At 64.4% G+C, this 56,732-nt stretch carries 53 protein-coding genes and 1 pseudogene; 25 read left to right on the top strand and 29 right to left on the bottom strand.

The features are described from left to right. Window positions 1–98 precede the first annotated feature (98 nt). The 11 genes from V7E26_RS10050 to soxC all read right to left on the bottom strand — a co-directional run bounded on the left by V7E26_RS10050 (window position 99) and on the right by soxC (window position 8,255). Complete coding sequence (locus tag V7E26_RS10050) at window positions 99–1,145, bottom strand: MBL fold metallo-hydrolase (RefSeq protein ID WP_324415294.1); 1,047 nt, start codon at window positions 1,143–1,145, stop codon at window positions 99–101. 22 nt (window positions 1,146–1,167) lie between these two features. Continuing rightward, window positions 1,168–1,614 carry a DsrE family protein gene (locus V7E26_RS10045; RefSeq protein WP_324415293.1) on the bottom strand — a complete coding sequence of 149 codons (447 nt, stop codon included), beginning with the start codon at window positions 1,612–1,614 and terminating at the stop codon, window positions 1,168–1,170. A 55-nt stretch (window positions 1,615–1,669) separates the two neighbouring features. Beyond that, window positions 1,670–2,128: a DsrE family protein gene (locus V7E26_RS10040; RefSeq protein WP_324415292.1), complete on the bottom strand. Its 459-nt coding sequence runs from the start codon at window positions 2,126–2,128 to the stop codon at window positions 1,670–1,672. Then, a complete protein-coding gene (gene soxB, locus V7E26_RS10035) occupies window positions 2,128–3,876 on the bottom strand; it encodes a thiosulfohydrolase SoxB (RefSeq protein WP_324415291.1) in 1,749 nt (582 codons plus the stop codon). Before soxB ends, V7E26_RS10040 begins: the two co-directional genes overlap by 1 nt. 26 nt (window positions 3,877–3,902) lie before the next feature. Beyond that, complete coding sequence (locus tag V7E26_RS10030) at window positions 3,903–4,220, bottom strand: hypothetical protein (RefSeq protein ID WP_324415290.1); 318 nt, start codon at window positions 4,218–4,220, stop codon at window positions 3,903–3,905. Further along, window positions 4,217–5,083, bottom strand: coding sequence for a sulfur oxidation c-type cytochrome SoxA (soxA, locus tag V7E26_RS10025; protein WP_324415289.1), 867 nt, complete (start codon window positions 5,081–5,083; stop codon window positions 4,217–4,219). The genes V7E26_RS10030 and soxA overlap by 4 nt, the downstream gene beginning before the upstream one ends. Next, a complete protein-coding gene (soxZ, locus tag V7E26_RS10020) occupies window positions 5,080–5,391 on the bottom strand; it encodes a thiosulfate oxidation carrier complex protein SoxZ (RefSeq protein ID WP_324415288.1) in 312 nt (103 codons plus the stop codon). Before soxZ ends, soxA begins: the two co-directional genes overlap by 4 nt. A 75-nt stretch (window positions 5,392–5,466) precedes the next feature. Continuing rightward, window positions 5,467–5,952, bottom strand: coding sequence for a thiosulfate oxidation carrier protein SoxY (gene soxY, locus V7E26_RS10015; RefSeq protein ID WP_442893383.1), 486 nt, complete (start codon window positions 5,950–5,952; stop codon window positions 5,467–5,469). 41 nt (window positions 5,953–5,993) lie between these two features. Beyond that, window positions 5,994–6,341 carry a sulfur oxidation c-type cytochrome SoxX gene (soxX, locus tag V7E26_RS10010; protein ID WP_324415332.1) on the bottom strand — a complete coding sequence of 116 codons (348 nt, stop codon included), beginning with the start codon at window positions 6,339–6,341 and terminating at the stop codon, window positions 5,994–5,996. 38 nt (window positions 6,342–6,379) lie between these two features. Beyond that, window positions 6,380–7,051, bottom strand: coding sequence for a c-type cytochrome (locus tag V7E26_RS10005; protein WP_324415286.1), 672 nt, complete (start codon window positions 7,049–7,051; stop codon window positions 6,380–6,382). Further along, window positions 7,035–8,255: a sulfite dehydrogenase gene (gene soxC / locus V7E26_RS10000; protein WP_442893382.1), complete on the bottom strand. Its 1,221-nt coding sequence runs from the start codon at window positions 8,253–8,255 to the stop codon at window positions 7,035–7,037. Before soxC ends, V7E26_RS10005 begins: the two co-directional genes overlap by 17 nt. 240 nt (window positions 8,256–8,495) lie before the next feature. On the opposite strand from soxC, the gene V7E26_RS09995 reads away from it, so the two are divergent. The 4 genes from V7E26_RS09995 to V7E26_RS09980 all read left to right on the top strand — a co-directional run bounded on the left by V7E26_RS09995 (window position 8,496) and on the right by V7E26_RS09980 (window position 12,368). Next, complete coding sequence (locus V7E26_RS09995; RefSeq protein WP_324415285.1) at window positions 8,496–8,861, top strand: ArsR/SmtB family transcription factor; 366 nt, start codon at window positions 8,496–8,498, stop codon at window positions 8,859–8,861. A 48-nt stretch (window positions 8,862–8,909) separates the two neighbouring features. Then, window positions 8,910–9,593, top strand: a complete 684-nt coding sequence (locus V7E26_RS09990; RefSeq protein WP_324415284.1) for a DUF938 domain-containing protein — start codon at window positions 8,910–8,912, stop codon at window positions 9,591–9,593. A 141-nt stretch (window positions 9,594–9,734) separates the two neighbouring features. After that, complete coding sequence (locus V7E26_RS09985) at window positions 9,735–10,979, top strand: MFS transporter (protein ID WP_324415283.1); 1,245 nt, start codon at window positions 9,735–9,737, stop codon at window positions 10,977–10,979. Between the two features lie 159 nt (window positions 10,980–11,138). Then, a complete protein-coding gene (locus V7E26_RS09980) occupies window positions 11,139–12,368 on the top strand; it encodes an MFS transporter (RefSeq protein WP_324415282.1) in 1,230 nt (409 codons plus the stop codon). 87 nt (window positions 12,369–12,455) lie between these two features. On the opposite strand, the gene V7E26_RS09975 is transcribed toward V7E26_RS09980, so the two are convergent. Continuing rightward, the gene (locus V7E26_RS09975; RefSeq protein ID WP_324415281.1) at window positions 12,456–12,950 is read right to left on the bottom strand and encodes a VOC family protein; all 495 of its coding nucleotides are present in this window, start codon (window positions 12,948–12,950) and stop codon (window positions 12,456–12,458) included. A 60-nt stretch (window positions 12,951–13,010) separates the two neighbouring features. Beyond that, window positions 13,011–13,556, bottom strand: a complete 546-nt coding sequence (locus tag V7E26_RS09970) for a carboxymuconolactone decarboxylase family protein (RefSeq protein ID WP_324415280.1) — start codon at window positions 13,554–13,556, stop codon at window positions 13,011–13,013. Window positions 13,557–13,716: 160 nt separating this feature from the next. Between V7E26_RS09970 and V7E26_RS09965 the strand changes: the two genes are divergently transcribed. Both V7E26_RS09965 and V7E26_RS09960 read left to right on the top strand, forming a co-directional pair. After that, complete coding sequence (locus tag V7E26_RS09965) at window positions 13,717–14,901, top strand: acyl-CoA dehydrogenase family protein (protein WP_324415279.1); 1,185 nt, start codon at window positions 13,717–13,719, stop codon at window positions 14,899–14,901. Between the two features lie 134 nt (window positions 14,902–15,035). Then, window positions 15,036–16,187 (top strand): acyl-CoA dehydrogenase family protein, encoded by a 1,152-nt coding sequence (locus V7E26_RS09960; protein WP_324415278.1) that lies wholly within the window; start codon window positions 15,036–15,038, stop codon window positions 16,185–16,187. Window positions 16,188–16,354: 167 nt separating this feature from the next. Here the strand turns inward: V7E26_RS09960 and V7E26_RS09955 are convergent, their stop codons facing one another. The 10 genes from V7E26_RS09955 to V7E26_RS09910 form a co-directional block, all read right to left on the bottom strand. Beyond that, on the bottom strand, window positions 16,355–17,395 hold the full coding sequence (locus V7E26_RS09955) for an amino acid ABC transporter substrate-binding protein (protein ID WP_324415277.1): 1,041 nt from the start codon (window positions 17,393–17,395) through the stop codon (window positions 16,355–16,357). 53 nt (window positions 17,396–17,448) lie between these two features. Next, the gene (locus V7E26_RS09950; protein ID WP_324415276.1) at window positions 17,449–18,048 is read right to left on the bottom strand and encodes a L,D-transpeptidase; all 600 of its coding nucleotides are present in this window, start codon (window positions 18,046–18,048) and stop codon (window positions 17,449–17,451) included. Window positions 18,049–18,203: 155 nt separating this feature from the next. Beyond that, window positions 18,204–18,335 carry a DUF2474 domain-containing protein gene (locus tag V7E26_RS09945; protein ID WP_442893381.1) on the bottom strand — a complete coding sequence of 44 codons (132 nt, stop codon included), beginning with the start codon at window positions 18,333–18,335 and terminating at the stop codon, window positions 18,204–18,206. Then, window positions 18,332–19,342 (bottom strand): cytochrome d ubiquinol oxidase subunit II, encoded by a 1,011-nt coding sequence (cydB, locus tag V7E26_RS09940; RefSeq protein ID WP_324415275.1) that lies wholly within the window; start codon window positions 19,340–19,342, stop codon window positions 18,332–18,334. The genes V7E26_RS09945 and cydB overlap by 4 nt, the downstream gene beginning before the upstream one ends. Then, entirely contained in the window at window positions 19,339–20,736 is a 1,398-nt protein-coding gene (locus V7E26_RS09935) for a cytochrome ubiquinol oxidase subunit I (protein ID WP_324415326.1), read from the bottom strand. The genes cydB and V7E26_RS09935 overlap by 4 nt, the downstream gene beginning before the upstream one ends. Before the next feature lie 146 nt (window positions 20,737–20,882). Then, complete coding sequence (locus V7E26_RS09930; protein ID WP_324415274.1) at window positions 20,883–21,851, bottom strand: hypothetical protein; 969 nt, start codon at window positions 21,849–21,851, stop codon at window positions 20,883–20,885. 377 nt (window positions 21,852–22,228) lie between these two features. Beyond that, a complete protein-coding gene (locus tag V7E26_RS09925; RefSeq protein ID WP_324415273.1) occupies window positions 22,229–22,840 on the bottom strand; it encodes a sigma-70 family RNA polymerase sigma factor in 612 nt (203 codons plus the stop codon). Between the two features lie 346 nt (window positions 22,841–23,186). Beyond that, window positions 23,187–23,927 (bottom strand): response regulator, encoded by a 741-nt coding sequence (locus V7E26_RS09920; RefSeq protein WP_324415272.1) that lies wholly within the window; start codon window positions 23,925–23,927, stop codon window positions 23,187–23,189. Next, entirely contained in the window at window positions 23,924–25,669 is a 1,746-nt protein-coding gene (locus tag V7E26_RS09915) for an ATP-binding response regulator (RefSeq protein WP_324415271.1), read from the bottom strand. The genes V7E26_RS09920 and V7E26_RS09915 overlap by 4 nt, the downstream gene beginning before the upstream one ends. After that, a complete protein-coding gene (locus V7E26_RS09910) occupies window positions 25,639–27,633 on the bottom strand; it encodes a sensor histidine kinase (RefSeq protein ID WP_324415325.1) in 1,995 nt (664 codons plus the stop codon). The genes V7E26_RS09915 and V7E26_RS09910 overlap by 31 nt, the downstream gene beginning before the upstream one ends. 582 nt (window positions 27,634–28,215) lie before the next feature. Here V7E26_RS09910 and ugpB point away from each other — a divergent pair. The 10 genes from ugpB to V7E26_RS09860 all read left to right on the top strand — a co-directional run bounded on the left by ugpB (window position 28,216) and on the right by V7E26_RS09860 (window position 38,904). Continuing rightward, complete coding sequence (ugpB, locus tag V7E26_RS09905) at window positions 28,216–29,538, top strand: sn-glycerol-3-phosphate ABC transporter substrate-binding protein UgpB (protein WP_324415270.1); 1,323 nt, start codon at window positions 28,216–28,218, stop codon at window positions 29,536–29,538. 86 nt (window positions 29,539–29,624) lie between these two features. Beyond that, window positions 29,625–30,581, top strand: a complete 957-nt coding sequence (locus tag V7E26_RS09900) for an aminoglycoside phosphotransferase family protein (RefSeq protein WP_324415269.1) — start codon at window positions 29,625–29,627, stop codon at window positions 30,579–30,581. A gap of 229 nt (window positions 30,582–30,810) precedes the next feature. Then, window positions 30,811–32,433 (top strand): ABC transporter substrate-binding protein, encoded by a 1,623-nt coding sequence (locus V7E26_RS09895; RefSeq protein WP_324415268.1) that lies wholly within the window; start codon window positions 30,811–30,813, stop codon window positions 32,431–32,433. A gap of 6 nt (window positions 32,434–32,439) precedes the next feature. Beyond that, window positions 32,440–33,453, top strand: a complete 1,014-nt coding sequence (locus tag V7E26_RS09890) for an ABC transporter permease (protein ID WP_324415267.1) — start codon at window positions 32,440–32,442, stop codon at window positions 33,451–33,453. A 9-nt stretch (window positions 33,454–33,462) separates the two neighbouring features. Further along, a complete protein-coding gene (locus V7E26_RS09885) occupies window positions 33,463–34,362 on the top strand; it encodes an ABC transporter permease (RefSeq protein WP_324415266.1) in 900 nt (299 codons plus the stop codon). Between the two features lie 100 nt (window positions 34,363–34,462). Next, window positions 34,463–36,178, top strand: a complete 1,716-nt coding sequence (locus tag V7E26_RS09880) for an ABC transporter ATP-binding protein (RefSeq protein WP_324415265.1) — start codon at window positions 34,463–34,465, stop codon at window positions 36,176–36,178. A gap of 17 nt (window positions 36,179–36,195) precedes the next feature. Beyond that, window positions 36,196–36,378 (top strand): DUF4089 domain-containing protein, encoded by a 183-nt coding sequence (locus V7E26_RS09875; protein WP_324415264.1) that lies wholly within the window; start codon window positions 36,196–36,198, stop codon window positions 36,376–36,378. Between the two features lie 5 nt (window positions 36,379–36,383). After that, on the top strand, window positions 36,384–37,781 hold the full coding sequence (locus V7E26_RS09870; protein ID WP_324415263.1) for an AtzE family amidohydrolase: 1,398 nt from the start codon (window positions 36,384–36,386) through the stop codon (window positions 37,779–37,781). A 2-nt stretch (window positions 37,782–37,783) separates the two neighbouring features. Then, window positions 37,784–38,182, top strand: coding sequence for an oxalurate catabolism protein HpxZ (gene hpxZ / locus V7E26_RS09865; RefSeq protein WP_324415262.1), 399 nt, complete (start codon window positions 37,784–37,786; stop codon window positions 38,180–38,182). After that, entirely contained in the window at window positions 38,179–38,904 is a 726-nt protein-coding gene (locus V7E26_RS09860) for a GntR family transcriptional regulator (protein ID WP_324415261.1), read from the top strand. Before hpxZ ends, V7E26_RS09860 begins: the two co-directional genes overlap by 4 nt. A gap of 72 nt (window positions 38,905–38,976) precedes the next feature. Here the strand turns inward: V7E26_RS09860 and atzF are convergent, their stop codons facing one another. Next, window positions 38,977–40,779, bottom strand: a complete 1,803-nt coding sequence (gene atzF, locus V7E26_RS09855) for an allophanate hydrolase (protein ID WP_324415260.1) — start codon at window positions 40,777–40,779, stop codon at window positions 38,977–38,979. 208 nt (window positions 40,780–40,987) lie between these two features. Beyond that, window positions 40,988–41,512, bottom strand: coding sequence for a MarR family winged helix-turn-helix transcriptional regulator (locus V7E26_RS09850; protein ID WP_324415259.1), 525 nt, complete (start codon window positions 41,510–41,512; stop codon window positions 40,988–40,990). Window positions 41,513–41,664: 152 nt separating this feature from the next. Between V7E26_RS09850 and V7E26_RS09845 the strand changes: the two genes are divergently transcribed. After that, window positions 41,665–43,527 (top strand): feruloyl-CoA synthase, encoded by a 1,863-nt coding sequence (locus V7E26_RS09845; protein ID WP_324415258.1) that lies wholly within the window; start codon window positions 41,665–41,667, stop codon window positions 43,525–43,527. A 339-nt stretch (window positions 43,528–43,866) separates the two neighbouring features. On the opposite strand, the gene V7E26_RS09840 is transcribed toward V7E26_RS09845, so the two are convergent. Further along, window positions 43,867–44,397 carry a MarR family winged helix-turn-helix transcriptional regulator gene (locus V7E26_RS09840; RefSeq protein ID WP_324415257.1) on the bottom strand — a complete coding sequence of 177 codons (531 nt, stop codon included), beginning with the start codon at window positions 44,395–44,397 and terminating at the stop codon, window positions 43,867–43,869. A gap of 65 nt (window positions 44,398–44,462) precedes the next feature. On the opposite strand from V7E26_RS09840, the gene V7E26_RS09835 reads away from it, so the two are divergent. From V7E26_RS09835 to V7E26_RS09825, 3 genes are all read left to right on the top strand, one after another. Beyond that, window positions 44,463–45,689: a cytochrome P450 gene (locus V7E26_RS09835; RefSeq protein ID WP_442893380.1), complete on the top strand. Its 1,227-nt coding sequence runs from the start codon at window positions 44,463–44,465 to the stop codon at window positions 45,687–45,689. 107 nt (window positions 45,690–45,796) lie between these two features. Beyond that, window positions 45,797–47,011, top strand: a complete 1,215-nt coding sequence (locus tag V7E26_RS09830) for an ABC transporter substrate-binding protein (RefSeq protein WP_324415255.1) — start codon at window positions 45,797–45,799, stop codon at window positions 47,009–47,011. 297 nt (window positions 47,012–47,308) lie between these two features. Beyond that, window positions 47,309–48,889, top strand: a complete 1,581-nt coding sequence (locus V7E26_RS09825; RefSeq protein WP_324415324.1) for a tannase/feruloyl esterase family alpha/beta hydrolase — start codon at window positions 47,309–47,311, stop codon at window positions 48,887–48,889. A 6-nt stretch (window positions 48,890–48,895) separates the two neighbouring features. Here V7E26_RS09825 and V7E26_RS09820 read toward each other — a convergent pair whose 3' ends face one another. Continuing rightward, window positions 48,896–50,170 carry an NAD(P)/FAD-dependent oxidoreductase gene (locus V7E26_RS09820; protein WP_324415254.1) on the bottom strand — a complete coding sequence of 425 codons (1,275 nt, stop codon included), beginning with the start codon at window positions 50,168–50,170 and terminating at the stop codon, window positions 48,896–48,898. A gap of 155 nt (window positions 50,171–50,325) precedes the next feature. After that, complete coding sequence (locus V7E26_RS09815) at window positions 50,326–50,874, bottom strand: DUF805 domain-containing protein (RefSeq protein WP_324415253.1); 549 nt, start codon at window positions 50,872–50,874, stop codon at window positions 50,326–50,328. 366 nt (window positions 50,875–51,240) lie between these two features. Here V7E26_RS09815 and V7E26_RS09810 point away from each other — a divergent pair, with 366 nt between their 5' ends. The 5 genes from V7E26_RS09810 (at window position 51,241) to V7E26_RS09790 (ending at window position 55,919) form a co-directional block, all read left to right on the top strand. Beyond that, window positions 51,241–52,416, top strand: coding sequence for an ABC transporter substrate-binding protein (locus tag V7E26_RS09810; RefSeq protein WP_324415252.1), 1,176 nt, complete (start codon window positions 51,241–51,243; stop codon window positions 52,414–52,416). A 148-nt stretch (window positions 52,417–52,564) separates the two neighbouring features. Next, on the top strand, window positions 52,565–53,482 hold the full coding sequence (locus V7E26_RS09805; RefSeq protein ID WP_324415251.1) for a branched-chain amino acid ABC transporter permease: 918 nt from the start codon (window positions 52,565–52,567) through the stop codon (window positions 53,480–53,482). After that, window positions 53,479–54,426, top strand: a complete 948-nt coding sequence (locus V7E26_RS09800) for a branched-chain amino acid ABC transporter permease (protein ID WP_324415250.1) — start codon at window positions 53,479–53,481, stop codon at window positions 54,424–54,426. The genes V7E26_RS09805 and V7E26_RS09800 overlap by 4 nt, the downstream gene beginning before the upstream one ends. A gap of 4 nt (window positions 54,427–54,430) precedes the next feature. Continuing rightward, complete coding sequence (locus V7E26_RS09795; protein WP_324415322.1) at window positions 54,431–55,198, top strand: ABC transporter ATP-binding protein; 768 nt, start codon at window positions 54,431–54,433, stop codon at window positions 55,196–55,198. Then, window positions 55,191–55,919, top strand: a complete 729-nt coding sequence (locus V7E26_RS09790) for an ABC transporter ATP-binding protein (protein WP_324415249.1) — start codon at window positions 55,191–55,193, stop codon at window positions 55,917–55,919. The genes V7E26_RS09795 and V7E26_RS09790 overlap by 8 nt, the downstream gene beginning before the upstream one ends. 124 nt (window positions 55,920–56,043) lie before the next feature. Here V7E26_RS09790 and V7E26_RS09785 read toward each other — a convergent pair. Continuing rightward, window positions 56,044–56,732 (bottom strand): annotated as a pseudogene (locus tag V7E26_RS09785) (glutamine synthetase); the annotation flags it as partial.

The raw sequence follows: 56,732 nt of genomic DNA, 5'->3' as shown, positions 1-56,732 counted from the left end.
TAACCACAGGGCGTTATAATTAAGGTAAGGCGTTAGCCATTGTGCTCAATCATCGGCGCCACAGCGTATGGGTCCCTGCGTTCGCAGGGACGACGTCATCATTTTGACTCCCGCACCACCGGCCCGCCGACCTTCTTCCACGCATCGATGCCGCCCTCGATATGCGCGGTGTTGGCGAGTCCCGCGTTCTTCGCGGCGGCCACCGCCATCGCCGAGCGCTCGCCGAACGCGCAGAAGAACACCACGCGGCGGCCGGTGGCGGCGGCGACTTCGCGCAGCATGCCGCCGGGCTTGAGGCTCTCGGCGATGCCGGGATAGGGCGCATGCAGCGCGCCCGAGATGGTGCCGTGCTTGGCGCGCTCGCCGGCCTCGCGCAGATCGACCAGCAGGATATCGGGCCGGCCGAGGCTGTTGATGGCGTCGCGCGCGGTGAGCGCGAGGCCCTGTTTGGCAAGGTCTTCCTGATGCAGGCCGACATGCATGTTGGCCGGCACGGCCACATCCATCATCTTCGGATTGGGCAGCTTCAGGTTCGCCATCAGCTCGATATATTCATCGACATTGCGCACCTGCAGCCGCGGATTGTAGCGCTTCTCCTCGCCGATGGTGGAAACGGTGTCGCCCTTGTAGTCGTGGGCGGGGAAGACCAGCGTTTCTTCCGGCAGCTTCAATAGCCGGTTGAAGATCGACTCATACTGGGCGCGCGACGAGCCGTTCTGGAAGTCGGTGCGGCCAGTGCCGCGGATCAGCAGCGTGTCGCCGGTGAAGACGCGATCGCCCATCAGGTAGGAATAGGAATCGTCGGTGTGGCCCGGCGTGTACATGACGTCGAGGCTGACGCCCTCGACCGTCACCTTGTCGCCGTCGGAGACCCGCATCGAAACCACGTCGGCCTTGCTCTGCTCGCCCATGATGGTGATGCACTGGGTGCGATCGCGCAGCTCGCCGAGGCCGGTGACATGATCGGCGTGCAGATGGGTGTCGACCGCCTTGACCAGCCGCAGATCGAGCTCGCGCAGGAGCTGGCAATAGCGGTCTGCCTTCTCCAGCACGGGATCGAGGATCAGCGCTTCGCCGCCGGCACGGCTGGCCAGCAAATAGCTGTAGGTGCCGGAGACGCTGTCGAACAGTTGGCGAAAGATCATGGCTGAAGTCCCGCTTGAATTTTCAGGGACGGATGTAGCTCCAGCCCTGCTCCTGCAATTCCATCAATTGTACCACGCCTGACGGCACGATGGTGGCGTCCGGCACAATCGTGATCTCGCGTGCCTCGGCCTTTTCCATGTTCTGCTTGGTGTTGTTGCAGGCGGAAAACTGCACCTTGCCGGGAAAAGCCATCTCCTTCAGCCGCTTCAGGCGATCCTTCACCGGGGAACTGTCGGCGCGCAGCATGTGCAGGCCCGGGCCGTAAGCCACGATGTCGACATCCACGTCTTCCTTCTTGGCGCGGTAATATTCGATGACGTTGCTGGCGTTGTTCAGCGCCAGATTCATCACCTGCGGATCGTTCTGGTTGACCTGGATCGCGACGCGATGGGCCTTGACGTCAGCGGCGAGGGCGCTGGATGCGAAAGCGAGAAACAGGAAGGTGATGGCCGTGAAACGATAAAACATTACATAATCTCCAAAATAAGCAGCGACGCTGCGTACGCAACAACGAAACAAACAACTACGGTCTTACCAACGTATACCCGTTCTCCGTCAGAAAAAGTATTTGCGCGACGCCGACCTGCACCGGGGTCGCCGCGGCGATGAACTCCGGCCGCCTGCCGCTTTCGCGTTCGAGCGTGTCGACGGTATTGAGGCAGATGTCGAAGCGCGCGCCCTGCGCCACCAGGCTTTCGACCATCTTGCGGTTGGCGTTTTCCGGGCGCAGAAGGTCGATGCCGGGGCCGAACGCCACGATCTCGATCGCGACCTTGTCCGGATCGTAGAATTTCATCAGATTGCTGGCGACGCTGAGCACGAGGCCCTGCTTGCGCGGGTCGTTGTCGGAGAGCTGCAGCACGACCTTGTGCTCGGCAAACGGCTTGTCCTGCAGCGGCGCCTGCTGGGCATGGGCGGCAGGCGCGGCGGCCGCGATCAGGAGCGCAGTGACAGCCGCGCGAGCGATGGCCGACCAATCCATCATAGCTGCCCCGCAATGCCCGGATTGCCTTCGACGCCTTTCAGCGTGACGCCCGGGGCTGCCCGGTTGGGCGGCTTGCCCGACCTCAAATAGCTGGTGACGACGTCCCAGATCGGCGCGCCGCTCTGCTCGTTGACCGAGGCCCAGCCGGCCACCTCGTAGCGCTTGCCGGCCTGCAGCGCGTGCCCGTTCGCGAGCTTCAGGTCGGAGATCCGCTTGCCGACGGACTCGGCCGGCGTGCAGGCGTAGTGCAGGCCGCCGACGCGCACCATGTCGCCGCCCTGCTGGTAATAGGGATCGGCATTGAAGAGATTGTCGCAGATGTCTTCGAGCACGTCCTTGATCTGGCCGCCGGTCATGGTCTGGACATAGGTCTCGGGATAGCTGACCGCGGTCTGCGCCAGCACGTCCTCCGCCGTCAGCGGCTGTCCCGCCAGCGCGGTGGTGCCCCAGCGGAAGCCCGGCGACAGGGCGATCTCGGCGTTCAATTCGCCGAGCAGCGCGTCGCAGATCAACTGGTCCATGCTGCCGCTGAAATTGCCGCGGCGATAGAGCAGGCGGTCGGCGACGCCGACCTTCTCGCCGAGCGTGGCCGCCTGCGGCTCTCGGATCTTGTCGATCAGTGCCTGCATCGCCGGATCGGGCTTCAGCAATTCCGAGAACACCGGCAGCAGGCGGTAGCGGACATTGCCAACCTTGCCCTTGCCGATCTCGAGATCGAGCACGGCCAGAAACTTGCCGTTCGAGCCGGCATTGGTGACGAGGGTGACGCCGCCTGCATTGGTTACTGCGATCGGCTGCGGCACCGCGTCATGGGTGTGGCCGCCGAGGATGACGTCGATGCCGGTGACGCGGCTGGCGAGCTTGAGGTCGACGTCCATGCCGTTATGCGAGAGCAGGATGACGGCGTCGACCTTGTCGCTACTGCGATGGGCATCGACGAGCTTCTGCAGTTCCTCATCCCGGATGCCGAACTTCCAGTCCGGCGTGAAACGCTTCGGATGCGCGATCGGCACGTAAGGGAACGCCTGTCCGATCACCGCGATGCGGTACCCGCCGATCTCCTTGATGACGGACGGCTTGAACACGCGCCCCGAGGCCGGATCGAACGCCTTGGCGTCGTTGAAGGCGGCTTCCTCGGTAAGGAAGACGTTCTGCGCCAGGAATTCGCCCTTGAAGCGCTCGAGGTTGGCGCGCAGCACCTTTTCGCCATAGGTGAATTCCCAATGGCCGGTCATCCCCTCGATGCCGAGCAGGTTCGCGGCCTCGACCATGTCGGCACCCTGCAGGGTGTTGGCAAGCCCGGTGCCCTGCCAGAGGTCGCCGCCATCGAGCAGCAGCGAGCGTCCATTGCCGGCCTCGCTGCGCAGGCGGTCGATCAGCGTCTTCAGATGCGCAAAGCCGCCGAGCTTGCCGAACCGTCCGGCGGCTTTCTCGAACTCGAGGCAGGTAAAGGCATAGGCATCGGCGCTGTCGGGCCGAATGCCGAAACGATCGAGAAAGGCGCGTCCGACCAGATGCGGCGGATTGCCCTGCATCGGCCCGATGCCGAGATTGACGCTTGGCTCGCGGAAGAATACCGGCCGAAGCTGCGCGTGGGTATCGGTGATGTGCAGGATGCGCGCATTGCCGAAGCGCTCGAGATCGTAGACGCTCGCATTGTCGGCGCCGCGCGCAAGCCGCGGCAGGCCGCCCGTCAGGGCGGCAGCGCCCGCGAGCGTCAGGAAATCGCGGCGGCGGATGGTCATTGCAGGTCTCCGCGCGTCCAACGGCTCTATCGAACTTCCAATTCCCTCCAGCGAGTCTTCTCGCTGGTGGCCTGGAAGATCGAAGCCTTGGCCAGCGCCTCGGCTTCCCTCGCCGACGCGGTGGCCTTGTCGAACTCGCCGGCGTCGGCCGCCTTCTTGGCCGCGGCCAGCGTATTCGCCGTGGTGATCCACTGGTTGCGCAGCTTGCCGGCTTCCTTGTTGGCGGCGTCGGCCGCGGCGTAGGCCGCCTTGAATTCATCCTCGGAGCCCGCGGCGAGCGCCGCCGTGGCGCCGGCTGCGAACAGCGCCAGCATCAATGCGGATTTCGGCAGCATGTTCCTCATGGCCGTGCTCCCGGGCCCGAAATCGGCAGCCCGTTGCTGACATAGGACAAATAATATTCGACGTTGCGATATTCGTCGTCCTGCGGGCTCAGCGGCACCGCGCGGATCTGGCTGTTGCAACTGGTGAAGCGCCGGCTCGTGGTGCCCATGCCGCTCCACTCCGAGCGGTAGATCGGCATCGCGTTGAGGATGCCGAGCGCCGGCGCCAGGATTTCGGCGCGGATGCGTTCGCCCGGGCTCTGCACATGGCAGGTGGCGCAGGAGAAATTGAGCTGGCCGCGCCGGGTGTAGAAATATTCCTTGCCCTTCTCGTAGGCGTCGAGCGCGCGCGGATCGTTCGGGATCTTGATGTCCATCAGCTTGCCGCGCGAGGTGAAGGCCATGTAGGCGGTCAAGGCCGCCATCTCGTCCTTGACGTAGGAATAGGGCTGTTCGCCATTGGCCTCGCGGCATTGGTTCAGCGCCAGTTCGAGCGTGATGACCTTGCCTTGCTTCTCGTCGAAGTACGGATAGTTCTGGCGGACGCCGATGCCGCCGTTCGGGAAGCAGTCGGCATAGGTCTTGCCGTTCTTGAACGGCCTGGAGAACATTTCCTTGCCCATGTCGAGCGCGAACTCGTAGGGCGGAAACTGCTCCTTCTCCTGCCACTGCCGGTGCAGGTCCTCGTTCATCGAATAGGGACCGTTGACGAAATCCTCGAACTTCACCTTCGGGAATTTGTCGGTGAAGAATTTCTGAAATGCCTTGGCGTCGGCGACGGGGTCGACCTTGTCGGCGGCATCGGAGGGCAGCGCGCTCGCGAGCGTCGTCGCCGCGAGCGCCAGCGCCGCGGAGGCCAGATGGATCGCGGATCGCAGCCTCATTGGATCTTCGCCGTGGTGGTGTCGGTTGCGCCCTTGTTGTCGACCCAGTTGATCTTGAGATCATCGCCCTTCTTGCCGCCCTTGAAGGCGAACTTGACGTAGGGGTCCTTGGAGACGCCGCCGCCCCAGTCGGCGGTGAAGACGGCCTTGCCGTCATGCTCGAAGGTGAGCTGCTGGATGAAGTGCGGCGGAATCAGTTCGCCTTTCGAATCCTTCACGAAGCCGGAATCCATCGGGTGCTGGATCAGCGCCTGCACCTCGGTGGTCTCGCCGCTCGAAGTGGCGCGCACGCGTATGGTGGATGCCATGTGGGTTCTCCCTTAACCTGTTATTTGGCGCATGATCTTGCCGGAAAACCGGTGCCCACTTTTCCGGATCATGCGCTAACCGCCGCAGCCGCCGACGGTGACCTTGACTTCCTTGGTGGCGCTGTAGAGCTTGCCGCCGGCCTCCACCAGCACGGTCACGTTGCTGGTCTTGGCCATCTTGATGCGGTTGGCGACGCTCGGCAGGGTGCCGGCGGGAATGTTGTATTTTGCGATCAGCACGTTCGGATTCTCGCTGACGAGGAACGCGATCGAGGTGACGTCGGCAAGCGTGGTCGAGACCGAGATCGGCACCACGGCGCCGTTCTCGGCGATTTCGGGCGCATCCATCTTCACCTTGTCCGAAGGCTCGGCGGTCTTGCCGTAGAGCGTCTTGATGACGTCGGCGTCGCTCTTCTGCTTGAACGCCTCTTCCGGATATTTGTCGTTGGCGGCTGCGAATGCGCTTGAGAGGTCGAGCGGAACGATGCCGAGCCCGACCAGCGTCAGCACGCCGGCGCCTTTCAGGATCAGCCGCCGCGTCGCCGAAAAATCGTTGTCCATGGTGCTCATCTGAAGAAAATCTCCTGCGGCGTGCGCCGCGGTCAAAGGGTCTGCAGGAAATCGACCACCGCGTTGATTTCCTTTTCGGTCAGGATCCGGTTGCGGCCAAACGGCGGCATCACGGTCAGCGGGTTGCGCGCGGTTTCGTCGTTGATGATGGCGACAAGGTCCTCGCGCTTGGGATACTTGCTCTTGATGCCGACCAGTTCGGGCCCGATCGTGCCGGGCAGGTCACCGCCCTTGATGACGTGGCAGGTCAGGCAGTTGCCCTTGCCGCGGTCGAAGGCGAGCTTGCGGCCCTCGTCCACCGCCGACTGCGCCTGCGCACCGGTGCAAACCAACGCGCCGATCGCCAGCGCCAGCGCGAAGGCCGCGAACCTCTTGGGCATGGTCTTGAAGGGATCGATCACGGGCGTTTCCGTCATTTCTATTTGGGTTGCATCGTATCCAGCGGGCCGGTGGTGCGTGGCGTCAGGTCCCTGCCCTCCGCCGTCGACGACATCCTGACATCGCCGGTATCAGCGCAGCCATTCATGCAAGCCCTGGCCGCCGTGTCGGGCCGCGGATCGGTCCAGATGAAGCTGTCGCGGTTACGCATTTTCACTTTCGGCAAACTGTTGCGATCCGCAACGAATTCAGGGGGAACGAGGTCATTCAGGTTCAGAATATAGGCGGTCAAAGCATAAACGTCATCCGCTGACAATGTGTGCGGCGCGGGCATCGGCATGGCGCGGTTAATATAGTCCCAGAGGGTCGGGGCGAACGGCCAGTAGCTGCCGACCGTCGGCTCCGGACGATCGTCCCGGAGCGATCCGGCGCCCCCCACCAGCTTGGGAAAACGGCCTTCGCCTTCGCCGAAAGTTCCATGGCAGGCCGCGCATTGCTCGGCGTAGACGTCCGCGCCCCGGTTGACCGTGCCCTTGCCCGGCGGCAGGCCCGCGCCGTCCTCGCCGCGCACGTCGATGTCCCATCCGGCAATCTGTGCTTGTGTCGCCGCCGTGCCGTAACCGAACGAACCGGGCTCGGCCGCGTGCGCGAGGCTTCCCGCCGCGAGCAGCAGGGCGAGGACCGGCGGGCCAATCTTACGCGAGCTGAACATTGAAGACGCTTCCGTCAGGCTTGACCTGCCAGGTCTGGATCGAATTGTTGTGGTAGACCGAGTTCGAGCCGCGCTGCGCCCGCAGTTGCGTAATCGTCGGCTGGACGTAACCCGCCTCGTCGATGACGCGGGATGCGACCAGCGCCGGGCGGCCGTCCCAGCGCCAGGGCAGCGTGAATTTGGTCAGCGCTTTCGACAGCACCGGTTCGTGCAACCGCGCGGCCTGCCAGGTGACGCCGCCGTCGACGGAGACATCGACGCGCTTCACCTTGCCGTTGCCGGTCCAGGCCAGGCCTCTGATCTCATAGAGGCCGGGCCCGTCGAGCGGCTTCTCGGGACAAGGAAAGGTGACGACGGATTTCGCGTCCATCAGCCAGGTGAAGCCGCGCGAGGTGCCGTCGGGCATCAGGTCGGTATATTTCGAGGTTTCCTCGCGGGTGTGCCACGGCTTCTCGCCGAGCTTGATCCGGCGCAGCCATTTGATGTTGACGTTGCCTTCCCAGCCCGGCACCACGAGCCGCAGCGGATAGCCCTGTTCGGGCCGCAGCGCCTCGCCGTTCTGCGCATACACGACGAGGCAATCGTCGAGGCATTTGTCGAGCGGCAGGCTGCGGTTCATATGCGCGCCGTCGGCGCCTTCGACCATCGCCCACTTCGCTTCCTTCTTGATCCCGGTCTCTTCCAGCAGCGTCGACAGCCTCACGCCGGTCCACTCGGCGCAACTGACCATGCCGTGGCTGAACTGCAGCGAATTCATCTGCGCGGCGCGCCAGTTCATGCCGCCATTGGCCGGACATTCGATGAAGTGAATGCGCGTGGTCTGCGGGAAGCGCAGGATGTCCTTCATGGTCAGCAGCAGCGGCCGCTCCACCAGCCCGTGGATCATGAGCCTGTGCTGCGCCGGATCGACGTCGGGACGGCCCGCATGGTGGCGCTCGAAGAACAGCCCGTTCGGCGTGACGATGCCGTGCAAATCCTGCAGCGGCGAAAAGCTGACCGAGGATTCCATGCTGGCAGTGAGCCAGGGGACGTTGCGGCGGATCACGGAGGCTTCGCTATCCGCCGGCCGCCCGTAGGGCCGGTCGACCACGCCCGCGCCCATCGACTGCGACCATGGCGCGTCCGCGGGCGGCGATGCTTGCGATGCTTCAGCGACGGCGGAATTTTTGCCAAGGGCGAGGCCGCCGGTCAGTGCCGCGCCCAGCTTGAGAAAGCTGCGTCGCGCGACAGGCGCGTCGGCGCCGGCAAGATCAGAGAGAACAGCTTTGCTGCGTAACGGATAAGGCCGCACGTTTTCTTCCCTCCGCGGCAGCTTCGCCGCATCATTTCTTGCTTTTTTGAAGCGGTATCCACATTCACTAATTTAGTCAATGCTAAAGCAATGATGTGACGCTAGTGTACCGGCCGTGCTTCGCGGATACCGAAAACAGCTGGATTTTACGCCATGAGAGCAGCCGCAGCGGCAGCCAAAAAGACGCAGTTCGTCCCCGGCGCCGGCGATGCGGCGGCGTTGAAGAAGCTGGCGAAGCAGGCGGGCGAGGCCGCGCAACTATTGAAAATGCTCGCCAATGAAACGCGCCTGCTCGTGCTGTGCTTTCTCGCCGTGCGCGGCGAGATGACCGTCGGCGAACTCGTCGACGTGGCGAAGCTGAGCCAGTCGGCCTTATCGCAGCATCTCGCGAAACTGCGCGCCGATGGGCTGGTCGAGTTCCGCCGGACGTCGCAGACGCTGCATTATCGGGTGGCTGATGCGCGCGCGTTGCGCCTGCTGCAGGTGCTGAAGGATATCTATTGCGGCGAACTGAAGTAGCGTCTTCGGGGTTTGTGAAACCCGCAAGGAAATTCAGGCGAGGCGGCGATGGCCGAGTACGTGGTGGAGTTCGGCAAGGATGGCCGGCCGGTCGAGCCCGACGGGCGGCTGGACGCGGCTGCGTTTCATCGCAATCATGAGCCGATCTGGGCGGTGCTGCAGAAATTTCTGGCCGGCAAAACCGGCGATGTCGTGGAAGTCGGCAGCGGCACCGGACAGCATGTCGTGCATTTTGCGAAGCATGCGCCCGGTATCATCTGGTGGCCGAGCGATCTCAACGAGAACCATCTCAGGAGCATCGAGGCGTGGCGCGCGTATACCGGCCTGACGAATATCCGGCCGCCGCTGCGGATCGATCTTTCCGATCCCGCCTGGTGTCCTCAGATGCATGACGGCAGCGGTCCCGCTGAACTGCGGGCGGTGTTCTGCGCCAATGTCATCCACATCGCGCCCTGGCGCGTTGCCGAGGGCCTGTTCGCCGGCGCCGGCCGCTATCTCAGCGCCGACGGGCGGCTGTTCCTCTATGGCCCGTTCAAGCGCGACGGCAGGCATACCGCGATGAGCAATGCGGTATTCGACACCAGCCTGCGCGAGCAGGACGCCGAGTGGGGCGTGCGCGACATCGCCGATGTCGAGAAACTCGCCGCAGGCGTGGGCCTTGCGTTGATCGAAACCGTGCCGATGCCCGCCAACAACATGATTCTGGTGTTCGGGCGAGCAACCAGGGCATAGGCCATCGGTTCTATCCAACCAGACGCGGACGCATGGCGCGCGCCCGTTTGCGGCGGTTGATCGCATCGCCCGGCCTCTCCATAGTGCTGCGCAATGAATCGACAAGGCATCCCGCCGGGAGCCTGCCGGGCGGGAAGGCCGATGCTGGATAGGACTGCCACCGAAGAGATCGCCAATGACGCCCGTGCGCGCGGCAATGTGCTGCGGCTTGCCGCGGCGCAGGCGCTGACCGGCGCCAACTCGGCCGTCATCTTCGCTACCGGCTCGATCGTCGGCGCCACGCTGGCGCCGTCCATCTCGCTCGCGACCGTGCCGCTCTCGATGTATGTGCTGGGGCTCGCCGCCGGCACGCTGCCGACCGGCGCGATCTCGCGCGTCTATGGCCGCCGCACCGCCTTCATCATCGGTACGTTCTGCGGCATGTTGACCGGCGTGCTCGCCGCTCTAGCCGTACTTTACGCCCATTTCTGGCTGTTCTGCGGGGCGACGTTCCTCGGCGGGCTCTATGGCGCGGTCGCGCAGTCCTATCGCTTTGCCGCCGCCGACGGCGCCAGCGCCGCGTTCCGTCCCAAGGCGCTGTCCTGGGTGATGGCGGGCGGCGTGTTCGCCGGCGTGCTCGGTCCGCAGCTCGTGCAGTGGACCATGGATATCTGGCCGCCCTATCTGTTTGCGTTCAGTTTCGTGGTGCAGGCCTTCGTCGCGCTCATTGCGATGGCGGTGCTCGCGGGCGTCGATGCGCCAAAGCCTGCGCCGTCCGACCTGCATGGCGGCCGGCCGCTGCTCGAGATCGCGCGGCAGCCGCGCTTCATCGCGGCGGCGCTGTGCGGGGTGATCGCTTACCCGATGATGAACCTCGTCATGACCTCCGCGCCGCTCGCCATGAAGATGTGCGGGCTGACCGTCAGCGATTCCAATTTCGGTATCCAGTGGCACATCGTGGCGATGTACGGCCCGAGTTTCTTCACGGGCTCGCTGATCGCGCGCTTCGGCGCGCCCACCATCGTCGCGCTCGGCCTGGTGCTGGAAGCTGCCGCGGCAGGCATCGGCCTTTCCGGCATCACCGCGATGCATTTCTGGGCGACGCTGATCGTGCTCGGCGTCGGCTGGAATTTCGCCTTCATCGGCGCGTCCGCGCTGGTGCTGGAGACGCACCGGCCGCAGGAGCGCAACAAGGTGCAGGCGTTCAATGATTTCCTGGTGTTCGGAATGATGGCGATCGGATCGTTCTCGTCCGGCCAGTTGCTGGCGCATTACGGCTGGTCGATGGTCAACATGGTGGTGTTCCCGCCGGTGCTGCTCGGGCTGGCCGTGCTGTCGTTTGCGTCGTTCGCGAGGCGCCGGGCGAAATTGCGCGCGGTTGACGAAATTCCCGATCCCGGCGCCTAATGCCAGTAGCTATCGCTTCTTCTACGATCCGTCGAAACCGGCGGCCTAGCTGCCATCTGCTGACAGTTCGGCGTCCGTCGAATTGATCGCCCTTGCAGGTCTGTTTGCTGTTGCCGACATGTGCCGAACGATGACGCACCAGCCAGGAAGAGATACCCCTTGGACGCTCGCAACTACACCCCAATCGACGAAACCTCGCTCCGCTACGACGGCTGGCGCATTGTCGTCGTCTGCTTCATGCTGGCGACGTTCGGCTGGGGGTTCGGCTTCTATGGCCAGAGCGTCTATGTCGCCGAACTGCAGCGGCTGCACGGCTGGCCGGCGTCGCTGATCTCGGCGGGAACGACTTTCTTCTATTTGTCCGGTGCGGCGCTGGTCGCCTTCATCAGCGAGGCCATCAAGGCAGTCGGCCCCCGGAATTGCATGATCGCGGGCACATGCACGATGGCGCTGGCCGCGATCTCGATCGGTCAGGTGCGCGAGCCGTGGCAGCTCTATCTTGCCAATGCCTTGCTCGCCTTCGGCTGGGCCGGAACCAGTCTCGGCATGATTACGAATACGCTCGGTCTGTGGTTCGACAAAAAGCGCGGCATGGCGATCAGCCTGGCGCTGAACGGCGCGAGTTTCGGCGGCATCGTCGGCACGCCGCTGCTGCTCGCGGCGATCGGCCATTTCGGCTTTTCCCGCGGGATGACCGTGTCGGCTGTGGTGATGGTCGTGCTGATGGTGCCGGTGGTCCTGCTGTGCGTCGGACGGCCGCCGGTTCTTGCCAGCAGCGGCGCGGTCGACGCCGCCGATGCGCCGTCGCCGGCGCAAATCCGCGCGCGCGCGTTTCGCGATATCGGCTTCCTCTCGGTGTCGTCGGCGTTCGCGCTGGTGCTGTTCGCGCAGGTCGGTTTCATCGTGCACCTGATCTCGTTCCTGGATTCGGTGATCAGCCGTGAACGGGCCGCAATCGCGGTGGCGCTATTGACCGCCATGGCGGTGGTCGGCCGGGTGCTGTTCTCCTTCGTGATCGACCGGATGAACCAGCGGCTGGCTTCCTCGCTCTCCTTCGTCAGCCAGGCGTTCGCGCTGCTGATCATCATCAATGTGCACAATGATTACGCCCTGATCGCAGCCTGCGCGCTGTTCGGGTTTTCCGTCGGCAATCTGATCACGCTGCCGGCGCTGATCGTGCAGCGCGAGTTCGATCCGCGTTCCTTCGGCGTACTGGTGAGTCTCATCACGGCGATCAATCAGATCACCTACGCGTTCGGCCCAGGCGTCGTCGGCCTGCTGCGCGATCTCTCCGGCAGCTATTCACTGCCGTTTTACGGCTGCATCGCGGTGGAATTGACGGCCGCGGTGCTGATCATGGTGCGGGGGCGCCACACCAAGAAGGCGTAGCCCGGATGGAGCGCAGCGAAATCCGGGAATCTCGCGTTCGGATAGGCCGATCCCGGATTGCGCTGCGCTGCATCCGGGCTACGTGTATTACGCCTCCCGCGCTCTCAGCAAATCCTCCAGATCCAGCCGTTTCGTGAACATCGCGAGCGATCCATCCGCCGCGCGCGGCCATTCCTCCTTCGGCCGGTCGCGATACAGTTCGACGCCGTTCTGGTCGGGATCGCGCAAGTACAGCGCCTCGCTGACGCCGTGGTCGCTGGCGCCGTCGAGCTCGATGCCGGCCTCGATCAGGCGATGCAGCGCATCCGCCAGCGCGGCGCGTGTCGGATAGACGATCGCGGTGTGAAACAGCCCGGTGGCGCCAGGCGGCGGTGGATGGCCGCCTTTGCTTTCCCAGGTGTTGAGGCCGATATGGTGATGGTAGCCGCCGGCCGAAATGAAGGCAGCACCGGAGCCCATCCGCTGCATCACCTCAAAGCCGAGCACACCGCAATAGAAGCCGAGCGCGCGCTCGAGGTCGGCGACCTTGAGATGAACATGCCCGATGCGGGTGCCTGATATGACGGGAGGATTCTGGGGCATGATTTCTCCGCTTGGAAGGTGCGCTGCGCCGCGTCCGGAACACGTAGGAACGGATGCTGGTTACGCAAGATCGGAAATTTCGCCCTCCGGCAAGCCGAACTCGAACGTATTCAGCGTCATCGACACCATCGTGTAATAGCCGCAGAGCCCGATGACCTCGACCACGCCGCGTTCGGTCAGCACCTTTACGGCTTCATCATAGAGCCCCTGCGAGACACCTTTGCCCTCGTGCAGCGACTTGGCGAGATCGTAGATCATCCGGCCCTTGGGATCGTCGAAGGTCGGCGTGCGGCGATCCCTGATATCCTCGATGATCCTGGGGTCCATGCCGCCCTTCAGCGCGAGGCGCCTGTGCGCGAACCACTCGTAATGCGAGGTCCAGTGCCGCGCGGTGACCAGGATCGCGATCTCGGAAAGTTTTGCGGGGAAGATCGTGTTGAAGCGGAGCTGCTCGCCGAGCCGCGTGGCATGCCGCGCCATGTCGGGGCTGTTGAGCCAGGCCATCATCGGCGCCGGCGGCGCGCCGCGCTTGCCCGCGATCGCCTCGTCGTAGGTCTGTTTTTGTTCGGCGTTCATTTCGCCAGGCGAAAGCAACTTCAACCGCATGCCCGTTTCCTCTTGTTTTTCAATCGTTCCGGCCTTGCGCATACACCCGATTCCGCAACATGACCACCGCCGTCACCGCAGGGCTGGCGTCAGACGCTTATTGAAATCCGTACCGCGGAGACTAAGGTCATCTGCAACATCCCACATGGAAACGCTTGAAATGTCCGATCTGGAAACATTCCGCCATGAAACCCGCGCCTGGCTGGAGGCGAATTGCCCGCCGGAGATGCGGCGTCCGATGACCTCGGAGAACGACACCTATTGGGGCGGGCGCAACGCAAAATTCTCGTCCGAGCCGCAGCGCCTCTGGTTCGAGCGGATGCGCGACAAAGGCTGGACCGTGCCTGATTGGCCGAAGGAATACGGCGGCGGCGGGCTCGATCGCGCCGAGCACAAGGTGCTGCGCGAGGAGATGTCGGCGATCGGCGCGCGGGCGCCGCTGTCGAGCTTCGGCATCTGGATGCTCGGACCGGCGCTGCTGAAATACGGCAACGAGGCGCAGAAGAAGGAGCACCTGCCGAAAATCGCCGCCGGCCTGATCCGCTGGTGCCAGGGCTATTCCGAGCCGAACGCCGGATCGGACCTCGCCTCGCTGCAGACCCGCGCCGAAAGCGACGGCGACGACTATGTCATCACCGGCCAGAAGATCTGGACCTCCTATGCGAACTACGCCGACTGGATCTTCTGTCTGGTGCGCACCGATCCCACTGCGAAGAAACATGACGGCATCAGCTTCATCCTGTTCGACATGGCGTCCAAGGGCGTGTCGACCAGGCCGATTCTCCTGATATCCGGCTATTCGCCGTTCTGCGAAACCTTCTTCGACAATGTGCGCGTGCCGAAATCGCATCTGGTCGGCACCGTTAATCGCGGCTGGGATGTTGCGAAATATCTGCTGCAGCACGAGCGCGCGATGATCTCGGGCACCGGAGAGCGTGGCATCGGCCGTCCGCTCGGGCAGGTCGCCGCCGACTCGCTCGGCAGCGATGCTTCAGGCCGGCTCGACGACGCCATGCTGCGCAGCCAGATCGCGACGTTCGACGTCGACGAGGCCGCATTCGCGGCCGTGGCCGAGCGCGCCGTCGATCTGGCCAAGGCCGGGCAATCGCATCCGGCGTTCTCCTCGGCGATGAAATATTACGGCACCGAACTCAACAAGCGCCGCCATGAAATCCTGATGTCGGCCGGCGGCATCGATGCGCTGGAATGGGAAAGCGAGCGCTCCAGGGGCGGGGCGCGCCCGCGCGCCTGGCTGCGCACCAAGGCCAACTCGATCGAGGGCGGCACGTCGGAGGTGATGCTCGGCATCGTCGCCAAGCGCATCCTCGATCTGCCGGGGGCGTGAGATTCTCTTTCCGTCGTTCCGGGGCGGCGCGAAGCGTCGAACCCGGAACCTCGAGATTCCGGGTTCGCGTCTGCGACGCGCCCCGGAATGACGCCTCAAAAATAACGCGTTACTTTTGAACCTGGAATTATCCAATGGCACTCGTCCTCACCGAAGAACAATCCATGCTGCGCGACAGCGCGCGCGGCCTTATCAGCGACAAGGCGCCGGTGTCGCACCTGCGCAGCTTGCGCGACAGCAAGGACCAAACGGGGTTTTCCCGTGAGCTCTGGAAGGCCTTTGCCGAGATGGGCTTTTCCGGCCTGCTGGTGCCGGAGAATCTTGGCGGCAGCGGGCTCGGCTATGTCGAGGCCGGCGTGGTGATGGAGGAAATCGGCCGCACCCTGATGCCGTCGCCGTTCCTGTCGACCGCGGTGCTCGCAGCATCGGCGCTTCTGCGCGGCGGCAGCGACGCGCAGAAATCGGCGCATCTGCCGAAGATCGCGGACGGATCGCTGCTGGCCGCGCTCGCGGTCGATGAAGGCACCAAGCATCGCCCGCTGCAAACCAGCCTGCAGGCGGTCCGTGCCGGCAACGGCTTCAAGCTGAGCGGCGCCAAGGCGCTGGTGGTCGACGGCCACACCGCCGATCTCCTGATCGTCGCCGGACGCACCGGCGGCGCGCCCGGCGAACGCAACGGGCTGACGCTGTTCCTGGTCGATCCCAAGGACAAGGCCAAGGCAAAGGGCGTCGCGGTCGAACGTACCGTGATGGTCGATGCGCATAACGCCGCGCGCATCGAGTTCGATCATGTCGAGGTCAATGCCGATCAGGTGCTCGGCGAAGTCGACCAGGGTTATAAACTGCTCGACGGCGTCCTTAATGTCGGCCGCGGCGCGGTCGCCTCCGAAATGGTCGGCCTGAGTGAAGAGGTGTTCGGCCGCACCGTCAGCTATATCAAGGAGCGCAAGCAGTTCGGCAAGCTGATCGGCGAATTCCAGGCGCTGCAGCACCGCGCCGCCGAGCTCTATGTCGACATCGAGATCACCCGCGCGGCCGTGCTGAAGGCGCTGCAGGCGCTCGATGCCGATCTCGATGGCGCCGGCGCTGCGGTCGCAGTCGCCAAGGCCCGAGCCGGCACCACGACGACGCGGGCGGTGCAGGAAGGCGTGCAGATGCATGGCGGCATGGGCATGACCGACCAGTTCGACATCGGCTTCTTCATGAAGCGCGCGCGGGTGTGCCAGGAGCTGTTCGGCGACAGCAACTATCACGCCGATCAACTGGCGCGGATGAAGAGTTATTGAGGCGAGCGCGGAGGGCGCACGAAGCGCGCCTCACACGCGGACGTCATCACCCGCGAAGGCGGGTGATCCAGTATTCCAGAGACGCTCGTGTTTAAGCGGTGAGGCCGCGGCGTACTGGGTCACCCGCCTGCGCGGGTGACGACAGCTTTGTGTGGCTACTGCGTTGCTTACCGTATCGGCGGCGCGTACTGGATCCCGCCGTTGCTCCACAGCGAATTCAGCCCGCGCGGGATCTTCAGCTTCGATCCTTCGCCGACATTGCGCTCGTAGATCTCGCCGTAATTGCCGACATGGCGGATGATGCGGGCGGCCCAGTCCTTCGGCAGGCCGAGATCCTCACCGTAGGTGCCTTCGGTGCCGACGAGGCGCATCACGTCGGGCTTCTTCGACTTCAGCGCTTCATCGATGTTCTTCGAGCTGACGCCGAGTTCCTCGGCATTGATCATCGCATAGAGCGTCCACTTCACGATCATCATCCAGTCGTCGTCGCGCTGGCGCACCACGGGCGCAAGCGGCTCCTTGGAGATGACGTCGGGCAGGATGACGTGGTCGCTCGGCTGGATCAGGTTCATGCGCAGCGCGTAGAGCTGGGAGACGTCGGCGGTGAAGGTGTCGCACTTGCCGCCTTCATAGGCCTTGAGCACTTCTTCCAGCCGGGGAAGCTTCACTTCCGTGTACTTCATGTTGTTGGCGCGGAAATGGTCGGCAAGGTTGAGCGCCGTCGTCGTCCCCTCCTGCACGCAGACCTTGCTGTTGTTGAGGTCGAGCGCGGAATCGATGTTGCGCGAGCGCGGCAGCATGAAGCCCTGGCCGTCATAATAGGCGACCGCCGGGAAATAGAGATCGTAGTTGGTCTCGCGCGACATGCTCCAGGTCGAATTGCGGGAGAGAATGTCGACCTTGCGGCTCTGCAATTCCTTGAAGCGCTCGCTGGCGTCGAGCGGAATGAATTTCGCCTTCTTCGGATCGTCGAAGATCGCGGCGGCCACGGCGCGGCAGAAATCGACGTCGAAGCCGGTCCAGTCGCCCTTGTCGTCGGGCATCGAGAAGCCGGGCAGGCCCTTGTTGACGCCGCACAGCACCTCGCCGCGGCGGATGGTACGCTTCAGCGTCTTGGTGTCGTAGCGCTCATAGGTGATCGCGGCAGCCGCAACCGCGACCGCGACCGCCAGCCCGATGAGCAGGCCGCCTCGAAATGTCCGTAGCATTTTCTAACTCACCAATATCCAGGGAATGAAGATCTGAAGAGACAGCGGCGGGATTAAAGTTCGGGCTTTTGCCGGATGATCACCTTGGTGCCGACAGGCACGCGCTCATAGAGGTCAGCAACGTCGGCGTTGACCAGGCGGAAGCAGCCGGAGGAGACGGCGGTGCCGATCGTGTCGGGCCGGTTGGTGCCGTGGATGCGGTAGACGGTGGTGCCGAGATACATCGCGCGGGCGCCGAGCGGATTGCCGGGACCGCCGGCCATGAAGCGCGGCAGATAGGGCTGGCGTGCGATCATTTCCGGCGGCGGCACCCAGTCCGGCCATTCCGCCTTGCGCGTGATGTTGACGAGCCCCTGCCACTGGAAGCCTTCGCGGCCGACGCCGATGCCGTAGCGCAGCGCGCGCCCGTTGCCCTGCACCAGATAGAGATGGCGCTCGGCGGTGACGACGATGATGGTGCCCGGCGCCTCATTGGTGCGATAGAGCACCGCCGTCTTCCTGTATTGCGGCTCGAGTTCGACTGATTCATCGGGGAGCAGGCCCGGCTGGTCGCCGACATCGGGCTGGCGCATCTGCGCCTGGCCCTGCGAGGTCGAAAGGATCAGGCCGCCTGCGGCGATCGCCATCCAGATCAGGTGTCGAAATTTTTTCATCGCAGAATTCTCCTGGCGGCCGCGTTGGCCAAATTATATGGACCATCAAATCTCAGGCCCAGCTTGATGGCAAGTTTAGGGCGAATGCGACTTATATCCCACTGAAATATCTTGAATTTTCGTAAGTCGCCATATTCATGGGATCAGCCGCCGCCTTATTTCGGCGCGATCCACAGCCGGAGGACGAACGAGAGCAGCGCAACCGTACCGACGCCGCCGAGCCAAAGCGCTGCGAACCACAGCAAACGGTGGCTCAACGGCCGCTGGCCCGGCTTGATCTCTGTCAATGGTAGCCGCCCTCAGGGTTGACCTTGCCGCGAAATACCCAATAGGCCCAGGCGGTATAGATCAGGATCAGCGGGATCAGCACGGCGACGCCGAACAGCATGAATATCTGGCTGTTCTCCGGCGCCGCCGCCTGCCAGATCGTGATGCTCTGCGGCACGATATAGGGAAACATGCTGATACCGAGCCCGGCATAGGACAGCGCAAACAGCGCCAGCGTCAGGAAGAACGGCTGATAGTCATATTTCCTGGCGAGGCTGCGCAGCAAAAGCACGGTGACGCCGGCCACTGCGACCGGCACCGGCGCGGTCAGCAGGATGTTCGGCCAGGCGAACCAGCGATGCGTGTACTGCACATTCAGGAATGGCGTTGCGAGACTGACCGCGCCGATCGCGCCCAGCATCGCCAGCAGGAATATCCAGCTCAGATGATAGGCGCGGTCGCGCAATTCACCTTCCGTCTTCATGACGAGCCATGTCGCACCCAATAGCGCGTAGCCGATCACCAGCGATATTCCGGTCAGGATGCTGAACGGCGTCAGCCAGTCCCACCAGCCGCCGGCATACTGGCGTCCCTCGACATGCACGCCCTGCAGGATGGCGCCGAGCGCAATGCCTTGCGCCAGCGTCGCAACCAGCGAGCCGCCGAAAAAGGCGACGTCCCACTTGTTGCGTTCCCTGGTCGTGCGCCAGCGGAATTCAAAGGCGACGCCGCGAAACACCAGGCCGAGCAGCATGGCGATCATGGGCGTGTAGAGCGCCGGCATCAGCACGGCATAGGCCAGCGGAAACGCGGCCATCAGCCCGCCGCCGCCGAGCACGAGCCAGGTCTCGTTGCCGTCCCAGACCGGCGCGACGCTGTTCATGATGATGTCGCGGTCACGTTTCTCGGGGAACAGCGGAAACAGGATGCCGAGGCCGAGGTCGAAGCCGTCCATCACGACATAGACGAACACGGCAAAGGCGATGATGAAGGCCCAGAGGATGGCGAGGTCTGCCGCGATGCTCATGAGCCGGTCCCCTGGGTAGCGGGCGTGATGCCGGCAGTGCGGATCGGCGCCTCTTTCGACGGTCCTTGCTCGCCGGGATGCGGCGGCGCCGCCATCAGGCGCAGCAGATAGGTCACGCCGGCCGCGAACACGATGAAATAGACGATGATGAAGGCGATCAGCGAGGAGGCGACCGCGGGCGCGGCCAGCGGCGAGGCCGAGTCAACCGTCCGCAACAGTCCGTACACCGTGAACGGCTGTCGTCCGACCTCCGTGGTGATCCAGCCCGCCAGCACGGCGACGAAGCCGGCGGGCGCCATCGCGACCGCGAACAGGTGTAGCAGCCTGGAATCATACAGGGTGCCGCGCACGCGCATCAGCAGGCTGAACAGGCCGAGCGCCAGCATCAACAGTCCCATGCCGACCATGATGCGGAACGACCAGAACGTGATGGCGACCGGCGGCCAGTTTTCGCGCGGCACCGTGTCGAGCCCAGCCATCGGCGCATTGGGCGAGTGCTTGAGAATGACGGACCCGAGCTTCGGCACCTCGACCGCGTAGTCGACCCGGGCGGCTTGCTGGTTAGGCAGGCCGAACAGGATCAGCGGCGCGCCGTCCTTGTGGCTAGTGAAGTGGCCTTCCATCGCCATGATCTTCACGGGCTGGTGTTCCAGCGTATTGAGCCCGTGCTGATCGCCCGCAAAGATCTGGATCGGCGCCACCAATGTGGCCATCCACATCGCCATCGAGAACATCACGCGCGCCCCCGCCAGATGGCGATCGCGCAGCAGATGCCAGGCGCCGACCGCGCCGACCACCAGCGCGGTGGTCAGGTATGCCGCCAGCACCATATGGACGAGGCGATAGGGGAACGATGGATTGAAGATCACCTTCAGCCAGTCGGCGGCGACGAACTGCCCGTCGGCGTTGATCGCATGGCCGGTCGGGGTCTGCATCCAGGAATTGGCGGAGAGAATCCAGAACGCCGAAATCAGCGTGCCGATCGCCACCATCAGCGTTGCGAGGAAATGCAGTCCTGGACCGACGCGCTTGAGCCCGAACAGCATCACGCCGAGGAAGCCGGCTTCGAGGAAGAACGCTGTCAGCACCTCATAGGCCATCAAGGGGCCGATCACCGGCCCGACCTTGTCGGAGAACGCCGACCAGTTGGTGCCGAACTGGTAGGACATCACGATACCGGACACCACGCCCATGCCGAAGGCGACCGCGAAGATCTTGAGCCAGTAGTTGAACAGGTTGATGAAGACTTCGCGGCCGGTCCACAGCCACAGCGCCTCGAGCACGGCGAGATAGCTCGCAAGCCCGATCGAGAAGGCGGGGAATATGATGTGGAACGACATCGTGAAAGCAAACTGCGCCCGGGCCAACACGACCGCATCCCAGCCCTCGAACATCGGCACCACCTGTCGCAATTTCGCCGGGCGCGGCATGATCGAAAACGGAACTACAGTTTTCGAAAATTGCGTCCGAACAGGCGTGTACACTACCACGCCCGATGCAACGATCATACCTGCATGCTGCGCGGAACAGGCGTGCAGGCCTATCCGATATCGGATGGATTCAGCCCGAGGCGCCGGACGATCTCGGCACGCACGGCCCGGGTCTGCTCCTTGCCGACCAGCACCGGACTGCGGACCTTCCTCCCGTTGCGGAGCCGGATTGCGATGATGTAATGGCTGCCCCTGCGGCCGCCGCTGGCGATCTCGACGCGCTCGACCTCGTCGCCGCTGAATCTATCCGTCTCGGTCGTGCCCTTCAAAGACAGCCGTTCAAACTGGATGGCGCCGTCGTGGACAATCCAGAAGGCGCTGGTTCGGTAGAGATATCGGATCAGCAGGAAGGCCACGATCGCGCCGAGCGACCAGACGGCGATCCCGAGCGCGGACAATTTGCCGCTCCAGAGCGCATAGATGAACGGAAGGCTCAGCGAGCAGGCCAGCAGCACGATGAGCGCCCTGAACGCCCCGATGCGTTTGGAACTGATCGGCTTGCCCAGCCGTATCCTGGCATTGGCGGCGTCGAGCGGGTTCTCGACCAATTCGGGAGCAGGCAACCGAAGCAGCCGCGCAACCTGCAGGGTGGTTCTTTGCACCTGGGTGACATCAGGCAGTGGAGGCGAGGTCAGCGCGTCTTTCGATCGGGTTTCGAATACGAGGGTGAACTCCACCGATCTGCCGATGCTCTTGCGCAGGCGCATCCCGGATATTTCGCGATCGCTGATCGATCTCCGCTGCACCTTCCCGAACGGACGCTGTTCGCCGATCAGGATCTCGCCCGGCGTGATGATCCAGACGATGTTGCGATCGAACAGCGCGGCGACCAGCAGAAGACACCCGAACAGCAACGCAAACAGCGCGGCGATGCCGAGCCACTGGTCGTTTGCAAGGTGAGCGAGGCCGGGCAGGGCGATCAAGCACAGGATGACGGCAATGCCCGCGAGAACCAGCCGCTCATTGAGCGACGTGCCCTTGCGCAGTCTGACTTCATTCTCGTTTGCCGCCGCTTCCATCGCTGGCGGCAAGCATCACGACGGCATGGTTACGTCAAGCGGCTACGCATGTGGATCAAGCAGGATTGTGCTCGCGGATCACGATCGAGCTGCGCCGCCAGACCTTGAGTCTTTTCCATGTCGCGTGCACGAAACCGAGGGCCCAAAAGCAGAGCGACCCGGCTGGGGGGCATCCCGGCCGGGTCGTTGGAGGTATGGAGCTTGGGAGGTTGGAAGAAGTTCAACGGGTCTCGCTGTCGTAAGGAGGTATAGGGGCTGGGCATTTCCGGGTGATGTCGCCGATTGTTTCATTTGTTTCGCCGGCGGTAATACTTGTTCGTCGAAACCAGCCGTTTTTCAGTCCCGATACCCTTCCAATTAGCTGAAATCGCGGTGATTTATGCGGCGAGGCTGTCCACGCCGGCGCCCTTAAGCAATTCGGCCAACTGCTTGCGGGCGTAGAACATCCGGGTCTTCACCGTGCTCTGGGGGATCCCGATGATCGCGCCGGCCTCTTCCACCGATTTCTCGTGGTAGTAGACGAGGTTGATGATCTCGCGATGCGCCGGCGACAGCTTGGCGACGCAGGCGCGCAGGATCGCGCTGGTGTTGTTGCGGTCGAGCGAGGCTTCCGGGGTGTCGGCCTCGTCGGCGATCTCGAGCACGTCTTCCTGCTCGATGTCCTCATGCTTGCGCTGGCGCAGCGCGGTCAGCGCCTTGAAGCGGGCGATCGACAGCAGCCAGGTCGAAACCTGCGAGCGGCCCTCGAACTGCGCGGCCGTGCGCCACACGTCCAGGAACACCTGGCTGACCAGGTCTTCCGCCATCGTGGTGTCGCGCACCATGCGCAGCACGAAGCGGTAAACCCGGACGTTATGGCGGGAATAAAGCACGTGCATGGCCGTACGGTCGCCCTTGGCAATGCTCGCAAGCAACATTTCGTCCGATGTCGCCTGGGCGGCGGCAATCGACTGCTCGGCTGCGGCGTTGATGGCAATGACGTTCGACATGACAGACTCCCAATTCCCACGCCGGTCGGCGTTTTGTTGGGAGAATTGTTAATCAGGCTCGGTTTCGGGACGTCTGCTCGACAAGGGGAAAATGGTTTCGTGCGGGGGAGAATTGTTTCGTCGCCCGGCTTGCGACGAAACATTCGGGGCCGAAAAGCCAATAATTTCAATGGGCGGAAAATTCGGAGATTTCAGGCGCAGATTTGTTCCGCCCGAAAACCCTCATCCTGAGGCGCCGCGTGAGCGGCGTCTCGAAGGATGCAGGCCGGTCTGTGGCCACATGGTTCGAGACGCCGCTTCGCGGCTCCTCACCATGAGGGTTGGGCAGCCCGCTACCTTCCTTCCGCTAACCCTTCTCGCCGGTCGGCGAGAACAAATAGCCGCCGCCCCTGATGGTGCGGATCACGGCGGGCTTGGTCGGATCGATCTCGATCTTGCGGCGGATGCGCATGATGCGGAGATCGACGGCGCGGTCAAACGCTTCCGCGTCGCGCGCATTGGCGAGCTCCAATAGCCGCTCGCGCGACAGCACGCGCTTCGGATTGGCCGCGAACACTTTCAGCAGGCCGAATTCGGAAGCCGTCAGCGGATGCTCGTTGCCTTCGTCGTCGCGCAGCGCCTGCGCTTCGAGATCGAGCCATTTGGTGCCGAACCGCACCAGCTGTTCCTTCTCCGCCTTTGCCGCTGTCGTCTCCGGCGCGGCAGCGGCCTTCGCCGGCGTGCTGCGGCGGAGCACCGAGCGGATGCGCGCCATCAGTTCGCGCAACTCGCAGGGCTTTGCGACGTAGTCGTCGGCGCCGAGTTCGAGGCCGACGACGCGGTCGATCGGGCTTGCGGTCGCCGTCAGCATGATGACGGGAACGTTGATGCGGCTCTTGAGATCGCGAATGATCGAAAGCCCGTCTTCCTCGGGCATGTTGAGGTCGAGCACGACGAGGTCGGGCACGGTGGTCTCGATCTCCTTGCGCAGGCTTTTGCCGCCGTCGCACAAGGTCACGCCGAAGCCGTGCATCTTGAGGTAATCGCCGACCATCTCGCGGGCCGGCGCCTCGTCATCGACAATGAAGATGTGCGGGTTCTGGGTCATGTCGTCTCTGTCGCCGGCAGTGTAACGGTGAACGTCGATCCCTGTCCGGGACCGGCGCTTTCCGCGGTTACGTGGCCGCCATGCATATCGATGATGCGTTTGACGATCGACAGGCCAAGGCCGGTCGAACTTTCGCCGGCCGTCGGCTTGGCCGATAAACGTTGAAAACGGCCGAACAGCCGTCCCAGATCTTCCGGCGACAGGCCGGCGCCCTGGTCGGCGATGCGGATCATCGTGTCGCCGTTCTCGTGGCTGACCGTGACCGTGATCCTGCCGCCGATCGGCGAATATTTGATGGCGTTGCTGACGAGGTTGTCGATCGCCTCGCGGATCCGGTCGGTGTCGCACATGGTGACGATGTTCGACGGCGCCGCCACCGAGATGGTCTGCTGCTTGTTGACCGCCGAGGGCAGGTTGGAATCGGTCACCTCGGTAACGAGGGCTGCGACATCGACCGGCTCGCGGCGGATCGTGATGTCGAAGGCATCAGCCATCGCATCCGAAATCAGATGGTCGACCATCGTGGTCAGCCGCTTTGTGGCGTCCCTGATGTGATCGACCTGCGCGGTGACGTTCTCCTTCGGCGAGCCGGCGCCGATCAGTTCGGTCAGCATCTCGGTGCGGCCGAGGATCACGCCGAGCGGATTCTTCAGGTCGTGCGCGACCGTGCCGAGGATTTCGTTCTTGAAGCCGTTGGCGCGCTGCAGGCGGAGCCATTGCGCGGAAAGCCGGCGGTTGGCCTGCATCAGCGCGCGGGTGCGCTGGGCGACGCGGTCCTCGAGCTGGGTGTTGGCCTCGTGCAACTGGCGGTAGAGGATGACGTTGTCGAAGGCGATCGACAGGCGGCTGGAGAAAATCTCCACCAGCGCGCGGTCGGTGTCGGACAATTGGCGCTCGGCCTGCAGCAGCACCACCACCTCGCGGCCGCTTCCGGTGCGCAGATAAAGCACGCTGCGGTGGTCGGCGAATTCGTTCTTGCGGCGCAGGAAGGCGGCTTCCACCATCGCCCGCAGATCCGGATCGAGCGACTTGGAGCTGGTACTGCCGATGAAGCGGCTGTAGCAGCCGGAGCCCGCCAGCACCGAGAAGTCGGTGCCCGAGGCGCCGTCGTCGCGCAGCACCAGGATGCCGGCGCAGTCGACATTGAGCAGCGAGGCGAGCTGCGTCAGCACGCCCTCGGCCAGCCGCTGCATCGATTTGAAGTCGTAGAGCGTCGAGGCGGCGTCGATGATGATCTCGAGCCCGCGCCGCGTCTGCACCATGCGTTCGAGCTGCTGGTAGCTGCGCAGCGCCGCGGTGAGCGAGGTGAACAGCTTGTCGGCGGTCAGCTCGGTCTTGGCCTTGTAGTCGTTGATGTCGTACTGGACGATGACGCGGCGTTCCGGCGCCTGTCCCGGCTGGCCGGTGCGCAGGATGATGCGGACGGTCTCGTTCTTGATTTCGTTGCGGATGTATTCGACGAGCTCCAGCCCCGCGACGTCGGTCTCCATGATGACATCCAGCAGCACGGCCGCGATGTCGGGATTGTCGCGCATCAGCTTGCGGCCTTCCGCCGCGGAATAGGCCGACAGGATTTCCAGCGTCGCGCCGTTCAGGCTGTAGTCGCTCAGCGCGAAGCGGGTGCCCTCATGCACCGCAGCATCGTCGTCGATGACGGCGACCTTCCATTTGCGGGCGGACGAGTCCTCCGGAGCAACTCCGGTATCGTCGATCAGGTGGAGGACATCGTCCTGTTCGGCCATTGCGAAGTTCCGTCGGCTGCTGTCGTTTCCATCTTGGCGGATCCGCCCTTGGCGATTTTGGGCATGATAATGCGGAAAGTGGTGCCTTGTCCCAGCCTCGACTCCAGCATCATCCGGCCGCCAAGCTGTTGAGTGACAAGATTATAGACGATATGCAAGCCCAGTCCGGTGCCACCCTCGTTGCGCCGCGTCGTAAAGAACGGGTCGAACGCCTGCCGCTGCACATCGGGCGTCATTCCGGCCCCGTTGTCGGCGAAAATGATCTCGACATCGTCGCTGCCGCGGGCCCGTGCCGAGATCGAGATCGCCCCGGAACGGGCATCGGCAAAGGCATGGTTGGCGGCGTTGAGGAACAGATTGGTTAATATCTGGCCGTAGGAGCCGGGATAGCCGTCGATGACCAGCCCCTCCGGCACGTCGACCGAGAGCGTGATCGCCGCCTTCTTCAATACCGGCCGCAGGCTGGCGACGATCTGGTCGGTGGCCTCGCTGAGATTGAATTGCCGCCGCTCGGCGTGCGAGCGGTCCACCGCCACCTGCTTGAACGACTGGATCAACTCGCCGGCGCGGTGCAGGTTCGCGACCAGCTGCTGGGCCGCGTCGCGCGACGATTTGACGAAATCGTCGAGCTTGGAGCGGCGCAGCGGCTCGGTGCGCAGTTCGGATTCGAAGATGTCGGCTTTCCGCGCAAAACTCGACGCCACCGTCAGGCTGATGCCGATCGGATTGTTCACTTCGTGCGCGACGCCGGCGACCAGCCCGCCGAGCGCCGCCAGCCGTTCGGCGTCGATCAGGTTCTGCTGCGCGGTGTTGAGCTCGATCAGCGCGCTTTCGGCCTTCTCCTTCGCGGCGCGCAGTTCGTCCTCGGTCTTGCGCTTGGCGATGGCATTCTCGCGGAACACGTCCACTGCGCGCGCCATGGCGCCGACCTCGTCCCTGGCGGTGGTGCCCTGCACCTTGCGGGTCAGATTGCCCGACGTGATGGCGTGCATCGACCTGAGTATCTGTTGCAGCGGCAGACGGATCGAGAGCGCGATCAGCACGCCGGCGGACAGGATGATGCCGAGGAACATCGCGGCGATCGACAGCACGCGGCGCGAAATGCCCGACAGCGTCCGATCGAAGGTCTCCTGCGCCTTCTGCTCGCGCTGGCGCATCGTCACCGATAGCTCGTCGATGACGCCGATCGCCTCGGCCTGGCTGGCATCGATGGTGTTGCGCAACAGCGCCGTTCGCACCGCGAGCTGCTCGGTCAGTTTCGTCATGCCCTCGCGCAGCGCCACCGTCCGCGCCTCCAGCCGCTTCAGCGCCATGCGCTGCAGGTCGTTGTCGGCGAGGTCGGCCATGACGGGAATGGTCTTCTCGATCGTCTCGGTGTTGCGCCGCGCGTCCTCGGCCGAGGTCGAGGCCGGCGACAGATAATAGGCGTTGGCCGCGACCAGCATGGCGGTGAATGCTTCGCGGGATCTTCCGAGCGACGGCCATATCTGGGCGTCGCGATGGCCGGTGGCGCCTTCGATGATCGAGTAAAGCCCGGCCATTTCCCGCGCCGGTCCCAGCACCTGCTGCTCATAGGTCTTGGTGATGGTGGCCTGCACCGCGCGCAGTTCGCCAAAGCCGTTGAGGAAGCGGTCGGTGACCTGCTCCAGCCGCTCGACCGATCCCGAAAGCATCGGATCGTTGGCGGCGCGATTGGTCAGCGTCCCCAGCACCGCTTCGCGCAGCAGCAGGATTTCGGCGAACAGTTCCGGGCTCGGCTGGTTGATGTAGCGATGGATCAGGTTCTGCAGCCTGGAGGTCTCGCTTTCGAGGTGCGCCAGGATCTTGTCGGATTCCCGCACCTGCCGGACATCGTCCCAGGCCGAACCCAGCACCTTGGCGCCGTTCCAGATCAGCACGGCGAGCACGATCACGACGGCGGAGTTCAGCGCGGCGATCGACAGGATGCGCCATCGGATCGGTATCGCGCGCAGCCACTGCACCACGCGAAAGCGCCCGCGTGCAGCGAAGCTCGCCGGCCGTTCCGCTGTGCCCAGTTGTTGCGGGTCTTCGGTCAAATCCGCTCCGTCTCGCGATGGCGCCAGACCAATAGCGGCGTGATCGTCCTGTTCAATGCAACATTGGTACGGTCGGGGCCGGCTATGTCAGTCCCGCTTTGTTCTCGTTTCGCTGCGAACGAGCGGGGATCACCGGTCCGGAACTCGCGCGCGACGGCACCCGTTGTGTCAGCCGCAAGCAACAGCGCAACAACAAGCACCACGGTCCGCGAAAGGTCGGCGCGGGAGCACACTTCCAACAAATCCCCTTAGAGATGGAGTCTGCGGCGAAGAGAAAAGGTTCAATGCATTTTTAGCAGAATTTACCAATGCTTGGCTATTGGTCGACGTGGCTGCCGGACAGGATGCCAAGGGTATTCCCCATTGTCTTGCTGCAATCTTCAATTGTGCATTGCGGTGATGTGGGCCGATTGAAACCGTCGCCGCTGCGATCTATGAGTGCACGGCGAACAGGCGCATCGCCAACGCCGCAAAGCAGGGAAGCCGCCAGTGAGATCGGCATTAAGACTATTGCAATGCGTGGCGCTCGCGGTCGCAGCGCTGGTGTCTCCGGCGCAGGCCGCCACCGAGATCAACTGGTGGCATGCGATGTCGGGCGAGCTCGGCAAGCACGTCGAGAAGCTGGCGGCCGATTTCAACGCGTCGCAATCCGACTACCGGATCGTGCCGACCTACAAGGGCAACTACACCGAGACGGTGACGGCGGCGATCTTCGCCTTCCGTTCGCGAAGCCAGCCCGCGATCGTTCAGGTCAACGAGATCGCCACCGCGACCATGATGGCGGCCAAGGGCGCGATCTATCCGGTGTACGAACTGATGCGCGACCAGTCCGAGCCGTTCTCGCCCGAGGCATATCTGCCGGCCGTAACCGGCTATTATTCCGACATCGCCGGCAACATGCTTTCGTTCCCGTTCAACGTTTCGACGCCGATCCTCTACTACAACAAGGATATGTTTCGTGCCGCGGGCCTTGATCCGGAGGTCGCGCCCAGGACCTGGGACGAGGTCGGCGCCGCCGCCAGGCGCCTGCGCGCGACCGGCGCACCGTGCGGCCTCACCACGTCCTGGCCGTCCTGGGTCCATGTCGAGAATTTCTCCGCGTTCCACAACCTGCCGCTGGCGACCCAGGCCAACGGCTTTGGCGGGCTCGACGCGGAGCTGACCTTCAACAATCCGGCTGTCGTGCGGCACATCTCGCAACTCGCGGAATGGCAGGCGACGAAAATTTTCGATTACAGCGGCCGCGGCCAATCGGCCGAGCCGCGCTTTCAGAAGGGCGAATGCGGGATCTTCATCGGCTCGTCCGGCACGCGCGCGGACATCAAGGCCAATTCCAAATTCGAGGTCGGTTACGGCCTGATCCCGTATCGGCCGGAGATCGCCGGCGCGCCGCAAAACTCGATCATCGGGGGCGCAACTTTATGGGTGCTGCGCGACCGGCCGCGGGCCGAATATGCCGGCGTCGCCCGATTCTTCGCCTATCTCTCCAAGCCCGAAGTCCAGGCCTCCTGGCATCAGAACACAGGCTATCTGCCGATCACCCGTGCCGCCTACGATCTCACCCGCGCGCAGGGCTTTTACGATCGCAATCCAGGTGCTGCGATCGGGATCGAGCAATTGACCCTGAAGCCGCCGACCGAGAATTCGAAGGGCATCCGGCTCGGCTCTTTTGTGCTGATCCGCAACGTGATCGAAGAGGAGCTTGAGCAGGTCTTCAGCGGCAAGCAATCCGCCCAGTCTGCGCTCGATGCGGCCGTCGATCGCGGCAACCGCCTGCTGCGCCAGTTCGAGCGGGCCAATCCGGATCGGTAGTCTCAATCCGTCGTTGCGAGCCATCCGGCGGCGCTGCGCGCCGACCGGGTGGCTCGCAATGACGACGGATAAAGTTCGTTGCTTCCATGATCCCATCACTTCCCGCCTTCACCGACTACGAAGCATTCGGTCCCTTTCGCGCCGATCCGGCGCGATGGCTGCCGGTCGCGCGCGACATCGCGCGCAGCCACGATCTGGCTTGCGCCGCGCCGCATATCTTTGCCGCCGGCACCAATCTCGTCCTTGGCCTCGATGAAAAACTCATCCTGAAGGTCTTCCCGCCGTTTCTTCGCGGCCAGTTCGAGTCGGAACGAAGCACGCTCGCGCAGCTTAGCGGGCAGATTCGCATCCCGATTCCCGAAATCGTCGTCGAAGGGGAGCGCGACGGCTGGCCCTATCTCGTGATCACGCGGCTGCCGGGCGTGTTGGGCGCGGATGCATGGTCCGCCCTGCCGGAGCACGACAAGGAGCGTGTGCTTGCCGAAATCGGCGAGACCATCGCCGAGGTGCAGCGCGTTCCCGCCGGGTCGCTGGCGCGCATCGAACCGGGCTGGGATGTCTTCATGCGCGGGCAGATCGCGGGATGCCGCGCCAGGCATGCGCGCCTTGGATTGCCGGCAAAGTTTCTCGATGGAATAGACGAACTGCTGCGCGATACCGCGGCGTCGTTGATTGCGCTCGATGGGCCGCCGGTGATCCTGACCGGCGAATACATCCCGGAGAATTTCCTCCTGAGCCGCGGCGGCGCGGGTTGGCGGCTCGCAGGCCTGATCGATTTCGGCGATGTGATGACGGGCAGGGGCGAATATGACTTGCTGGGTCCGAGCGCCTTCCTGACATCAGGCATGCCGCGGCGGGTGCGTAGTCTGTTCGAGGGGGTCGGCTATTCGGCCGCTGACATCACGCCCGACCTGAAGCGGCGGCTGATGGCCTTGATGCTGCTGCATCGCTTCGGCGACCCCGGCCGGCAGATCTGTATCGAGGGTTGGCAGCAGAGGGCTGCCAATCTCGGCGAATTGCAGGATCTGCTCTGGCCGATCTGAGTGACGCCCAGTAATGGAGCGTTGGAAATATCTGCTCAATCAATGGGCAAATACGCCGCTTTGTATGCAATTTGCCAGTCTGCCGCACCCCTTCGCAAGCATCGGTGTCACCGAAAATATCAAACCAGATCAATCGAGTAGCGCTCCAATAAGCTTCCGTTAAGGGTTGGCACAAACCTTGCGATTGCAGCTCCAAAGGCCGTTTCCCTCTGGCGTCTGGAGCATCACCATGAAGCGTCGCGACTTCCTCAAATCCGTATCGGGGCTGGCGGCCGCCGGCGCGCTGACGCCGGCACCGGCGATCTGGTCCGCCGCCAAGGCGGATGCGCGGTCGGAGACGCTGCTGATCGTATCGGAGAGCGGGCCCAACAATCTCGACATCCACGGCGTCGGCACCAACGTACCGGGCTATGAGGTGTCGTGGAATTGCTACGACCGGCTGATCACCCACGAAATGAAGACCGGTCCGGGCGGCGTGCCGTATTACGACCGCGACAAGTTCAAGCCCGAACTCGCCGAGGACATGAATGTCGGCGACATGTCGGTGACCTTCAAATTGAAGAAGAATGCGACCTTCCACGACGGCGCGCCTGTCACCGCCAGGGACGTCAAATGGTCGCTCGATCGCGCGGTCAGCGTCGGCGGCTTCCCGACCTTCCAGATGGGGGCGGGCTCGCTGACCAGTACCGAGCAATTCGTCATCGTCGATGACCACACGGTGCGGGTCGATTTCGCCAAGAAGGATCGCCTTACGCTTCCCGATCTCGCGGTCATCGTGCCCTGCGTCGTCAATTCGGAACTGGTGAAGAAGCATGCCAGCGAGAAGGACCCGTGGGGTCTTGAATACACCAAGCAGCAGACCGCGGGCTCCGGCGCCTACAAGGTGACCAAGTGGACGGCCGGCACCGAAGTCGTCATGGAGCGCAACGACGCCTGGGCCGGCGGCCCGCTGCCGAAGGTCAAGCGCGTGATCTGGCGCATGGTGCCGCAGGCCGGCAACCGCCGCGCGCTGCTGGAGCGCGGCGACGCCGACATCTCCTACGACCTGCCGAACAAGGATTTCGTCGAGCTGAAGGACAGCGGCAAGCTCAATATCGTCTCGGTGCCGTATTCCAACGGCGTCCAGTATATCGGCATGAACGTCAAGATCGCGCCGTTCGACAACATCAAGGTCCGCGAAGCCGTTGCCTGCGCGATTCCCTACCAGAAGATCATGGATGCGGTGCTGTTCGGCCTCGCCAAGCCGATGTTCGGCGCCGCCGCCGACAAGGCGACCGAGGTGGCCTGGCCGCAGCCGACCAAATACGTCACCGACATCGCCAGGGCCAAGGCGCTGCTCGCGGAGGCCGGCTATCCCAACGGCTTCGAGACCACGCTGTCGTTCGACCTCGGCTTTGCCGGCGTCAACGAGCCGCTATGCGTGCTGGTGCAGGAGAGCCTCGCGCAGATCGGCATCAAGACCACGATCAACAAGATCCCCGGCGCCAACTGGCGCACCGAGCTGAACAAGAAGGTGCTGCCGCTCTACACCAACGTGTTCTCCGGCTGGCTGGATTATCCCGAGTACTTCTTCATCTGGTGCTACGACGGCAAGAACTCGATCTTCAACACCATGAGCTACCAGTCCAGGGAGATGGACGGCTTCATCAGCGGCGCGGTCGACGCGGCCGCGGTCGGCAACACCGCGAAGTACGATACCGACGTGAAAGGCTTCGTCGATCTCGCCTTCAAGGACATCCCGCGCATCCCGCTGTATCAGCCCTACGTCAACGTCGCGATGCAGAAGAACGTCTCGGGCTACCAATACTGGTTCCACCGCAGGCTCGATTACCGCGCGCTGGTGAAGGCGTGATGCGCCATGCTGACCATGATCGGCAAGCGGCTGATGTTTGCGATCCCGTCGCTGATCGGGGTCGTCATCGTCACCTTCCTCCTCACCCGCGCGCTGCCCGGCGATCCCGCGGCCTATTTCGCCGGGCCCGCAGCAAGCAAGGAAGCCATCGAGCAGATCCGAAAGAAACTCGGCTTCGACAAGCCGCTGGTCGAGCAGTTCTTCCGCTACACCAACGATCTCGCGCACGGCGATTTCGGGACGTCGCTGACCACCGGCCAGCCGGTCGCGACCGAAATCCGTAACCGCCTGCCGGCCTCCGCCGAGCTGACGCTGCTCGGTCTCGTCATTTCGATCGCGATCGCAATCCCGCTCGGTGTGCTCGCCGCGACGCGGCCGGGCTCATGGATTGACCATCTCTGCCGCGTCACCACGACCGCCGGCGTGTCGCTGCCGGTGTTCTTCACTGGACTGGTGCTGGTCTATGTCTTCTATTTCAGGCTCGGCTGGTCGCCGGCGCCGCTCGGCCGGCTCGATGTGTTCTACAGCGCGCCGGCCCATGTCACCGGCTTCTACCTGATCGACGCGCTGATCGCGCGTGACTTCGAGGCGTTTCGTTCCGCGCTCAGCCAGTTGATCCTGCCCGCTGCGACGCTCGCGATCTTCTCGCTGGCACCGATCGCGCGCATGACGCGGGCCTCGATGCTGGCGGTGCTGGCGTCCGACTTCGTGCGCACCGCGCGCGCCTCGGGACTGTCGCCCACGACCGTGATCGTCACCTACGCGTTTCGCAACGCGATGCTGCCGGTCATCACCACGCTCAGCATGGTGTTCTCGTTCCTGCTCGGCGCCAATGTGCTGGTCGAAAAAGTGTTCGCCTGGCCCGGCATCGGCTCCTACGCGGTGGAAGCCTTGATCTCGTCGGACTTCGCGCCGGTGCAGGGTTTTGTGCTGACCATGGCGGTCATGTACGTGCTGCTCAATCTCGTCATCGACATTCTCTACGGCGTGATCGATCCGCGCGTGCGGCTGGAAGGGTGAGGTTGGAACATGAGTAGCGTTGCGCCTGCCGTCGAACCCACTGCGCCCGCGCGGACCTCGGGACTTTCAGCGATGTTCGAGCATACGCGTTACGTGCTCGGCGAGAACCGCGTCACGGCCTTTGCCTTCGGCCTTCTGGTCGTCATCCTGTTCGCCGCGATCTTCGGCCCCTACATCGTGCCCCACGATCCGCTTGCGAGCGATACCGCGTCGGCGCTGAAGCCGCCGTCCGCCGCCCACTGGTTCGGCACCGACCAGCTTGGCCGCGATATCTTCAGCCGCGTCGTCGTCGCGACCCGCCTCGATGCCTTCATCGCCATCGCCTCCGTCGTGCTGGTGTTCCTGATGGGCGGGCTCGCGGGCATCGCCGCCGGCTATTTCGGCGGCTGGACCGACCGCATCGTCGGCCGCATCGCCGACACCATCATGGCGTTTCCGCTGTTCGTGCTGGCGATGGGCATCGTGGCGGCGCTCGGCAACACCGTGCAGAACATCATCATCGCGACCGCGATCGTGAACTTCCCGCTTTATGCGCGCGTCGCCCGCGCCGAGGCCAATGTCCGCCGCAACGCCGGCTTCGTGCAGGCGGCGCGGCTGTCCGGCAATGGCGAACTCCGTATCCTGCTGGTGCACATCCTGCCCAACATCATGCCGATCATGATCGTGCAGATGTCGCTGACCATGGGTTACGCCATCCTGAATGCCGCCGGACTTTCGTTCATCGGGCTTGGCGTGCGGCCGCCGACGGCGGAATGGGGCATCATGGTCGCGGAGGGCGCGACCTTCATGGTGTCAGGCGAATGGTGGATCGCGCTGTTCCCGGGCCTGGCGCTGATGATCGCGGTGTTCTGCTTCAACCTGCTCGGCGACGGCCTGCGCGACATCGTCGATCCGCAGCGGAGGACGTGATGGGCTTTGCTCCTCCCGGCCCCCGCAAAGGGAATACGACAGGAGTGCTGACCATTCTACTTTGCATGGGGTTGTTTTCGAGATTTTTGCGGAGACGGTCATGACGGCGCAGCCCCTGCTCGACGTCAACGACCTCACCGTCGAATTCACCACGCGCCGCGGCATCGTCAAGGCGGTGCAGCACGTCAACATAACAGTGGCCAAGGGCGAGACGCTCGGCATCGTCGGGGAATCCGGTTCCGGCAAGTCGGTGACTTCCTATGCCGTGATGCGCATCCTCGACCGGGCGGGGCGGATCGCCGAGGGCTCGGTGATGTTCTCCGGCATCGACGTCAAGGCCGCGACCGAGAACGAGATGCGCGACCTGCGCGGCCGCGAAATTTCGATGATCTTCCAGAACCCGCGCGCCGCGCTGAATCCCATTCGCAAGGTCGGCGACCAGATCGAGGACGTGCTGCGCCAGCATGTGCAGAGCGCGGCCAGCGACCGCGGCGAGAAGGCGATCGAGGCGCTGGAGCAGGTCAGGATCGCGCGTCCGCGCGAGCGCTATCACGCCTATCCGTTCGAACTCTCCGGCGGCATGTGCCAGCGCGTCGTGATCGCGCTGGCGCTGGCCTGCAACCCGCAGCTTCTGATCGCGGACGAGCCGACCACCGGCCTCGACGTCACCACCCAGAAGGCGGTGATGGACCTGATCGTGGAGCTGACCAGGCGCCGGCATATGTCGACCATCCTGATCACGCACGACCTCGGCCTCGCCGCCGCCTATTGCGACCGCGTGGTGGTGATGGAGAAGGGCAGGGTGGTTGAAACAGCCAAGTCCGCGGATATCTTCGCCAGCCCCGAGCACCCCTACACGCGAAAGCTGATGCGTGCGACGCCGCGGATCGGCGTGTCGCTGCGGGATCTCCTGCCGGAGGAGGACGTTTTAGCTTCGGCCCGTCCGTCAGCCGTCAAGCCCGGGGGTGACGATCTCGCAAAACCCCTTCTCACCGTCGAAAAGCTCGTCAAGGAATATCCGCGCCAGGGCGCGAGTGCGGTGCTGACAAAGCTGTTCTCGCGCAGGCCGCCGGTGGAAGCCGAAATGTTCCGCGCCGTCGACGGCATCAGCTTCACGGTCGGCCATGGCGAGAGCGTCGGCCTCGTCGGCGAGTCCGGCTGCGGCAAGTCGACGACGTCGATGATGGTGATGCGGCTGCTCGACCAGACCTCCGGCCGCATCGCGTTCGACGGCGAGGAGATCGGTGCCATCATGCCGCAGGCCTTTGCGCGGCTGCCGCAGCGCAAGAGCATCCAGATGGTGTTCCAGGACCCGACCGACAGCCTCAACCCGCGCTTCACCGCCGCGCGCGCCATAGCCGATCCAATTCTGCAACTCGGCGACATCAGGGGGCGCGACGCGCTGCGCGCCCGCTGCGAGGAACTTGCCGGGCTGGTTGGCCTGCCTGTCAATCTGCTCGATCGCTTCCCGCATCAGCTCTCCGGCGGCCAGAAGGCCCGCGTCGGCATCGCGCGCGCGATGGCGCTGCATCCAAAGCTCGTGATCCTGGACGAGCCGACCGCGGCGCTCGACGTCTCCGTGCAGGCGGTCGTGCTCAATCTGCTGCAGGACCTCAAGGCGTCGATGGGCATGAGCTATTTGTTCGTGTCGCACGATTTGAACGTGGTGCGTTTGTTGTGCGATCGTGTCATCGTGATGCGGGCGGGACGAATCGTCGAGCAAGGCTCGGCGGAAAGCGTGCTCGGCGATCCGCAGGACGCCTACACAAAGGAATTGCTGACGGCGATCCCGCATCCGCCGTTGCCGGTTCACTAGGAGAGAGTGGGAGCGAAATGGCCGCCGATCATCTGGATGGTTACATCGATGCCGTCGCGCAGGCGCTGGCGCTGCCGGTCGAGGAAGCCTGGCGTCCCGTCGTGCGTGCGAACCTCGAGGTGTCCCTGAGGCTGGCGCGGCTGGTCGATGAATTCCCGCTGCCGGACGAGACCGAGCCGGCCAGCATCTACACCGCTTGATAGCCATGACCGTAAAATCAGACGGACTGTCGGCCCGACAGATCGCGCAAGCGGTAACCGACCGCAAGCTCTCCGCGCTCGACGCGACGGAGGCGGCGCTGGCGCGGATCGCCAAACATGATTCCGTGCTGAATTCCTTCACCGACGTCACCACGGATCGCGCCCGCGCCGCCGCCAGGACGATCGACGCGAAGATCGCGGCCGGCGAGAGGGTCGGCCCGCTCGCCGGCGTGCCCTTTGCGGTGAAGAACCTGTTCGACGTGAAAGGTCTCGCCACCCGCGCCGGATCGAAGATCAACCGCGACCTGGCTCCGGCTTCGCGCGACGCCGCGCTGATCGAGCGGATGGAGGCGGCCGGCGCCGTGCTGGTCGGCGCGCTCAACATGGGCGAGTACGCCTATGATTTCACCGGCGAGAACGTGCATGACGGCCCGTCGCGCAATCCGCACGATCCGACGCGGATGACCGGCGGCTCCTCCGGCGGCTCGGGCAGCGCGGTCGGCGGCGCGCTGGTTCCGATCGCGCTGGGGTCCGACACCAACGGGTCGATCCGGGTGCCGTCGTCGTTCTGCGGCACCTTCGGCCTGAAGCCGACCTATGGCCGGCTGTCGCGGGCGCGTTCGTTCCCGTTCGTTGCGAGCCTCGATCATCTCGGCCCGCTCGCGCGCAGCGTCGGCGATCTCGCGCTGGCCTATGACGCCATGCAGGGGCCGGATGCCGACGACAGGGCCTGCTCGACGCGGCCGGCCGAACCGGTCGCGTCGCTGCTGTCGAAAGGCATCGACGGCCTGCGGGTGGCGGTGGCCGGCGGCTATTTCCAGCAGAACGTCTTTCCCGAGGCGGTCGAAGCGGTATCGCGCGTCGCGAAAGCGCTTCATGCCACGGCAACCGTCGAACTTCCCGAAGCCGCGCGCGCCCGCGCCGCGGCCTACGTGATCACGACCACCGAAGGCGCATCGCTGCATCTCGACCGCCTGCGCAAGCGCCCGAACGATTTCGATCCGGCGGTGCGCGACCGCCTGATCGCCGGCGCGATGGTGCCGGCGCCGCTGGTCGATCGCGCGCAGAAATTCCGCCGCTGGTACCGCGAAAAGGTATTGGAGCTGTTCAAGACGGTCGATGTCATCATCGCGCCGGCCACGCCCTGCATCGCGCCCAAACTGGGCCAGGTCAATTTCGTGCTCGACGGCGTCGAGCTGCCGGTGCGCGCCAATATCGGCATCCACACCCAGCCGATCTCGTTCATCGGCCTGCCGGTCGTGGCCGTGCCGGTGCCGCTGGAGCCGATGCCGATCGGCGTGCAGATCATCGCGGCACCCTGGCGGGAAGATATCGCGCTGCGGGTCGCCCATGCGCTGGAACAGATCGGCGTCGCGGCAGCGCCCGCGCCGAGAGGAATATGACGATGGAAATCGATCTTCCCGACGTGCTCGCCGAAGTGACGGCGCAGTTCGCGCGCTATGAAACGGCATTGGTGTCGAACGACGTCGCGGTGCTCGACGAGCTGTTCCGCAACGATCCCCGCACGCTGCGCTATGGCATCGGTGAAAATCTCTATGGCTACGACGCCATCATGGCATTCCGCGCCGCGCGCTCGCCGGTCGGATTGATGCGCAAAACCGATAAGACCGTGATCACGACCTATGGCCACGATACCGCGGTCGCTTCGACGCTGTTCTATCGCGACACGCTGCCCGGCAAGGTCGGGCGCCAGATGCAGACCTGGATACGGTTTCCCGAAGGATGGAAGATCGTTGCCGCGCATGTCAGCATCATCAATGAGCCGCAGGGTCCAGCGTCATGAGCCTTGACGACCATCGCGCTCGAACGCCGCCCGGCGCGGAGGCCGCGGTTCGGCGTGTCGATCGGTCCTCGCCGTTGCGCGAAAAGGTCACGCGCGCGGAGGAATTGCGGCTGCAGCTTGCCGACGAGATCGTGCGCGGCGTGCTGCCGCCGGGATCGCCGCTCGACGAGACCGACATCGCGCGGCGCTTTTCGGTCTCGCGCACGCCGGTGCGCGAGGCGCTGCGCCAGTTGGTGGCGAGCGGACTGGTCGAGGCCCGCGCCCATCGCGGCGCCGTGGTGGCGCAGCCCTCGCTGGATCGTTTGACGGAGATGTTCGAAGCAATGGCCGAGCTCGAAGCCCTGTGCGCCGGGCTTGCCGCCGAGCGGATGCCGCCGGCGGAACGCCAGAAGCTCGAGGCGATCCATGACGAGCTGCGCGTGCTGAGCCATGCCGGCAATCCCGAGCGCTTTCACGCCGTCAACGAACGCTTCCACAACGCGATCTATGCCGGCTCGCAGAACGGCTACATCGCCGAGATGACGCTGGCGACGCGGGTGCGCGTGCAGCCGTTCCGCCGCGCCCAGTTCCGCAATCTCGGCCGTCTCGCCAAGTCGCACGCCGAGCACGACCGCGTCGTCGTCGCCATCATGCGCGGCGACAAGGCCGGCGCGGCGGCGGCGATGCGCGCCCATATCGAACTGGTGCGCGGGGAGTACGAGATTTACGCGGTGTCGGTGTGAGGGGCGAATGGCGAGCAGGGAGTGGCGAATAGTGGGATGAGGTCTTTTCTATTCGCCACTCCCTACTCGCCCCTAAGCCTTCTCCGCCATGAACGCGCGCCAGCCGCCGTAGGCCGAAATGTCGCGCGCGCCCTGGATCGCTACGGGCTCGACCACAAACCCCTTCACGCCTCTTCCATCCGCGAGTCTCACGGTGCCGATCCCGAGCGGCGGCGGGATCGCGGCGACGAATTTGCCGAAGGCGGCGGCCGACAATGCCCATAGCTCCAGCTTGATCGCGCTTCCGCCGCCTGCGTCGACGCGAAGCATGCCGGGTTTCGGCGGCGTGGTGTCGAGCGCGTAGAGCTTGTAGTCCGGCGCGGTCTCGGTCGCCTCGATGAGGCGGGCGCCGAGCGCCTGTAACTCGCCATTGAGCGCCATGCCCGAGAGATGCGCGCCGACCACGGCGAGCGTGATCTCGTCGCCGTTAGTTGCCGCCGGCAGCGATGCGAGCGGCGGCTGGGTCACGCCCCTGGCCCCCACTTTCAACCCGGTGTCGGCATGAAACACCCGTCCCATGCTGGCGAGCCGCGCGTCGCAGCCGGCGGGCGCCAGCAGCGTGATGCCGAACGGGATGCCGTCTTCGCGCATCGTAGCCGGCAGCGCGAGACCGCAGAGGTCGAGCAGGTTAGCGAAATTGGTGTAGGTGCCGAGCCTAGAGTTGAGCTCGATCGGATTGGCGAGCACCTGCGCGGTGGTATAGGCGGTTGGCGCCGTCGGCAGCACCATCGCGTCGAAATTTGCAAATGTTCGCTCGGCGACGCGGCGCAGCGACTGCAGGCGATAGAGCGACGCAAACGTGTCGGCGGCGGTCAGCCGCGCGCCGCCCGCCGTGATCTCGCGCGTCACCGGATGGATCGCGTCAGGCGCGGATGCCAGGAGATCGCGGATCACGAGGTATCGCTCGGCGACCCACGGGCCCTCGTAGAGCAGCCGTGCCGTCTCGTAAAACGGTTCGAGGTCGAATTCGACCAGCGCGGCGCCGATCTGCGTCCAGCGCTTGAGCGCTTCGTCATAGGCTTTTTCTGAAGCGCGATCGCCGAAGAAGATCAATTGGCCGTTGCGGGGCACGCCGAGCCGAAGCTTCTCGGGAAACGCCGATAGCGCGCCGAGCGGGCGGTCGCGAGAATAGGGATCGGCGCTGTCGGGCCCCGCTATCGCCGTCAGCGCGGTCATGGCGTCGTCGACGGTGAGCGAGAACACGGAGATGCAGTCGAGCGTCCGGCACGCCGGCACCAGACCGGCGCTGGAGATCAGCCCGAGGCTCGGCTTCAGCCCGACGATGTTGTTGAGCATCGCCGGCACCCGGCCGCTGCCCGCCGTATCAGTGCCGAGCGCTAGCGGCACCAGACCGGCAGACACCGCGACCGCCGAGCCCGAACTCGATCCGCCCGGCACGAGATCGCCCCGGACCGGATTGACCGGAATGCCGTAGGGCGAGCGCACGCCGACGAGGCCGGTCGCGAACTGGTCGAGATTGGTCTTGCCGATGATGATGGCCCCCGCCGCCCGCAGTTTTGCGACCGCCGTCGAATCCTGCGCCGGCGAATAGGAGAAAGCCGGGCAGGCGGCCGTCGTCGCCGTACCCTTCGCGTCGATATTGTCCTTCACCGCCACGGGAACGCCGAACAGCGGCAGCGCGTGCGCATCCCTCGAGGCCAGCGCCTCGGCCTCGGCGAGCGCATCCTTCTCGTCGCGCAGGCTGATGAAGATCGCGGGATCGTTGTGGTCGCGGATGCGCCGGTAGGAGCGGGCTACGGTCTCTGCCGGCGTGAGCGTGCCGGCGCGGTGCGCAGCGACGATGGCGGCAATGGTTTCAGGCGCGTCGGACCCCATGGCGGGCAAAACTCCAGCGAGCAAAGGTTGCCTGACTGAAGCAAGCGATGTGCCATTGTGTACAATGGGGAGGTCGCGCCAAGACTTCATGTTAGCGACGTAATTTCAGGTGCTTGGTGCGTGGCCGCGTGAGCTCACCGGCTTTGCGGCGCCCGGGCATGTGCACAAAAAGTAGGCGGTGAAGCCTTGAGCGAGGCGGCGTCCAAAATCACGTGAAAGCCGAGAGGATCCGCAGCAGCTTTTCGCGGTTCCCCTTGCCGATCTTCTCGGCCACATGGCGCTCGTGTTCGGCGGCGAGCTGCTTGAACTGCGCCAGCGCCTTCTTGCCGCGCGCCGTCAGGTGCAGGGCATGGGAGCGGCGGTCGGTGGCGGAGGGAATCCGGCTGACGAGGTCGCGATGTTCGAGGCTGTCGAGGAGGTGCACCAGGCGGGCGCGCTCGATCCCGAGCCGCTTGGCGACCGCCATCTGGCTCAGCCCCGGATTGGCGCCGATCACGGTCATCACCGAATACTGCGTCGGGCGAATATCGACGGCAGCGAGCGTGCGGATGAAGTCCTGAAAAATCCAGATCTGGAAGCGACGTACCGCATAGCCGGCATGGCCGGCCAGCGCGTCGAGGCCGATCTCGTCGTCGAGGCCGTCACCGCTGGTGACCGTCGGTTTCCGGCCGCGCGGCGGCCTCGCGCCTGTCAGCGATTTCCCCGTTCCGGTTGCCCGTGCATTCGCCGTCATGATGTTCCCTTCTAGCGCTTCTCCGACCCACGGGGAAGATTGTTGTTGACGACAACAATTGTTGTGCTCAACATTGCAGGCAAGCAGCCTTTTCGATCTGCGGGCCGGCATTGCGCGCGGCAATCCCGAAACATCGGGACAGGAGGAAACCCATGGCCATCGCCGCATCGAGCGGAGCCAATCCGCCCGGCCTGTTCGCGGTGCCAGCGATCATCGCCGATCGCCGCGCCGACGGCAGCATCATCGTGAAATCGACCACGCCGCTTCGCGAAAGCGCTCGCTGCATCGGCGACTGGCTGGAGCATTGGGCGCGGCAGGCGCCGGACCGAATCTTCCTCGCCGATCGCGCCGGCGCCGACGCGCCGTGGGCGACCGTTACCTATCGGGACGCGCTGCGGCGGGTGCGCGGCGCGGCCGCCTGGATCCTTGCGCAAGGCCTGAGCGCCGAGCGACCGCTGGTGATCCTCTCCGACAACAGCGTCGAGCACGCGCTGTTCGCGCTGGCCGCCCAGCATGTCGGCGTGCCCTCGGCCGCGATCTCGCCGGCCTATTCGCTGATGTCCAAAGATTTCGACAAGCTCAAGGGCATGATCGGGCTGCTCCGGCCCGGCGCGATCTATGTTCCCGCCATCGCGCCGTTCGCCGCAGCGCTTGCCGCGATCAAGCCGCTGCATGGTGCTGTTATCGTCAGCGGCAATGCGGGCGACAGCGACGCGATCTCCTTCCGCGCCGTCGCTGCGACTCCGGAAACACCCGATGTCGAAAAGGCATTCGCCGCGATCATGCCCGACACCATCGCAAAATTCCTGTTCACCTCGGGATCGACAGGTGCACCGAAGGCCGTGATCAACACCCAGCGCATGCTGACTTCGAGCCAGCAGGCCAAGGTACAGACCTGGACGTTCCTCGAGGATATCGGCGACAAGCTCGTGATCCTCGACTGGCTGCCGTGGAGCCACACCTTCGGCGCCAACCACAATTTCAACCTGGTGCTGCGCAATGGCGGCACGCTCTACGTCGACGGCGGCAAGCCGGCGCCCGGCCTGTTCGCGACCTCGCTCGCCAATTTGCGCAGCGTGATGCCGACGGTGTATTTCAACGTGCCGCGCGGCTTTGACATGCTGATCGCGGCGCTGCGCAGCGACGACGAACTGCGGCAGAAATTCTTCGGCGAGGTAAAGTTCGCCTTCTATGCCGGCGCGGCATTGCCGCAGAATCTCTGGGACGCGCTGGAAGAACTCGCGATCAAGACCACAGGCCGCGCGCTGCCCATGGTGTCGGCCTGGGGCTCGACCGAGACGTCGCCGCTCGCCACCGACTGCCATTTCCAGGCCAGGCGCTCCGGCAATATCGGCGTGCCGATCCCGGGGACCGAACTGAAGCTGGTGCCGTCGGGCGACAAGCTGGAAGTGCGCGTGCGCGGGCCGAACGTCACGCCCGGCTACTGGAAGGCGCCGGAATTGACCGCGCAGGCGTTCGACGCGGAAGGCTTTTATCTGATCGGCGACGCCGTCACCTTTGCCGATCCCGGTCGTCCCGAACTCGGCCTGTTCTTCGACGGCCGCGTCGCCGAGGATTTCAAGCTCAATTCCGGCACCTGGGTCAGCGTCGGCACCTTGCGCGTCGCCGGCATCGCGGCGCTTGCGCCGCTGGCGCAGGATATCGTCGTCACCGGCCATGGCGGCGACGAGGTGCGTTTCCTGATATTCCCGAACGTGGCGGCCTGCCGGGCCCATGCCGGCCTGCCCGAGAATGCCGAGGTGAATGACGTCATCGGGCACGAAAAAGTTCGCGGCGCGATCGCGCAGGGTCTTGCGAAGCTGAAGGCGCAGAGCGGCAATTCCTCGGGGCACGCCACGCGCGCGCTGCTATTGGCCGAACCCGCCTCCGTCGATGGCGGCGAGATCACCGACAAGGGCTATATCAACCAGCGCGCCGTGCTGACGCGGCGCGCGGGCTCGGTGGCTGTTCTGGATGATGTTTCGTCGGTAAAATGGATCGGCTGCGCCTCATAAGCCCGTCATGGTGAGAAGCGCGGACGATGAAGGCCTATCGGCCATTGCTCGCACGCCGTCGCATGAATTGACAGTCATAATCATTTCAGCGGCCTTGCGACGGCACGCTCTGTTCCATGCCGGTCGGCGCCGACACGCAGGTCTCATTGAGGTTGCCAAAGCAACTAATTTGTGAGAACGTGCTCTCGTCAAGGCGGCCGAGCGAAGAGCACCGAGAGTGCCGGGCCGTACAGGGAGAAACGGATGTCCGTGCGATCGGATCGTCGTGACGCAGCGCGTTGTCGTACGCGCGTCGGCGCAGATGCAGTGCGAATAGACGCTGCGGCCGTCGCGTACTGTTCAGGCCCGATCGTCGATTTCGCCGGCGCCCTTCACGGCATCGAGATTGCCGTGCACCCGCAACAGCAGCGCGATCAGCGTCTCGCGTTCGCCCTTGCTGAGGCAGGAAAGCAGGCGGCGCTCGCGTTCGAGCGCCACCGCGATGACCTGGTCATGGGTGCTGTATCCCCTCGCGGTCAGCGAAATCGAATGGGTGCGGCCGTCCTGCCGGTCGGCGCGGATGCTGATCAGCCCGCGTTCCTCCATCGCAGCCAGGGTTCGGCTCACCGGGCCCTTGTCGAAGCCGATCACATGGCAGATGCGGGCCGCCGAGATTTCCGGCTCGATCGCGAGCAGCGACAGGATTCGCCATTCGGTGACATTGACGGCGAAATGCTTCTGGTAGACCACGGTCGCGCTGCGCGACAATTTGTTGGCGATGAAGGTGATGAGCGCCGGGACGTAACGGTCGAGATCGAGCACCTGTTCGGCGCGTCCGCTCCTGCCTGCCGTGCCCACGCGGGGGGCGCGCGCCTGTCTGTTCCTGCTCATGCTCTTCCGAAGCCGCTCCAGCCTTCACGACATAGAGACAGCGCACGCCGATCTGCAAGAACATTATGCAGGAGACCCACATGAGCGCGACCACGCAAGCTGCGCCGGCCGGCGTCCCGAGCCTCGACGTCGACCCGTTCTCGACCGAGTTCTTCGACGACATGCATGCGGCCCACGAGGTCCTGCGCGAGGCCGGACCGGTGGTGTGGCTCGCCAAATGGGGCGTCTATGGCGTGGCGCGTTACGCCGAGGTGCACGGCGTCCTCCACGATCCCCTGACGTTCTGCTCGGGCCGCGGGGTGGGCCTGAGCGATTTCGCCAAGGAGAAGCCGTGGCGCCCGCAAAGCATCATCCTGGAGGCGGACCCGCCGGCCCACACAAGGACGCGCGCGGTGCTGAACCAGGTGCTGTCGGCCAGCGCCATGAAGCCGCTGCGCGCTCATTTCACCGCATTGGCCGAAACCAAGGTCGATGAGTTGCTCGCGCGCGGCAGCTTCGATGCCATCGCCGATCTTGCGGAAGCCTATCCCTTGTCGGTGTTCCCCGATGCGCTCGGGCTGAAGCAGGAGGGGCGCGAGCATCTGCTGCCCTATGCCAGCCTGGTGTTCAACGCGTTCGGGCCGCCTAACCAGTTGCGCCAGGAGGCGATCGAGCGCTCGGCGCCGCATCAGGCCTATGTCGCCGAACAATGCCAGCGCGAGAACCTCGCCCCCGGCGGCTTCGGCACCTGCATCCATGCCCGTGCCGATGCCGGCGAGATCACCCATGAGGAAGCTCCGCTGCTGGTGCGCTCGCTGCTGTCGGCCGGGCTCGATACCACCGTCTACGGCATCGGCGCCGCCGTCTATTGCCTCGCGCGTTTTCCCGAACAACTGGCAAAGCTGCGCAGCGATCCCACGCTGGCACGCAATGCCTTCGAGGAAGCGGTCCGCTTCGAAAGCCCGGTGCAGACCTTCTTCCGCACCACGACGCGCGAGGTCGAACTCGGCGGGCATGCGATCGGCGAGGGTGAGAAAGTCCTGATGTTCTTAGGCGCCGCCAATCGCGATCCGCGCCGCTGGGAATATGCCGATCGTTACGACATCACCCGCCGCACGTCGGGCCATGTCGGCTACGGCTCCGGCATTCACATGTGCGTCGGCCAGCTTGTCGCGCGCCTCGAAGGCGAGGTGATGATGGCGGCGATCGCCCGCAAGGTCGGCAGCATCGAGATCACCGGGCCGGTGAAGCGCCGCTATAACAACACGTTGCGCGGTCTGGACAGCCTCCCGATCTCCATTTCCGCCGCCTGACGGATACCAGGCCCGGCATCTGATCAGCGGTTCCTACGGCGCGTCGCGCCAATCGCAAACCCGGCGAAAAGTCCGGGAACGCTCAATCAACATCGGAGGAGAAAACAATGCGGAATTTGGGATTGGGGCTGGCGCTGGCCTTGTCGTGCGCGGCGGGTGGCGCAGCGCGCGCGGAGATTTCAGACGACGTCGTGCGGGTGGGCGTGCTCAACGATATCTCCGGCATCTTCCAGGACACCAACGGCATGGGCTCGGTGGAAGCCGCGCGCATGGCGGCGGAGGATTTCAACGGCGGCGGCAAGGGCATCAAGGTCGAGATCGTCTATGCCGATCACCAGAACAAGGCTGACGTCGGGCAGGCGATCGCGCGCAAATGGCTCGACGTCGAGGGCGTCGACGCCATCGTCGACGTGCCGAATTCGGCCGTAGGCCTCGCGCTCAACGCGCTGTTGCGGGATTCGCGGATGACATTCCTGGCGTCGTCGACCGCCAGTTCCGATCTGACCGGCAAGGCCTGTTCACCCAATACGATCCAATGGGTCAATGACGCCTGGGCGACCGGCAACACCACGGCGGCGGCGATGATGGGGCGCGGCGGCAAGGACTGGTATTTCGTCACGGTCGACTACGCGCTCGGCAAGGGCATCGAGGCGGAGGCCACCAACTACATCGAGAAGAACGGCGGCAAGGTGCTGGGGTCGAGCAAGCATCCGCTTGGCACTTCCGATTTTGCTTCCTTCCTGCTGCAGGCGCAGAACTCCAAGGCCAAGGTGATCGGGCTGGCCAATGCCGGCGGCGACACCATCAACGCCGTCAAGCAGGCCAACGAATTCGGCATCCAGCAGAGCGGCCAGACCATGGTGGCGTTCCTGCTCTTCGTCAACGACGTGCACGGCATGGGATTGAAGGTCGCGCAGGGCCTGCAACTTCTCGAAGCCTTCTACTGGGACATGGACGACGATACCCGCGCGTTTGCAAAACGCTTCGGCGCGCGCCCCGGCATGAACGGCAAGATGCCGAGCGGCAACCAGGCCGGCGTCTATGCCTCCACGCTGGCCTATCTCAACGCGGTGGCGGCAGCCGGCAGCGACCACGCCAAAGACGCGGTGCCCGAGATGAAGAAGTTCAAGGGCAAGGACAAATTGTTCGGCGACGTCGCGATCCGCCAGGACGGCCGCGTCGTCCATCCGATGTACCTGTTCGAGGTGAAGAAGCCGGCCGAGTCGAAATATCCCTACGATTATTACAGACTGGTCTCGACCATTCCCGCCGAACGGGCCTTTCGTCCGCTTGCGGAGGGCGGCTGCACGCTGGTGAAGTGAAGCCGCTGCCGCCGCGAGTTTCGGCACCCTCATGCCCGGGAAAAGCTCGGGCATGACGGTTTATGAGCCGATTCGGGCACGCCGGCCGACACGACGGTGCGCCGCCGGTTCAGCCCGAATTGATTTCGGTTGACGCCCGCGCAGTCTGAACCATTGTAAGCTCAATGCCGGCCAGAACTCGGCTACGAGCGGGGGAAAACGATGCAACGTCTCAAATTTCATAGGTGCACGTCGGTCCGGCTGGCATCGCTGGCGCTTGCGATCTCCTTCTTCGCCGCGGATGCGTCGGCCGCGAAGATGACCGGTGATCCCGCGGCGACATGCAGCGGCCTTGTGGGATCGGCAGACAATGGCGTGAAGATCGATTCCGCCGCAATCGTCGCGGCGTCCCCGCTTACGGTCGCCGAGAAGGGACCGACGCCGGCGGGGCGCGTCACCCCGGCCAATCCGGAATTCTGCAAGGTGCTCGGCCACATCGTGCCGTCGGATCCCAAGGCGCCGCCGATCAAGTTCCAGGTCAACATGCCGCTGGAGTGGAACGGCCGCTCGCTGCAATATGGCGGCGGCGGCTTCAACGGCGTGCTGATCACCGCGCTCGGCCTGCCGCCGGCCTATCCGTTCGGCGCGCCTTCGCCGCTGGCGCGCGGCTTCGTCACCTATGGCACCGATTCCGGCCACGAGACCAAGCCGGGCGAACCGCCGCAGCTCTTCGCGCTGAACGACGAGGCCTTCGAGAATTTCGCGCATCGCTCCTACAAGCGCGTGCGCGATACCGCCGTCGCGCTGATGGTGCGCGCCTACGGCAATCCGCCGGCAAAGCTCTATTTCATGGGCTCGTCCGAAGGCGGCCGCGAGGCGCTGACGATGGCGCAGCGCTATCCCGATGATTTCGACGGTATCTTCGCCCGCGTGCCCGTCATCAACTGGGTCGGCCTGCAGCATGCCGGGACGCGCTCGGGCCTCGCTACCATGGGCGAGGGCTGGATACGCCCGGCGCAGGTCGATCTCGTTGCCAAGGCGGTGCTCAAGGCGTGCGACAATGCCGACGGCGCCGAGGATTTGCTCGTTCTCGATCCGGTCGGCTGCAAGGCGAAATTCCAGGTGGAGGAGTTGCGCTGCGGCGCCGGCCAGAGCGGCGACCAGTGCCTCACCGAACCGCAGATCGCGGCGATCAAGACGCTGCATGGGACATACAAGTTCTCCTTCGCGCTGGAGAACGGGCTCGATGATTATCCGGGATGGGGCGTCTCGGGCGAAAACGTCCCGGCCTTCGGGCCGACCGGCGGCTGGAATGCGTGGTGGCTCGGCAAGGCGGCGCCCGCGCAGCCGCCGGCGCCGAACAACGGCATCGCCTGGATCTATGGCGCGGGCGGCATTCAGTACGTGTTCGCGCGCGACCCCAAGCTCGACGTCACGACCTACAAGCCCGACGATCACAGGGAACGTCTGCTGCAGGTGTCGCGGTTGATGGATTCGACCAATCCGGACCTCGGCCGCTTCGCTGCGCGCGGCGGCAGGCTCGTCATTCTCGAGAACATGGCCGACTATGCCCAGAGCCCCTATGCCGGCATCCGCTATTTCGAAAACGTGCAGCGCAAGCTCGGCAAGGAGAAGACGGCGGAGTTCGCTCGCCTTTACACGGCGCCGGGCGTCGATCATGTCGGCTCCGGCGCGCCCGCCAATGTCGACATGCTCGCCGTGCTGGTCGATTGGGTCGAGAAGGGCAAGGCGCCCGGCGATCTCGAAGTGACCGAGCAGCGGCTCGAAACGCCGGCATTCGAGGTGACGCGCTCGCTGCCGCTGTGCCCGTGGCCGAAATGGCCGCACTACAAATCAGGTCCGGTCAATCGCGCCGCGAGTTTTGAATGCGCGCCGTGAGGAGGACTACCCCGTCACCTTGCTCGAGCCCTGCGTGATCAGCCGTGCGGCGCGCTGGTTGCGGGCGTGAATCCATAGCCAGCTCAGGGCGACGCTGAGGCGGTTGCGCAGGCCGATCAGGAAGTAGATGTGGGCGATGCCCCAGATCCACCAGGCGAGATGGCCGCGCATCCTCATCCAGCCGAAATCGATCACCGCTTTCTTCTTGCCGATCTGCGCAAGGCTGCCGGCATGCTTGTATTTGAACGGCGGCAGCGTTTCGCCCTTCAGCCGCGCCTTGATCAGCGCCGCGACGTAGCGTCCCTGCTGCTTGGCCGCCGGCGCGATGCCCGGCACCGGATTGCCGTCGGGGCCTGCGATCGTCACGGTGTCGCCGATCGCGAAGACGTCCGCGTGGCCGGGCACAGTGAGATCCGGCTCGACCTTCAGGCGATAGGCGCGATCCGCCGGCGCATTCATCCATTCCGCCGCGCGCGAGGCGCGCACGCCGGCGGCCCAGACGATGGTCCTGGCCTCCAGCTTCCTGCCGCCATAGACCACGCCATCGATGGCGCATTCGGTGACGGGCTGGTTCAGCACCACCTCGACGCCGAGTTCCTGCAGCGACTTCTGCGCATAGGCGGAGAGATCCTCGGGAAAGCCGGCGAGCACGCGCGGGCCGGCCTCGACCAGGACGACGCGGGTCTTGTGGGTGTCGATGTTGCGGAAGTCCGGCGGCAGCGTGTCCTTGGCGAGGTCGGCGATGGTGCCGGCCATTTCGACGCCGGTCGGGCCGGCGCCGATGATGACGAAGGTGAGCAGCGCCGCGCGCCTGACGGGATCGGCCTCGCGCTCGGCGCGCTCGAAGGCGACCAGGATGCGCCGCCGCAGCGTGGTGGCGTCCTCCAGCGTCTTCAGGCCCGGCGCGAACGGCTCCCATTCGTCATGGCCGAAATAGGCGTGGCGGGCGCCGGTGGCGAGCACCAGCGTGTCGTAGGCAAGGGTCTCGCCGTCCTCGAGCCGCACGCGCTTTTGCGCAGCATCGATGCCGTTCACATTGGCGAACAGCGTCGTCACCTCCTTGCGGTCGCGCAGCAGATAGCGCACCGGCCAGGCGATTTCCGACGTCGCCAGCGAAGCGGTTGCGACCTGGTAGAGCAGCGGCTGGAACAAATGATGGTTGCGGCGATCGATCAGCGTGATGCTGACCGGCGCACCGGCGAGGCCGAAAGCGGTCTCCAGCCCGCCAAAGCCGGCGCCGACGATCACCACGTGATGAGGCTGCTTCAGCACTGTCGTCATGCGGTGCGACCCGGTTTATGAATGCACCGATAATGTAGCCACTCGTGCCGGGTGATCCAATACGCCTCTACGAATTGCACGATAGCGAAACGCTATTATTGGCTGTTCCGGCGTTCGCAGGAACAGCGCCTAACGTCAGTGTATCTGATCTGACGCTAGAGCCCGCGGCGTCCGAATCCGACGGGGGCCGGGCGCGAGGCTGGCGGCGCCGGCGGCGGTTGCGCCACCGTGCGGGATGGCTGCGGCGGATCGGGCATCCGAAACCGCTCGTCGAGTGGCGGCGACGGGCTCTCTTCGTGCTCGCGGCTGGGATGAAACAGCAGGGCAAGGATGAGCGGGAGATTGACGAGCGCGCCGAAGATCGTTCCGCGTTCATGGCCCAATGATATGGATGGGAATCCGGCGGCGAAGAGACCGTCGATGATCACGACCGCGAACCACACCGGTATGATGGAGACCGGGTCCCAACCCATGTCCCTGAACCGCATCGACTGCAGCGTGACCGTGAGCCACGCATAGAGGAGAGCGGCTGCGATGATCGGGCCCGCCGCGGGGCTCGCGGCCGTTCCGTTCGGCGTGGTCTGAACGGAGTAGGTGATCGCGGCGAAGAAGACCGCGACCATCATGACGGTGACCGCGATCGTGCTCATCAGGAAATGCAAGCGGCCGATACGGGCATTGAAGCCGAACAGGAAACCGAGCATGGCTCTCTCCTCTGCGGCGCAGTTCACCGCAGATTGCTTTCCGAGTCATGAACCGCAGAGGTTGCAAATCAGGTACGGCTTCCAGCCGCTTTACGAAATCCTTAAAGTCCGAGCGGCCGCCGCCGCGGTGCGACAATTGTTGCCCCGGCAACCGGAACTATAGTTCTTGCCATTCAAGCCGTGAGCGAATTATGGTGCAGGCCGCTGCGGTATGAGCCGAAGGTCCAAGTCGGATAAACCGGTTCATGCTTGCCGCTGACCGGCGACTTCGCGCACAAAATACCTCACCTGATAATGAGGCGCGCGAGAGAAGCGCCGGTCGCCCGGGTGACCCGGGTTGGTTCGATAAATAGGAGGGGAGTGATTATGAAGAAGGCATTCTGGCTGGCAGGCGCGGCAATTCTGGCGCTGGCGCAGCCCGCATCGGCCGGCGACACCATCAAGATCGGCTTTGTCTCGACCTTCAGCGGCCCGACCGCTGTGATCGGCAACGACATGCGAAACTCGTTCGAACTGGCGCTCGACCATCTCGGCCGCAAGATCGCCGGCAAGCCGGTCGAGGTGATCTACGAGGACGACGGCCAGAAGCCGGATGTCGGCAAGCAGAAGACCGAGAAGCTGGTTCAGTCCGACAAGGTCGATTTCATCGTCGGCTACATCTGGTCGAACGTGCTGCTGGCATCGCTGAAGACCGCGGTCGATTCCAAGACCTTCCTGATCTCGGCCAATGCCGGTCCCTCGCAGCTCGCCGGCGAGCTCTGTTCGCCCTACGTGTTCTCGACCTCCTGGCAGAACGACCAGACCCCGCAGGCGGTCGGCACCTACATGAACCAGAAGGGCGTCAAGTCGGTGTTCCTGATCGGCCCGAACTACGCCGCCGGCAAGGACATGCTGGCCGGCGTCAAGAGCACCTTCAAGGGTCAGGTCGTGGGCGAGGAATATACGGTGTGGCCGAGCCAGCTCGACTTCTCCGCCGAACTCACCAAGGCGAAGAACTCCAAGGCCGAGTCGATCTTCGTGTTCTATCCGGGCGCGGCCGGCGTGCAGTTCCTCAATCAGTATGCCCAGGCCGGCCTCAAGTCGCAGATGCCGCTCTACACCGCGTTCACCATCGACGAATTGTCGCTGCCGCTGCAGAAGGAGAATGCGCTCGGCGTGCCCGGCGCGCAGCAGTGGGTCAACGATCTGCCCAATGCCGAGAACAAGAAGTTCGTCGAGGACTATCGCAAGAAGTACACCGGCCTGCGCCCGACCTTCTACGGCGCGCAGTCCTATGACGCCGCAAACCTGATCAACAGCGCCGTCGTCGCGGTGAAGGGCGACACCTCCAAGAAGGACGAGATGAAGGCCGAGATGCAGAAGGCCAACTTCAAGTCCGTGCGCGGTCCGTTCAAATACGGCAACAATCACATCCCGATCCAGAACTTCTACCTGCAGGACGTGGTCAAGGGCGCCGACGGCCAGCTCTCGCTCAAGACGGTGGCGACCATCGTGAAGGACGATCAGGATCGCTTCGCCGACAAATGTCCGATGAAGAAGTGATGGTTGGCATGGCCGGTGCATGATCGGGCGAACGCGCCTCGGGCTTGACCCGGGGGCGGTTTGCGACAGATCATCCGCCCAACAAGAAAATAGCGGCGGCGCAGACGTGCTGCCGCTGTTTTGTTAGGTACAGAGAGTCCGGGGGTCGATGCTCGTCCTTATCGAACAATCGCTGAACGGCCTGCAGTTCGGCCTGCTGCTGTTTCTGCTGGCGGCCGGCCTGACGCTGGTGTTCGGCATCATGGATTTCGTCAACCTGGCGCACGGCTCGCTCTACATGATGGGCGCGTATTTCGCCGCCACCTTCGTGGCGTGGACCAACAGTTTCGTGCTCGGCATAGTGCTCGCGCTCGGCGCCACGCTGCTGCTCGGCATTGCGCTCGAATTCATCGCACTCCGACATCTCTACGGCCGCGACCATCTCGACCAGGTGCTGGCGACGTTCGGCCTGATCCTGTTCTTCAACGACGCGGTTCGGTTGATCTGGGGGCCGGCGGGCCTGTCGCTGCCGCTGCCCGCGTGGCTCACCGTGCCGGTGCAGATCGTGCCCGGCGTGTCCTACCCGGCCTATCGGCTCTCGATCATCGTGGTCGCGCTGGCGGTCGCAGCAATGCTTTACCTGGTAGTGATGCGGACCAGGGTCGGCATGCTGATCCGCGCCGGCGCCTCGAACCGCGAGATGATCGGCGCGCTCGGCATCAACATCAAGCTGCTGTTCACGCTGGTTTTCGGCCTCGGCGCCGCGCTCGCCGGCCTTGCCGGGCTGATGCAGGCGCCGATCCTGACCGTGCAGATCGGCATGGGTGAGAACATCCTGATTCTCGCCTTCGTCATCATCGTGATCGGCGGCATCGGCTCGATCCGCGGCGCGTTCCTGGCGGCGATCTTCGTCGGCATGATCGATACGCTCGGCCGCGCCTTCCTGCCGGACCTGCTGCGCACCGTGCTGAGTTCTGCCGCCGCTTCCACCGCCGCGCCCGCGCTGTCGTCGATGCTGATCTATCTCCTGATGGCCATCGTGCTGGTGGTTCGGCCCGAGGGGCTGTTTCCGGCGGCCAAGCGATGAAATTGGCCATCAACGCCCGCAACGTCGTCGTGGCGCTCGTCGCGTTTGGCCTGCTGTTGCTGCCGGCCTATTCGGCGCTGTCAGGCAACATCTTCATCCTGACGCTGTTCACCCGCATCGTCATCTTCGCGCTCGCCGCCGCCAGCCTCAATCTGATCATGGGCTATGGCGGCATGATGAGTTTTGGCCATGCCGCCTATCTCGGCATCGGCGGCTATGCGGTCGGCATCCTCGCCTATGAGGGCATCGGCTCCGGCTTCATCCAGTGGCCGGTCGCGCTTGCAGTCTCGGCGCTCTATGCGCTCGTGATCGGCGCGCTCAGTCTGCGCACCCGCGGCGTCTATTTCATCATGATCACGCTGGCCTTCGCGCAGATGGCCTATTACATCGCCTCGGGCATGTCGCGTTACGGCGGCGATGACGGCCTCACCATCTACAAGCGCAGCACGTTCGGCGGCCTCATCGACATGTCGAACCGCGTGCAGTTCTACTATCTCTGCCTCGCCTGCCTGTTCGGCGGCCTCTATCTGATCTGGCGCATCATCAATTCGCGTTTCGGCATGGTGGTGCAGGGCGTTCGTTCCAACGAGCAGCGGATGCAGGCGATCGGCTATCATGCCAATCGTTACCGGCTGGTCTGCTTCGTCATCTCAGGGACGATCTGCGGCCTCGCCGGCGCGCTGCTGGCGAACAATACCGACTTCGTCAGCCCGGCCGGCATGTACTGGACCCGCTCCGGCGAGCTGATGGTGATGGTGGTGCTCGGCGGCATGGGCTCGCTGTTCGGCCCTGTCATCGGCACCATCGTGTTCCTGCTGCTGGAAGAGCTGCTGTCGCAGTTCACGGAATACTGGGCGCTGATCATGGGGCCGCTGCTGCTGCTGATCGTGCTGTTCGCGCGCGGCGGCATCATGGGATTGCTGGGGAGGTTGAGCCGTGGCTGATCCTTTGGTTGAACCCATGCTCCGCGTCGAAAACCTCGTCCGCAGTTTCGGCGGCATCAAGGCGACAGACAACCTCTCGCTCGATGTCGCCCCGGGTGAACTGCACGCCATCATCGGCCCCAACGGCGCCGGCAAGACCACGCTGATCAGCCAGCTGACCGGGCAGTTGATGCCGAACTCCGGCGCCATTCACTTCGCCGGCCGCGAGGTCACAAGGCTGCCGTCCTACCAGCGCAGCCGGCTCGGGCTGGCGCGCTCGTTCCAGATCACCTGCCTGCTGCCGGACTTCACCGCCGCCGACAATGTCGCGCTCGCGGCGCAGGCGCATGACGGCCACTCCTTCCGCTTCTGGGGCGCCGCGCGCAAGGAGAGACATCTGCGCGAGGCAGCGCAGGCGGCGCTCGCCCGTGTCGGGCTCGCTGGGCGCGCCAATGTGTTGGTGTCCGAACTCAGCCACGGCGAACAGCGCGAGCTCGAACTGGCGGTCGCGCTCGCGACCAGGCCGCAACTGCTGCTGCTGGACGAGCCGATGGCTGGTCTCGGCGTCACGGAGTCGGCGCGCATGGTGGCGCTGCTGAAGGAATTGCGCAAGGAAGTCACCATCGTACTGGTCGAGCACGACATGGAGGCGGTGTTCGCGCTCGCCGACCGCATCACGGTGCTGGTCTATGGCCGCGTCATCGCCTCAGGCGATCCCGACGCCATCAGGAACAATGCGGAAGTCAAGCGCGCCTATCTCGGCGAGCAGCATGTGGTGGTCAGTCATGACTGATTCAAGAACGGCTGAAACCCTGCTCGAAATCGACGGCGTCGAGACCTGCTACGGTCTCAGCCAGGTGCTGTTCGGCCTGTCGCTGAAGGTTCAATCCGGCGAGATGGTCGCGCTGATGGGCCGCAATGGCATGGGCAAGACCACCACCATCCGTTCCATCATGGGCCTGACGCGCGCGCGGGCCGGCGCGATCCGTTTCGCCGGCGAGGAAGTGCGCAGCCTGCCGTCATACAAGGTCGCAAAGCTCGGCATCGGCCTGGTGCCGGAGGGACGCCAGATTTTTCCGAACCTCACGGTCTACGAAAATCTGGTCGCGGCCTCCGGTAACCGCCAGGGCGCCAGCGACCCCTGGACCATCGACAAGATCCACGCGCTGTTTCCGCGCCTTGCCGAGCGCGGCAACAACATGGGCGTGACGCTGTCGGGCGGCGAGCAGCAGATGCTGGCGATCGGCCGCGCGCTGATGACAAATCCGAAACTGCTGATCCTCGATGAAGCCACCGAAGGTCTCGCGCCCCTGATCCGCGAGGAAATCTGGAACTGCCTGTCGATGCTGAAGGGGCGCGGGCAGTCGGTATTGGTGATCGACAAGAACGTCGCCAACCTCGCCAAAATCGCCGACCGCCACTACATCATCGAGCGCGGCCGCACGGTGTGGACGGGAACGAGCGAGCAACTGGTCGCGGAGCCGGATCTGCAGCACAGGTATCTGGGGATTTGAGACGCGCTCTATCCGCTCGTCATTGCGAGCGGAGCGAAGCAATCCATAGCGCCGCAAGCATCGACATGGATTGCTTCGTCGCTTCGCTCCTCGCAATGACGGTCGAGGGACCCGAGCAATCTGCTCAAAACATCTCGAAATATTCGCGGTGCTCCCAGTCGGACACCTCGGCCTGGAAGCGCTCGATCTCCGCGTTCTTGATGTGCACGTAATAATCCACGAACTCCGCCCCCAGCGCGTGCCGGAAGAACGGATCGTCCTGCAACGCGAACACGGCTTCGCGCAGGCTCTTCGGCAGCAGCGCCGCTTTGGTCTCATACGGCGTATCGGCGGATGGCCCGGGATCGAGCTTGCGGTCGACGCCGTCGAGGCCAGAGAGAATCTGCGAGGCCATGTAGAGATAGGGATTGGCGGCGGGCTCGCCGATGCGGTTTTCCAGCCGGGTCGCGGCATCGTTGGGGCCGCCGAGCACGCGGATCATGACGCCGCGGTTGTCGCGGCCCCAGATCGCGCGATCTGGCGCCAGCGAATAGGAGCGGTAGCGCTTGTAGCCGTTGATGGTCGGCGTCGTGAACACGGTGGATGCGCGGGCGTGCTCCAGCAGGCCGGCGAGATAATGCCTGGCGAACGGGCTCAGCGCTTCGGTCTCGTCCGTCGTCATGAACGCGTTCTTGCCGTCGGCGCGCGACACCAGCGATTGATGCAGGTGCCAGCCGGAGGCAAACACATTGGGCAGCTTCGGCCGGCACATGAAGGTCGCGTGATAGCCGTGGCGGCGCGCGATCTGCTTCACCGCCGAGCGGAACAGCACCA

Source organism: Bradyrhizobium sp. (assembly GCF_036735945.1).
Classification (GTDB): Bacteria; Pseudomonadota; Alphaproteobacteria; order Rhizobiales; family Xanthobacteraceae; genus Bradyrhizobium.
The sequence above is the reverse complement of the archived record's forward strand: the minus strand, read 5'-3'. Positions and strand labels throughout refer to the sequence as shown.

Coding starts and splice junctions, on each gene's coding strand:
- V7E26_RS09880 (WP_324415265.1), top strand. CDS start 34,463: ATGACGGCGCAGCCCCTGCTCGACGTCAACGACCTCACCGTCGAATTC.
- V7E26_RS09800 (WP_324415250.1), top strand. CDS start 53,479: ATGAAATTGGCCATCAACGCCCGCAACGTCGTCGTGGCGCTCGTCGCG.
- V7E26_RS09840 (WP_324415257.1), bottom strand. CDS start 44,397: ATGAGCAGGAACAGACAGGCGCGCGCCCCCCGCGTGGGCACGGCAGGC.
- V7E26_RS09830 (WP_324415255.1), top strand. CDS start 45,797: ATGCGGAATTTGGGATTGGGGCTGGCGCTGGCCTTGTCGTGCGCGGCG.
- V7E26_RS10045 (WP_324415293.1), bottom strand. CDS start 1,614: ATGTTTTATCGTTTCACGGCCATCACCTTCCTGTTTCTCGCTTTCGCA.
- V7E26_RS09875 (WP_324415264.1), top strand. CDS start 36,196: ATGGCCGCCGATCATCTGGATGGTTACATCGATGCCGTCGCGCAGGCG.
- V7E26_RS09995 (WP_324415285.1), top strand. CDS start 8,496: ATGAGAGCAGCCGCAGCGGCAGCCAAAAAGACGCAGTTCGTCCCCGGC.
- V7E26_RS10050 (WP_324415294.1), bottom strand. CDS start 1,145: ATGATCTTTCGCCAACTGTTCGACAGCGTCTCCGGCACCTACAGCTAT.
- V7E26_RS09950 (WP_324415276.1), bottom strand. CDS start 18,048: ATGAAAAAATTTCGACACCTGATCTGGATGGCGATCGCCGCAGGCGGC.
- V7E26_RS09970 (WP_324415280.1), bottom strand. CDS start 13,556: ATGCGGTTGAAGTTGCTTTCGCCTGGCGAAATGAACGCCGAACAAAAA.
- V7E26_RS09890 (WP_324415267.1), top strand. CDS start 32,440: ATGCTGACCATGATCGGCAAGCGGCTGATGTTTGCGATCCCGTCGCTG.
- V7E26_RS09990 (WP_324415284.1), top strand. CDS start 8,910: ATGGCCGAGTACGTGGTGGAGTTCGGCAAGGATGGCCGGCCGGTCGAG.
- V7E26_RS09920 (WP_324415272.1), bottom strand. CDS start 23,927: ATGACCCAGAACCCGCACATCTTCATTGTCGATGACGAGGCGCCGGCC.
- V7E26_RS09960 (WP_324415278.1), top strand. CDS start 15,036: ATGGCACTCGTCCTCACCGAAGAACAATCCATGCTGCGCGACAGCGCG.
- V7E26_RS09810 (WP_324415252.1), top strand. CDS start 51,241: ATGAAGAAGGCATTCTGGCTGGCAGGCGCGGCAATTCTGGCGCTGGCG.
- V7E26_RS09860 (WP_324415261.1), top strand. CDS start 38,179: ATGAGCCTTGACGACCATCGCGCTCGAACGCCGCCCGGCGCGGAGGCC.
- soxB (WP_324415291.1), bottom strand. CDS start 3,876: ATGACCATCCGCCGCCGCGATTTCCTGACGCTCGCGGGCGCTGCCGCC.
- V7E26_RS09845 (WP_324415258.1), top strand. CDS start 41,665: ATGGCCATCGCCGCATCGAGCGGAGCCAATCCGCCCGGCCTGTTCGCG.
- hpxZ (WP_324415262.1), top strand. CDS start 37,784: ATGGAAATCGATCTTCCCGACGTGCTCGCCGAAGTGACGGCGCAGTTC.
- V7E26_RS10005 (WP_324415286.1), bottom strand. CDS start 7,051: ATGTTCAGCTCGCGTAAGATTGGCCCGCCGGTCCTCGCCCTGCTGCTC.
- V7E26_RS09935 (WP_324415326.1), bottom strand. CDS start 20,736: ATGTTCGAGGGCTGGGATGCGGTCGTGTTGGCCCGGGCGCAGTTTGCT.
- V7E26_RS09965 (WP_324415279.1), top strand. CDS start 13,717: ATGTCCGATCTGGAAACATTCCGCCATGAAACCCGCGCCTGGCTGGAG.
- V7E26_RS09895 (WP_324415268.1), top strand. CDS start 30,811: ATGAAGCGTCGCGACTTCCTCAAATCCGTATCGGGGCTGGCGGCCGCC.
- V7E26_RS09815 (WP_324415253.1), bottom strand. CDS start 50,874: ATGCTCGGTTTCCTGTTCGGCTTCAATGCCCGTATCGGCCGCTTGCAT.
- V7E26_RS09955 (WP_324415277.1), bottom strand. CDS start 17,395: ATGCTACGGACATTTCGAGGCGGCCTGCTCATCGGGCTGGCGGTCGCG.
- V7E26_RS09915 (WP_324415271.1), bottom strand. CDS start 25,669: ATGGCCGAACAGGACGATGTCCTCCACCTGATCGACGATACCGGAGTT.
- V7E26_RS09805 (WP_324415251.1), top strand. CDS start 52,565: ATGCTCGTCCTTATCGAACAATCGCTGAACGGCCTGCAGTTCGGCCTG.
- soxA (WP_324415289.1), bottom strand. CDS start 5,083: ATGAGGCTGCGATCCGCGATCCATCTGGCCTCCGCGGCGCTGGCGCTC.
- V7E26_RS09925 (WP_324415273.1), bottom strand. CDS start 22,840: ATGTCGAACGTCATTGCCATCAACGCCGCAGCCGAGCAGTCGATTGCC.
- atzF (WP_324415260.1), bottom strand. CDS start 40,779: ATGGGGTCCGACGCGCCTGAAACCATTGCCGCCATCGTCGCTGCGCAC.
- V7E26_RS09870 (WP_324415263.1), top strand. CDS start 36,384: ATGACCGTAAAATCAGACGGACTGTCGGCCCGACAGATCGCGCAAGCG.
- V7E26_RS09825 (WP_324415324.1), top strand. CDS start 47,309: ATGACCGGTGATCCCGCGGCGACATGCAGCGGCCTTGTGGGATCGGCA.
- soxX (WP_324415332.1), bottom strand. CDS start 6,341: ATGCCCAAGAGGTTCGCGGCCTTCGCGCTGGCGCTGGCGATCGGCGCG.
- V7E26_RS09790 (WP_324415249.1), top strand. CDS start 55,191: ATGACTGATTCAAGAACGGCTGAAACCCTGCTCGAAATCGACGGCGTC.
- cydB (WP_324415275.1), bottom strand. CDS start 19,342: ATGAGCATCGCGGCAGACCTCGCCATCCTCTGGGCCTTCATCATCGCC.
- V7E26_RS09835 (WP_442893380.1), top strand. CDS start 44,463: ATGCAGGAGACCCACATGAGCGCGACCACGCAAGCTGCGCCGGCCGGC.
- V7E26_RS09900 (WP_324415269.1), top strand. CDS start 29,625: ATGATCCCATCACTTCCCGCCTTCACCGACTACGAAGCATTCGGTCCC.
- soxZ (WP_324415288.1), bottom strand. CDS start 5,391: ATGGCATCCACCATACGCGTGCGCGCCACTTCGAGCGGCGAGACCACC.
- V7E26_RS09820 (WP_324415254.1), bottom strand. CDS start 50,170: ATGACGACAGTGCTGAAGCAGCCTCATCACGTGGTGATCGTCGGCGCC.
- V7E26_RS09975 (WP_324415281.1), bottom strand. CDS start 12,950: ATGCCCCAGAATCCTCCCGTCATATCAGGCACCCGCATCGGGCATGTT.
- V7E26_RS10040 (WP_324415292.1), bottom strand. CDS start 2,128: ATGGATTGGTCGGCCATCGCTCGCGCGGCTGTCACTGCGCTCCTGATC.
- V7E26_RS10030 (WP_324415290.1), bottom strand. CDS start 4,220: ATGAGGAACATGCTGCCGAAATCCGCATTGATGCTGGCGCTGTTCGCA.
- V7E26_RS09930 (WP_324415274.1), bottom strand. CDS start 21,851: ATGGAAGCGGCGGCAAACGAGAATGAAGTCAGACTGCGCAAGGGCACG.
- V7E26_RS09985 (WP_324415283.1), top strand. CDS start 9,735: ATGCTGGATAGGACTGCCACCGAAGAGATCGCCAATGACGCCCGTGCG.
- V7E26_RS09885 (WP_324415266.1), top strand. CDS start 33,463: ATGAGTAGCGTTGCGCCTGCCGTCGAACCCACTGCGCCCGCGCGGACC.
- soxY (WP_442893383.1), bottom strand. CDS start 5,952: ATGGACAACGATTTTTCGGCGACGCGGCGGCTGATCCTGAAAGGCGCC.
- V7E26_RS09850 (WP_324415259.1), bottom strand. CDS start 41,512: ATGACGGCGAATGCACGGGCAACCGGAACGGGGAAATCGCTGACAGGC.